The sequence below is a fragment of the Aequorivita vitellina genome (assembly GCF_022008365.1).
Lineage (GTDB): Bacteria > Bacteroidota > Bacteroidia > Flavobacteriales > Flavobacteriaceae > Aequorivita > Aequorivita vitellina.
This window is the reverse complement of record NZ_JAIRBA010000005.1, coordinates 1-56815: the sequence shown is the minus strand read 5'-3', so window position 1 is coordinate 56815 and position 56815 is coordinate 1. Positions and strand designations below refer to the sequence as shown.

62 protein-coding genes (1 of these 62 cut by a window edge) are annotated in these 56815 nt (G+C 37.2%); 22 read left to right on the top strand and 40 right to left on the bottom strand.

The window, feature by feature from the left end:
- Together K8089_RS03955 and K8089_RS03950 are read left to right on the top strand one after the other, a co-directional pair.
- Positions 1-299, top strand: the 3' portion of a protein-coding gene (locus K8089_RS03955; RefSeq protein ID WP_237601982.1) for a M1 family metallopeptidase. Its footprint begins 2008 nt before the window's first position; 299 of the gene's 2307 nt are visible here — the last part of the coding sequence; the start codon falls outside the window, past its left edge; its stop codon occupies positions 297-299.
- 122 nt (positions 300-421) lie between these two features.
- Positions 422-709, top strand: coding sequence for a twin-arginine translocase TatA/TatE family subunit (locus tag K8089_RS03950; RefSeq protein ID WP_237601981.1), 288 nt, complete (start codon positions 422-424; stop codon positions 707-709).
- A 20-nt stretch (positions 710-729) separates the two neighbouring features.
- Here the strand turns inward: K8089_RS03950 and K8089_RS03945 are convergent, their stop codons facing one another.
- The 10 genes from K8089_RS03945 to K8089_RS03900 form a co-directional block, all read right to left on the bottom strand.
- Positions 730-1374, bottom strand: coding sequence for an O-methyltransferase (locus tag K8089_RS03945; protein WP_237601980.1), 645 nt, complete (start codon positions 1372-1374; stop codon positions 730-732).
- Positions 1375-1385: 11 nt separating this feature from the next.
- A complete protein-coding gene (locus tag K8089_RS03940; protein WP_237601979.1) occupies positions 1386-2942 on the bottom strand; it encodes a peptide MFS transporter in 1557 nt (518 codons plus the stop codon).
- Between the two features lie 116 nt (positions 2943-3058).
- Complete coding sequence (locus K8089_RS03935) at positions 3059-4195, bottom strand: hypothetical protein (RefSeq protein ID WP_237601978.1); 1137 nt, start codon at positions 4193-4195, stop codon at positions 3059-3061.
- On the bottom strand, positions 4179-5276 hold the full coding sequence (locus tag K8089_RS03930; protein WP_237601977.1) for an amidohydrolase family protein: 1098 nt from the start codon (positions 5274-5276) through the stop codon (positions 4179-4181). Before K8089_RS03930 ends, K8089_RS03935 begins: the two co-directional genes overlap by 17 nt.
- 56 nt (positions 5277-5332) lie before the next feature.
- Positions 5333-6118, bottom strand: coding sequence for an SDR family oxidoreductase (locus K8089_RS03925; RefSeq protein WP_237601976.1), 786 nt, complete (start codon positions 6116-6118; stop codon positions 5333-5335).
- Between the two features lie 109 nt (positions 6119-6227).
- Positions 6228-7670 carry an aldehyde dehydrogenase gene (locus K8089_RS03920; protein WP_237601975.1) on the bottom strand — a complete coding sequence of 481 codons (1443 nt, stop codon included), beginning with the start codon at positions 7668-7670 and terminating at the stop codon, positions 6228-6230.
- Positions 7671-7708: 38 nt separating this feature from the next.
- Positions 7709-8161 (bottom strand): RidA family protein, encoded by a 453-nt coding sequence (locus K8089_RS03915; protein ID WP_237601974.1) that lies wholly within the window; start codon positions 8159-8161, stop codon positions 7709-7711.
- Positions 8162-8232: 71 nt separating this feature from the next.
- Positions 8233-9657 carry an FAD-dependent oxidoreductase gene (locus K8089_RS03910; protein WP_237601973.1) on the bottom strand — a complete coding sequence of 475 codons (1425 nt, stop codon included), beginning with the start codon at positions 9655-9657 and terminating at the stop codon, positions 8233-8235.
- Positions 9658-9750: 93 nt separating this feature from the next.
- A complete protein-coding gene (kynU, locus tag K8089_RS03905) occupies positions 9751-11013 on the bottom strand; it encodes a kynureninase (RefSeq protein WP_237601972.1) in 1263 nt (420 codons plus the stop codon).
- Positions 11014-11054: 41 nt separating this feature from the next.
- Complete coding sequence (locus K8089_RS03900; RefSeq protein WP_237601971.1) at positions 11055-11768, bottom strand: hypothetical protein; 714 nt, start codon at positions 11766-11768, stop codon at positions 11055-11057.
- 92 nt (positions 11769-11860) lie between these two features.
- Here K8089_RS03900 and K8089_RS03895 point away from each other — a divergent pair, with 92 nt between their 5' ends.
- Positions 11861-12133 carry a GNAT family N-acetyltransferase gene (locus tag K8089_RS03895; protein ID WP_237601970.1) on the top strand — a complete coding sequence of 91 codons (273 nt, stop codon included), beginning with the start codon at positions 11861-11863 and terminating at the stop codon, positions 12131-12133.
- A gap of 65 nt (positions 12134-12198) precedes the next feature.
- Here the strand turns inward: K8089_RS03895 and K8089_RS16510 are convergent, their stop codons facing one another.
- Positions 12199-12330: a hypothetical protein gene (locus tag K8089_RS16510; protein WP_262913894.1), complete on the bottom strand. Its 132-nt coding sequence runs from the start codon at positions 12328-12330 to the stop codon at positions 12199-12201.
- A gap of 40 nt (positions 12331-12370) precedes the next feature.
- Positions 12371-12529 (bottom strand): lmo0937 family membrane protein, encoded by a 159-nt coding sequence (locus K8089_RS03890; RefSeq protein WP_237601969.1) that lies wholly within the window; start codon positions 12527-12529, stop codon positions 12371-12373.
- A 161-nt stretch (positions 12530-12690) separates the two neighbouring features.
- On the opposite strand from K8089_RS03890, the gene K8089_RS03885 reads away from it, so the two are divergent.
- On the top strand, positions 12691-13497 hold the full coding sequence (locus K8089_RS03885; protein ID WP_237601968.1) for a class I SAM-dependent methyltransferase: 807 nt from the start codon (positions 12691-12693) through the stop codon (positions 13495-13497).
- 36 nt (positions 13498-13533) lie between these two features.
- Here the strand turns inward: K8089_RS03885 and msrA are convergent, their stop codons facing one another.
- The 3 genes from msrA to K8089_RS03870 all read right to left on the bottom strand — a co-directional run bounded on the left by msrA (position 13534) and on the right by K8089_RS03870 (position 16196).
- A complete protein-coding gene (msrA, locus tag K8089_RS03880; protein ID WP_237601967.1) occupies positions 13534-14205 on the bottom strand; it encodes a peptide-methionine (S)-S-oxide reductase MsrA in 672 nt (223 codons plus the stop codon).
- 110 nt (positions 14206-14315) lie between these two features.
- Positions 14316-15098: a zinc ribbon domain-containing protein gene (locus K8089_RS03875; protein ID WP_237601966.1), complete on the bottom strand. Its 783-nt coding sequence runs from the start codon at positions 15096-15098 to the stop codon at positions 14316-14318.
- A 3-nt stretch (positions 15099-15101) separates the two neighbouring features.
- On the bottom strand, positions 15102-16196 hold the full coding sequence (locus tag K8089_RS03870) for a Nif3-like dinuclear metal center hexameric protein (RefSeq protein ID WP_237601965.1): 1095 nt from the start codon (positions 16194-16196) through the stop codon (positions 15102-15104).
- Positions 16197-16319: 123 nt separating this feature from the next.
- On the opposite strand from K8089_RS03870, the gene lpxK reads away from it, so the two are divergent.
- Positions 16320-17321 carry a tetraacyldisaccharide 4'-kinase gene (gene lpxK / locus K8089_RS03865; RefSeq protein WP_237601964.1) on the top strand — a complete coding sequence of 334 codons (1002 nt, stop codon included), beginning with the start codon at positions 16320-16322 and terminating at the stop codon, positions 17319-17321.
- Between the two features lie 6 nt (positions 17322-17327).
- Here the strand turns inward: lpxK and K8089_RS03860 are convergent, their stop codons facing one another.
- From K8089_RS03860 to K8089_RS03835, 6 genes are all read right to left on the bottom strand, one after another.
- Entirely contained in the window at positions 17328-19574 is a 2247-nt protein-coding gene (locus K8089_RS03860) for a response regulator (RefSeq protein WP_237601963.1), read from the bottom strand.
- Between the two features lie 29 nt (positions 19575-19603).
- Positions 19604-20602 (bottom strand): type I glyceraldehyde-3-phosphate dehydrogenase, encoded by a 999-nt coding sequence (gap, locus tag K8089_RS03855; protein WP_237601962.1) that lies wholly within the window; start codon positions 20600-20602, stop codon positions 19604-19606.
- A 14-nt stretch (positions 20603-20616) separates the two neighbouring features.
- Complete coding sequence (lipA, locus tag K8089_RS03850) at positions 20617-21501, bottom strand: lipoyl synthase (protein WP_237601961.1); 885 nt, start codon at positions 21499-21501, stop codon at positions 20617-20619.
- A 103-nt stretch (positions 21502-21604) separates the two neighbouring features.
- Positions 21605-22171: an RNA polymerase sigma factor gene (locus K8089_RS03845; protein ID WP_237601960.1), complete on the bottom strand. Its 567-nt coding sequence runs from the start codon at positions 22169-22171 to the stop codon at positions 21605-21607.
- Complete coding sequence (locus K8089_RS03840; RefSeq protein ID WP_237601959.1) at positions 22162-23256, bottom strand: glycosyltransferase; 1095 nt, start codon at positions 23254-23256, stop codon at positions 22162-22164. The genes K8089_RS03845 and K8089_RS03840 overlap by 10 nt, the downstream gene beginning before the upstream one ends.
- A gap of 61 nt (positions 23257-23317) precedes the next feature.
- Entirely contained in the window at positions 23318-23542 is a 225-nt protein-coding gene (locus tag K8089_RS03835) for a membrane or secreted protein (protein WP_237601958.1), read from the bottom strand.
- Positions 23543-23715: 173 nt separating this feature from the next.
- Between K8089_RS03835 and K8089_RS03830 the strand changes: the two genes are divergently transcribed.
- Positions 23716-24339 carry a fasciclin domain-containing protein gene (locus K8089_RS03830; RefSeq protein WP_237601957.1) on the top strand — a complete coding sequence of 208 codons (624 nt, stop codon included), beginning with the start codon at positions 23716-23718 and terminating at the stop codon, positions 24337-24339.
- Here the strand turns inward: K8089_RS03830 and murB are convergent.
- Positions 24336-25349, bottom strand: coding sequence for a UDP-N-acetylmuramate dehydrogenase (murB, locus tag K8089_RS03825; protein WP_237601956.1), 1014 nt, complete (start codon positions 25347-25349; stop codon positions 24336-24338). The two genes, K8089_RS03830 and murB, sit on opposite strands and share 4 nt — an antisense overlap.
- Entirely contained in the window at positions 25349-26539 is a 1191-nt protein-coding gene (locus tag K8089_RS03820; RefSeq protein WP_237601955.1) for a pyridoxal phosphate-dependent aminotransferase, read from the bottom strand. The genes murB and K8089_RS03820 overlap by 1 nt, the downstream gene beginning before the upstream one ends.
- 113 nt (positions 26540-26652) lie before the next feature.
- On the opposite strand from K8089_RS03820, the gene K8089_RS03815 reads away from it, so the two are divergent.
- Positions 26653-27981, top strand: a complete 1329-nt coding sequence (locus K8089_RS03815; RefSeq protein ID WP_237601954.1) for an aspartyl protease family protein — start codon at positions 26653-26655, stop codon at positions 27979-27981.
- Between the two features lie 62 nt (positions 27982-28043).
- Here the strand turns inward: K8089_RS03815 and K8089_RS03810 are convergent, their stop codons facing one another.
- Positions 28044-28439 carry a DUF1573 domain-containing protein gene (locus K8089_RS03810; RefSeq protein WP_237601953.1) on the bottom strand — a complete coding sequence of 132 codons (396 nt, stop codon included), beginning with the start codon at positions 28437-28439 and terminating at the stop codon, positions 28044-28046.
- A 127-nt stretch (positions 28440-28566) separates the two neighbouring features.
- Here K8089_RS03810 and K8089_RS03805 point away from each other — a divergent pair, with 127 nt between their 5' ends.
- Together K8089_RS03805 and K8089_RS03800 are read left to right on the top strand one after the other, a co-directional pair.
- Entirely contained in the window at positions 28567-31197 is a 2631-nt protein-coding gene (locus K8089_RS03805; protein WP_237601952.1) for a valine--tRNA ligase, read from the top strand.
- Positions 31198-31358: 161 nt separating this feature from the next.
- Entirely contained in the window at positions 31359-31601 is a 243-nt protein-coding gene (locus tag K8089_RS03800; protein ID WP_237601951.1) for a hypothetical protein, read from the top strand.
- 15 nt (positions 31602-31616) lie between these two features.
- Here K8089_RS03800 and K8089_RS03795 read toward each other — a convergent pair whose 3' ends face one another.
- The 6 genes from K8089_RS03795 to rsfS all read right to left on the bottom strand — a co-directional run bounded on the left by K8089_RS03795 (position 31617) and on the right by rsfS (position 36446).
- Positions 31617-31883 (bottom strand): acyl-CoA-binding protein, encoded by a 267-nt coding sequence (locus tag K8089_RS03795; RefSeq protein WP_237601950.1) that lies wholly within the window; start codon positions 31881-31883, stop codon positions 31617-31619.
- Positions 31883-32533 carry a phosphatidylserine decarboxylase family protein gene (locus K8089_RS03790; protein ID WP_237601949.1) on the bottom strand — a complete coding sequence of 217 codons (651 nt, stop codon included), beginning with the start codon at positions 32531-32533 and terminating at the stop codon, positions 31883-31885. The genes K8089_RS03795 and K8089_RS03790 overlap by 1 nt, the downstream gene beginning before the upstream one ends.
- A complete protein-coding gene (locus K8089_RS03785; protein WP_237601948.1) occupies positions 32523-33356 on the bottom strand; it encodes a phosphatidate cytidylyltransferase in 834 nt (277 codons plus the stop codon). The genes K8089_RS03790 and K8089_RS03785 overlap by 11 nt, the downstream gene beginning before the upstream one ends.
- A gap of 1 nt (position 33357) precedes the next feature.
- Entirely contained in the window at positions 33358-33972 is a 615-nt protein-coding gene (locus K8089_RS03780; RefSeq protein ID WP_237601947.1) for an LUD domain-containing protein, read from the bottom strand.
- A gap of 113 nt (positions 33973-34085) precedes the next feature.
- The gene (ftsH, locus tag K8089_RS03775; protein ID WP_237601946.1) at positions 34086-36041 is read right to left on the bottom strand and encodes an ATP-dependent zinc metalloprotease FtsH; all 1956 of its coding nucleotides are present in this window, start codon (positions 36039-36041) and stop codon (positions 34086-34088) included.
- 15 nt (positions 36042-36056) lie between these two features.
- Positions 36057-36446, bottom strand: coding sequence for a ribosome silencing factor (gene rsfS / locus K8089_RS03770; RefSeq protein WP_237601945.1), 390 nt, complete (start codon positions 36444-36446; stop codon positions 36057-36059).
- Positions 36447-36534: 88 nt separating this feature from the next.
- Between rsfS and K8089_RS03765 the strand changes: the two genes are divergently transcribed.
- Positions 36535-37266, top strand: a complete 732-nt coding sequence (locus K8089_RS03765) for a biotin--[acetyl-CoA-carboxylase] ligase (RefSeq protein ID WP_237601944.1) — start codon at positions 36535-36537, stop codon at positions 37264-37266.
- Between the two features lie 57 nt (positions 37267-37323).
- Here the strand turns inward: K8089_RS03765 and K8089_RS03760 are convergent, their stop codons facing one another.
- The 3 genes from K8089_RS03760 to pyrE all read right to left on the bottom strand — a co-directional run bounded on the left by K8089_RS03760 (position 37324) and on the right by pyrE (position 39232).
- Complete coding sequence (locus tag K8089_RS03760) at positions 37324-37716, bottom strand: SRPBCC family protein (RefSeq protein WP_237601943.1); 393 nt, start codon at positions 37714-37716, stop codon at positions 37324-37326.
- A 67-nt stretch (positions 37717-37783) separates the two neighbouring features.
- On the bottom strand, positions 37784-38539 hold the full coding sequence (locus tag K8089_RS03755) for a hypothetical protein (protein WP_237601942.1): 756 nt from the start codon (positions 38537-38539) through the stop codon (positions 37784-37786).
- A gap of 51 nt (positions 38540-38590) precedes the next feature.
- On the bottom strand, positions 38591-39232 hold the full coding sequence (pyrE, locus tag K8089_RS03750) for an orotate phosphoribosyltransferase (protein ID WP_237601941.1): 642 nt from the start codon (positions 39230-39232) through the stop codon (positions 38591-38593).
- A 7-nt stretch (positions 39233-39239) separates the two neighbouring features.
- Between pyrE and K8089_RS03745 the strand changes: the two genes are divergently transcribed.
- The gene (locus K8089_RS03745; RefSeq protein WP_237601940.1) at positions 39240-39869 is read left to right on the top strand and encodes an NUDIX hydrolase; all 630 of its coding nucleotides are present in this window, start codon (positions 39240-39242) and stop codon (positions 39867-39869) included.
- Here the strand turns inward: K8089_RS03745 and K8089_RS03740 are convergent.
- Entirely contained in the window at positions 39831-41564 is a 1734-nt protein-coding gene (locus K8089_RS03740; RefSeq protein WP_237601939.1) for a M14 family metallopeptidase, read from the bottom strand. The two genes, K8089_RS03745 and K8089_RS03740, sit on opposite strands and share 39 nt — an antisense overlap.
- A gap of 250 nt (positions 41565-41814) precedes the next feature.
- Here K8089_RS03740 and K8089_RS03735 point away from each other — a divergent pair, with 250 nt between their 5' ends.
- Positions 41815-42660: a T9SS type A sorting domain-containing protein gene (locus tag K8089_RS03735; protein WP_237601938.1), complete on the top strand. Its 846-nt coding sequence runs from the start codon at positions 41815-41817 to the stop codon at positions 42658-42660.
- Positions 42661-42900: 240 nt separating this feature from the next.
- Here K8089_RS03735 and rho read toward each other — a convergent pair whose 3' ends face one another.
- Positions 42901-44640: a transcription termination factor Rho gene (rho, locus tag K8089_RS03730; RefSeq protein WP_237601937.1), complete on the bottom strand. Its 1740-nt coding sequence runs from the start codon at positions 44638-44640 to the stop codon at positions 42901-42903.
- A gap of 202 nt (positions 44641-44842) precedes the next feature.
- Here rho and K8089_RS03725 point away from each other — a divergent pair, with 202 nt between their 5' ends.
- Positions 44843-45253 carry a DUF4293 family protein gene (locus tag K8089_RS03725; RefSeq protein WP_237601936.1) on the top strand — a complete coding sequence of 137 codons (411 nt, stop codon included), beginning with the start codon at positions 44843-44845 and terminating at the stop codon, positions 45251-45253.
- A 129-nt stretch (positions 45254-45382) separates the two neighbouring features.
- On the opposite strand, the gene K8089_RS03720 is transcribed toward K8089_RS03725, so the two are convergent.
- Positions 45383-45874 carry a metallophosphoesterase family protein gene (locus K8089_RS03720; protein ID WP_237601935.1) on the bottom strand — a complete coding sequence of 164 codons (492 nt, stop codon included), beginning with the start codon at positions 45872-45874 and terminating at the stop codon, positions 45383-45385.
- A 105-nt stretch (positions 45875-45979) separates the two neighbouring features.
- On the opposite strand from K8089_RS03720, the gene truA reads away from it, so the two are divergent.
- Positions 45980-46732 (top strand): tRNA pseudouridine(38-40) synthase TruA, encoded by a 753-nt coding sequence (truA, locus tag K8089_RS03715; RefSeq protein ID WP_237601934.1) that lies wholly within the window; start codon positions 45980-45982, stop codon positions 46730-46732.
- Between the two features lie 151 nt (positions 46733-46883).
- Positions 46884-48650, top strand: a complete 1767-nt coding sequence (locus K8089_RS03710; RefSeq protein WP_237601933.1) for an ABC transporter ATP-binding protein — start codon at positions 46884-46886, stop codon at positions 48648-48650.
- A gap of 2 nt (positions 48651-48652) precedes the next feature.
- Here the strand turns inward: K8089_RS03710 and K8089_RS03705 are convergent, their stop codons facing one another.
- Positions 48653-49426, bottom strand: coding sequence for a diadenylate cyclase (locus tag K8089_RS03705; RefSeq protein WP_237601932.1), 774 nt, complete (start codon positions 49424-49426; stop codon positions 48653-48655).
- 49 nt (positions 49427-49475) lie between these two features.
- The gene (gene folP, locus K8089_RS03700) at positions 49476-50321 is read right to left on the bottom strand and encodes a dihydropteroate synthase (RefSeq protein WP_237601931.1); all 846 of its coding nucleotides are present in this window, start codon (positions 50319-50321) and stop codon (positions 49476-49478) included.
- A 114-nt stretch (positions 50322-50435) separates the two neighbouring features.
- Here folP and K8089_RS03695 point away from each other — a divergent pair, with 114 nt between their 5' ends.
- The 7 genes from K8089_RS03695 (at position 50436) to K8089_RS03665 (ending at position 56415) form a co-directional block, all read left to right on the top strand.
- Positions 50436-50990 carry a DUF1599 domain-containing protein gene (locus K8089_RS03695; RefSeq protein WP_237602074.1) on the top strand — a complete coding sequence of 185 codons (555 nt, stop codon included), beginning with the start codon at positions 50436-50438 and terminating at the stop codon, positions 50988-50990.
- Between the two features lie 12 nt (positions 50991-51002).
- Positions 51003-52715: a BT_3928 family protein gene (locus K8089_RS03690; RefSeq protein WP_237601930.1), complete on the top strand. Its 1713-nt coding sequence runs from the start codon at positions 51003-51005 to the stop codon at positions 52713-52715.
- A 38-nt stretch (positions 52716-52753) separates the two neighbouring features.
- Positions 52754-53830: an ABC transporter permease gene (locus K8089_RS03685; protein WP_237601929.1), complete on the top strand. Its 1077-nt coding sequence runs from the start codon at positions 52754-52756 to the stop codon at positions 53828-53830.
- A 66-nt stretch (positions 53831-53896) separates the two neighbouring features.
- Entirely contained in the window at positions 53897-54376 is a 480-nt protein-coding gene (locus K8089_RS03680; protein ID WP_237601928.1) for a TlpA family protein disulfide reductase, read from the top strand.
- 59 nt (positions 54377-54435) lie between these two features.
- Positions 54436-55191, top strand: a complete 756-nt coding sequence (gene tpiA, locus K8089_RS03675; protein ID WP_237601927.1) for a triose-phosphate isomerase — start codon at positions 54436-54438, stop codon at positions 55189-55191.
- Positions 55192-55254: 63 nt separating this feature from the next.
- A complete protein-coding gene (gene prmA / locus K8089_RS03670; protein ID WP_237601926.1) occupies positions 55255-56088 on the top strand; it encodes a 50S ribosomal protein L11 methyltransferase in 834 nt (277 codons plus the stop codon).
- Between the two features lie 51 nt (positions 56089-56139).
- Positions 56140-56415, top strand: a complete 276-nt coding sequence (locus K8089_RS03665) for an ATP-dependent Clp protease adaptor ClpS (protein WP_237601925.1) — start codon at positions 56140-56142, stop codon at positions 56413-56415.
- Here K8089_RS03665 and K8089_RS03660 read toward each other — a convergent pair.
- Together K8089_RS03660 and K8089_RS03655 are read right to left on the bottom strand one after the other, a co-directional pair.
- Positions 56412-56570 (bottom strand): hypothetical protein, encoded by a 159-nt coding sequence (locus K8089_RS03660; RefSeq protein ID WP_237601924.1) that lies wholly within the window; start codon positions 56568-56570, stop codon positions 56412-56414. The genes K8089_RS03665 and K8089_RS03660 overlap by 4 nt on opposite strands.
- 47 nt (positions 56571-56617) lie before the next feature.
- A partial coding sequence (locus K8089_RS03655) for a hypothetical protein (protein WP_237601923.1) occupies positions 56618-56815 on the bottom strand: 198 nt, incomplete at its 5' end.

Sequence of the window (56815 nt, the reverse complement as noted above, 5' to 3'; positions counted from 1 at the left end):
AACGTCCAAAATATTTTTACGAAGTAACTTTTGAAAAACCCGGAGGCATCCCAATGCCCATAATCGCACAATATACATATAGCGATGGCAGTACCCAGCGCGTAACTTATCCAGCAGAAATTTGGAGAAAAAATGACCAAGCCGTAGGAAAGGTTATTGCTTCGGAACAGGAAATCACCAAAATTGAAGTAGATCCCGATGAGGAAACTGCCGATATTGATACATCAAACAACAGTTGGCCAAAACACAAACAATTGGGTGCTTTTGAAAAATTCAAACAAAAAACAAAAGCAGATTAATTTTAAAACTATTAAATTCCTTCTTCAAAACTTATTGGAGAAGGAGTTTTTCTATCGTATCATTTTCAGAAAAACTCCCCACGCACCACTCATAACTCATAACTCATTAGTATATTTGCATCATGATTTCACAGGCAATTTTTCTTTTTATTAGCGGCGCCGAAATAGGGTTCATCATGTTCATGATACTTTTGGTTTTTGGAGCCGACAAAGTGCCCGAAATTGCTCGCGGACTGGGCAAAGCGATGCGGCAGGTAAAAGATGCTACCAACGATATTAAATCTGAAATCACCAAAAGTGCCGAAAAACAGGGCATGGATATAGACATTACCAAAGACGTCCAAAAACAAATTGATCAAGTTAAAGAAGACGTCGATGAGGTTACCGGGCCCATCAAAAGAAAGTTCTAAATTTTTTCTTCGTTAAGAATTTAGCCTATTACGCGCGAAATTGTCAGCCCATCCCGAATGGGTAAAATCACAGTTTCCAATTTTGGATGCTCGTTCAGCAATTTATTATAGTAAAGAAGTGCTTTTGTATCTGCATCATCTTCCTTCAAATCTTCAACTACTTTTCCGCTCCAAAGTACATTATCGCTTAAAATAACCGAACCTTTTTTTAACTTCGGAAGAATTAATTCGAAGTAGTTGGGATAGTTATTTTTATCGGCATCAATAAATACCAAATCGAAGGTTTTGTCGAGTTGCGAAATTATTTCCAAAGCATTTCCTAAATGCTGAATAATTTGTTTCCCGAAGGGAGATTCATCAAAATATTTACGTTGAAAATCGAACAATTCCTCGTTGATATCGATAGTGTGCAATTCGCCAGCTTCCCGCATTCCTTCAGCCAAACACAAGGCAGAATAACCCGTGTAAGTTCCTATTTCAAGAATATTTTTAGGCTGAATTAATTTTGAAAGCATACTCAAAACCCGACCTTGCAAATGCCCGCTCAACATTCGCGGTACGAGCACTTTTTGCCAAGTTTCACGATTCAGTTTTTGAAGTAATTCGGGCTCGGGTTGCGAATGTTTTTCAACGTAATCGTTTATTTTTTCGGGAAGAAGATTCATTTTTAAAATTTTTAGTGAATGCCGTCCATCATCTTTTTAATAACTGGCGAAATTAATATTGCAAATATACCCACAAATACACTAATTACTCCAAAACTTGAATATACAGAAACGTAGGAAAACAATTGCTGAAACACATCGCTTTGCCCAGAAGCAATTTGCGGCGTTAAACCGGTAATATATTCGGTAATTGTTCCAAAAATTCCTTGGGCAAAAACATTTACTCCACTTTCCGAAACTGTGGTTAACTTCGCAATTTTTCCTGCAAAAAAGTGCCCGTAAAAATTCGCTGAAAACCATACACCCATTATAAAAGCTACATATTTTAAAGGTGAAAGTTCCGTCATTTTTGAAAGCCCAATTGGCGAAAGAAACAATTCCCCAATGGTTAAAACCAGATATCCAATTACCAAATAACTCATTGAAGTTTTGGCAAAATCGTCAACGCTGTGAGCCGAAAGTGCAAAAACTAAAAAGCCCAGACCGAGAAAAATCAAACCCAGTCCAAATTTTACAGCTGAATTCGGATTTACTTTTTTTCGGCTTAAAAATGTCCAAAGCATTGAAAACGGAATGGCGAAGAGAATAATGAAACCTGCATTTATACTATTTGTGCCGGCGGCATCCATTCCCACTAAATTTACATTTCTATCGGCAAATAGTGTCAACGAGCTTCCTGCTTGTTCAAAGATTGCTGCAAAAAGCGTGTATAAAATGGTAAAGTAAACCGCTACAATTAATCGCTTCTTTTCTTTTGAACTGACGGTTGTAAAAATGTATCCAATATAGAAAACTAAAAATGCAGATACAAACCACACTAAATATCCTTCAAATTCATTGAAGCGAACAAGTGTTGCAAAAAACACAACTGAAATAATTGCCAGAATTACAATTAATTTCCCATTGTTTAAACCAAACCATTTTTGATCGTAAACTTGTTGATTTGGCACGTGACCTTTATTTCCGAAAACATTATTTTTCAGGCCACTTTTAAAAACCAAAAGACCCGTAACCATTCCAATTCCCGCCAAAACAAAGCCATAATGCCAGCCGTAAGTTATGGCAAACCAAGCGCATAAAAGTGGTGCAATTGCCGCACCTAAATTTATGCCGAGATAAAAAATAGTAAATCCCGAATCGCGCCGAGCATCGCCCTGCGCGTAAAGTTCGCCAACGAAAGACGAAATATTAGGTTTAAAAAATCCGTTGCCAACAATTATCAATCCCAGAGAACCATAAAAGAAAATAGGCATTTCAATGGAAAGGAAAAAGTGGCCAAACACCATTAAAACTCCGCCGAGAATTATCGCTTTTCGGTAACCTAAAATTTTATCAGCCAAAATCCCGCCAATCATTGGCGTTACATAAACCAATGACATATAAGCGGCATAGACTCCAAAAGCCATATCGTCATCGTACAATAGGTGCTTCGTCATATACAGAACCAACAAAGCGCGCATACCGTAAAAGGAAAACCGCTCCCACAATTCAGCGAAAAATAAGTAAAGAAGTCCTTTGGGGTGGCCAAAAAGTTGAGGTTGTTTTGCTTCGGAAATTATATTGCTCATAATTACATTTTTAATTTGGAGCAATGTAGAACAGTTTGTAGAAGTACCGTTTTGCTGTTTTAAATAATACTAAAAAATAGCGGAATGTGATTAATTGTGAATGCGGTTACAATGAGTTACAAAAACGCTTTATAATCTGTGTTTTCGACACTTTCAGCGAATTCTACTAGCAAGGCCTTATCGATTATAATATTATTCGGAACGATGCGTAAACGGTATTTGCTTTCGCCAATAAAAGTGAAAAGATCGCGTCTGTCCAGTTTTTCAGTATCGTTTAATTGAAGAATATCGTTTATGTTTTCAATAATTCGCGTTAAGTAGGTTTGGTTTTTTATTTCGCCACCGAGCGCTACAGGAATAGTTTGCGAGTCGCCATCAGCGTATTTTCTACGGATGGCGAATTTCAACAGATTTTTATATTGCGTGGTTTTTGAACCAAAATCGATGGTTTGCTCGTAAATGTTTTTCGTTGGAATATTTAGTTTTACTAAACTCCAATCCAGAAAATGAATTGTAATTTCGTTCGGTTTCGGGGTGCTTGCTAGCCGAATTACCCAAGTAGTTGCCAAAACCAAAAATATTGAAATCAACAAAGTCTTCGCGATTATTTTAATAAAGTTATTGCTGAAATCGGTGCCAAAGTTTAAAAATACTTCGGAAATTTGAGAAGCAAATATGAGCAGAATTACAAAAACCGAAATATAACTTATTACCTTCAAACCTCTATAAACAAAGGTTCTGTAAAAAGATATACCGAGTAAATAACAGAGAAATGCTGAAAGCAGCAAATCTGGAATGCCGCTGATGCGTATGTTGTTTACAACGTTGTATTCTTTCAGAAATAACGGTAAAAGAAAAGTGATGATAGAAGTGAAAACAATACCAATCACAATTTTTTTGATGTTTTTTTTATTGTGATAAATAAATTTAGGAGCGTAATAAAAATAAAAAAGTGCCAACAATAAAAACATATTGTTAACAATTGAAAATAAGTTTATTCCCAAATAAAATCCTTGGGTTTCGGTAAAATTGAAAACGGTTCCGCCGTAAATCCAGCAACCAGAAATCACCCAAATAAACATTGCAAAACTGAGGTAGAGCAATCCTTTATCCACTCTTTTTTGCGATTCGTCTTCTTCCAAAAGCTGGCTAAATCGCGCGCGAATATTAAACCAAAGTGCAAGCAGCAAAACCCCACCAATAAAGGAAATGCATATATGCGATAGCATATAAAATTTAGCTACCTCCGTCATTGCCCAGAATTCGGTTTACTAATTTTTTCTTTGCTGCATCGTCATCACCACAAAGCCATTGAATAACATTTTTGTCCCAAATGTCATCGCACTCCTCAGAGGTAATTATTTTTTGCTCAACCGCCAAGTCTAAAATTTTTCCGGGGTAGGAAGATTGCACTGCACTTTCCATTTCGCCTAACGGATATGGATCGTCCAAGCCCATCAATACTTGTTTGCTGCCTTGGTTTTTCACCAATAATTCCAAACCACCAGTGTCGTGTAAAAGTGTATCGAAGAAAATATTTTTGTGGCCAACCGATTTTCGCGGGTGTGTTTTCCCTTCAAAAAGATCGGGACGTCCGTCAAAACCTTGAATTCTTCGCCCTAAATTAATTTGTGCCAATTGCCCGCCGTGCGCGAAACAAGTACGCATATTCGGGTATTTGTCTGCATACCCATTTAAGGTTAAAAAGTGATAAGCATCTGCACATTGTGCAAGCATCCAAATAAGGTGAAAGCGCCAAGCGGTGTTCTCAAGTTTTATGAATTTTTCGCCATCGTAGGGATGGATTTCAACTGCCAAATTATATTTTGAAGCCATTTCAAAAATAGGCTCATTTTCTTCGTCAAAAATACACCGCCAAGTTCCAATAGTGTCCATATAGTGCGTTGGCAGGCACAAAAGTTGCATTCCGAGTTCTTCTACACAACGCTCCATTTCCCAAAGGGCACCGCGCACAAAACCTGGGTGTACAACGAATCCGCAGGTAAATTTTGACGGATTATCGTGTTGAACTTTTGCATTAAAATCATTCTGAAAACGTAATGCTTGTTTCATTTCTTCTACGCGCAAACCATTTCCGTAAAGTTGTGAAAGATTTAAAACTACGGCGTGATCAATTTTGAAACGCTCCATCCATTCCAATTTCTCATTTAAAAAGAAACTTGAATCTGTAACCGGACGGCTCCAATCTTTTTGAAGCATATATTTACGATCTTTATCTACCCAAAAGATGCCTTTGTCCTGCATGAATTGTGGGATTTCCTCGGGATAGGGAAGGAGGTGTGAATGGCCGTTGATGCGGAGTTTTCGTTTCATATTCATTCCCCGCGAAGGCGGGAATCTATTTAATTATTATCTATTTTATGCTAAAGTTACAAACTTTTGGTGCGTCCGCCATCCACCGGAAGATTGATGCCGTTTATGTAGCTTGCCGCTTCACTCGCTAAAAACGCTACTGCATTTGCAATCTCACCCGGCTGTGCGAAGCGTCGCGCTGGAACGAGACTTTTCATGAATTCGCTGGCCTCTTTTTCAGATTTGCCAGTGCGTTTTGCGGCGTTGCTAACAATGTCTTCCAACCTGTCCGTAGCGGTAAAGCCAGGCAAAACGTTGTTTACCGTAATTCCGAATTGCCCCAATTCATTGGCTAAAGTTTTACTCCAACTGGCAACCGCACCGCGAATGGTGTTGCTTACACCCAAACCGTCAATAGGTTGTTTCACCGAAGTTGAAATTATATTAATAATTCTGCCATAATCAGCCTCTTTCATTCCTGGAACCAGAGCCTGCGCCAAGATTTGATTGCAAACCAAATGCATTGAAAACGCCTTTTCAAACTCGTCAGTAGTTGCCGAAAAGATAGGACCGCCTTTGGGCCCGCCAGTATTGTTCACCAAAATATGGAAAGTTTTAATAGAGGCCGCCAATTCGGCCTTTTCTTTTACCTCATCGGGTTTGGTAAAATCTGCTACAAAATAGTTGTGCTTTTGGCCTTTATCGTGCGCAAGATCAATCAAGGTTTCTTTGAGTTTTTCTTCATCGCGTGCAACCAAAGACACGGTTGCTCCAAGTTTTGCCAACAAAATGGCGGTTGCTTTTCCTATTCCCGCGGTACTTCCGCAGACTAGTGCGTTTTTATTTGTTAAGTCTATGTTCATATTTTCTTGTCAGGTCGAGCGCAGTCGAGACCTATTTTAAGCATTTTAACTTTTAAGAAATCCCTCGACTGCGCTCGGAGGACATTTCTTACTGTACTCGATTTTGATTTCATTCATATTTAATACACACATTCTTCGCTTCCGTAAAAAATCGAAGAGCTTCAAAACCACCTTCACGGCCTACACCGCTGTCTTTCATACCACCAAAAGGAGTTCGTAAATCGCGGTTAAGCCACGTATTTACCCAAACTATTCCTGCTTCAATTTCTTTTGAAATACGCATCGTTCGGTTTAAATCTGAAGTCCAAAGTGTGGCAGATAAACCGTATTTAACCGAATTCGCCATTTTTAAAACTTCTTCTTCGGTTTCAAAAGGCATAATCGTTACAACAGGGCCGAAGATTTCTTCTTGGTTTACGCGGCACTGATCGTCAAAAACTTCGATAATAGTTGGTTCTAAATAATAGCCGTTTTCGAAATCTTTTACATTTACTCTATTTCCACCGAAAAGAATTTCTCCACCTTCTTTTTCGGCAATTTTAATATACGATTCTACTTTTTCTAAATGTGGTTTTGAAACCAAAGCTCCAATATTTGTTTCAGCGTCAAAAGGATTACCAACTTTTAGCGCTTTTACTTTTTCTACAAAATCTTTTTTGAATTTTTCGAAAATCGCCTTTTCAACAAAAATCCGACTTCCGCAAAGGCAGATTTGACCTTGATTTGAAAAAGAAGAACGAACGGTTACTTCCAGCATTTTTTCGTAATCGCAATCGGCAAAGATGAGGTTTGGGTTTTTCCCGCCTAATTCCAACGACAGTTTTTTAAACATTGGGGCAGCAGTACGGGTAATGTGTTCGCCAGTTTTTGTTCCGCCGGTAAAGGAAATTGCTTTTATGTTTTTATGTTCAACTATGGCTTGCCCAGCAGAAGGTCCCGTGCCGTGTACAATGTTTAAAACGCCTTTTGGCAGGCCTGCTTTGGTGCAAATTTCACCTAAAAGAAAAGCGGTCATCGGCGTAATTTCACTGGGTTTTGCAACCACTGTGTTTCCCGCTGCGATTGCTGGTGCGATTTTCCAAGTGAATAAATACAACGGTAGATTCCACGGCGAAATACAACCCACGACGCCAATTGGTTGACGAAGTGTGAAATTCATCGTGTTCAAACCGATACTTTCGTGCGCTTTACTAGAAAACTGTGTGATTGCATTAGCAAAAAAGCGAAAGTTTGAAGAGGCTCGTGGAATGTCAACTGTCAATGCCAGACTCAGGGGTTTGCCGTTGTCTTTTGCTTCGGCTTCAGCTAAATCGACCAGTTTTTCTTCAATTAAAGCTGCTATTTTTAGAAGAATTCGGCTGCGCTCGTCGATAGTTGTGTTGCTCCATTTTGGGAATGCTTCTCTTGCTGCTTGATATGCATTTTCAATGTCTTCAGCATTTGAACTTGCAATTTGCGAATACACTTCGCCATTGGAAGGATTGTAATTATCCAACCATTTTTTTGAAAGTGGTTCAAGGTATTCGCCGTTTATGTAGTTTAGGATTTTCAATTTAAAATATTTTTCAAACCTAACAGGTTTTTAGACTATTATTCGTTTGCGATTGGAAAATAGGCCATTGCTTTAATCTCAACAACCAAATGTGGGTGCGGCAATTGATGTACGGCAACCGTGGTTCGGGCCGGTCCCGTTTCCTTATTAAAATATTCGGCATAAACCTGATTGTACCCGCCAAAGTCGTTCATATTTACCAGAAAGGTGGTAACATCAACCACATCTGCCATTGTTGCTCCCTCTGTGGCGAGGTAGTCTTTTATATTTTCTAGTACGGCACGGGTTTGTTCTTTAATGTCGAAATACATCGTGCCCATTTCGTCAATTTTATTAACGCCGGCAAAGGTGTTGTCGGGCAAACGCGAACTTGTGCCACTGACAAATAAGAAATCGCCAGCGCGTTTAATGTGTGGATAGGCACCGCGTGGTGTTGCTTTTCCTTCTACTAAATTCCCGTGAAGGCGGGAATCTTTTTCGTCTTTGCTCATAATTTTTATTTTTGGAATTTTTTAAATTATCCTGCAAGGCTTTAAAACCTAATCTTTTCAGAATAATTTTATTAATATTTTAAATAATCGGCCTTTTCATTAGCGTTTAAAATCACTTCAGTTTGAGTTTTTACGGCTTCCAGTTTTTCCTTTAAAGGCATAGTTTCAGGCAGTTTTCCGTCGTGCAGCAATCCTAAAATAGCTTTGTCTTGGGCTCTGCCGCGTTTTTTTGCTTCGGAATACGGAATTGATTCATTAAAGGTAACCAAAGAATATTTACTGTAATACTCTTCCGGGAATTCTGTTTCAAAAGCAGTTTCAAGCTTTCTTTTTTTCTGAAATAACTCCATTCCCGTATGCGCTTTCATTTCGTCAAAATTATCAACAGCCAACTCGCCAATGGCATCTGCATCTTTTTTACGCACTTTTTCATAGTCGTCAAAAATGGTTTCCCACGAGGTTTTTCCTGAAAGTAAATTGTCTTTATATTGATTTAAAACTTCGTCAAAAACAGCTACATCTTCAAAACTAGCATTCATCCCTTGGCCGTAAAAAGGAACCATTGCGTGTGCGGCATCGCCCATCAATAATATTTTTCCGAAGCGGTGCCAGGGATCGCATTTTACAGTGCCCATGGCGCCCACAGGATTGTTGAAGAATACTTCGGTCAAGTTTGGAATTAGTTCCAAAACATCGGGAAACTCTTTTTTGAAATACTCCTCAACCTTTTGTGGGGTAGTAAGATTTTCAAAACAATAATCACTATCCTTATACGGAAGAAACAGTGTTACAGTAAAACTACCGTTTAAATTTGGTAACGCAATGAGCATATCCTCGCCACGTGGCCAAATGTGAAGCGCATTTTTATAGGTTCTGTAACCGTTGTTTTCGGTGGCAGGAATTTCAAGTTCTTTGTAGCCGTGCCCCAGCCATTGTTGCGAAATATTCAGCAGAAAATCTTTGTCGTTAATCATACTCGCTCTAACTGCCGAGCCCGCGCCGTCGGTGCCGAAAATAACATCTGCTTTATAAGTGGTTTCGTCACCCGATTCAAAATCTTCAAAGGTTGCTGAAGGAGTTTCATAATTAACTTCTTTGCAAGTTTGGTTGAAAATTATTTTCAGATTAGGCATTTTTTCAGCTTCATTTAATAAAAGCATATTTAGTCCGGGGCGCGAAACGGAGTTTATATATTCGTCCTTTCTGCCGCTGTACGGGCTCAGAAATGTTTTACCGGACTTTTCGTGAATCATCCGCCCCGTCATTGGAATTAGAAGTTCTTTGGCAGCTTCTTCCACACCTGCCAAACGCAAACCACGTAAGCCGCGATCGCTGAGTGCTAAGTTTATAGATCTACCTGCATCTAAAGTTACTTTTCGCAAATCTGGCCTTTTTTCAACAAGGGTTATATTGAAGCCGTGTTGTGCCAAACGCAATGCGAGAAGGCTTCCGCAGAGGCCGGCACCGATGATTAGTATGTTTTGGTTTTTGCTCATCTTTAATTTGTCGGGTCGAGCGCAGTCGAGACCTTTTATTCACAGTTTTGTTGAAGCTTGACCCCACGACTGCACTCGGGGAGACATTTTAGGTTATTTCAAAACTTCTTTTAATTTTTCTGAAAACATAAACACATCTTCAAAACTATTGTAAAGTGGAGCAGGGGCAATGCGAATTACGTCTGGTTCGCGCCAGTCGCTAATTACGCCAGCTTCAGTAAGTTTTGTGTGTAAACTTTTATCGGCACTTTTCACCTGAATTGAAAGTTGACAGCCGCGTTCTTCAGGATTTCGCGGTGTTATAATTTTAATAGCATCATTATTCATTTCATCCATCAAAAACTCTAAAAAGCCAGTTAGCTTTTCAGATTTCTTCCGAAGGTTTTCAAAACCCGCTTCGGCAAAAGTATCCAACGACGCGCGAATGGCAGCCATTGATAGTATTGGTGGATTGCTGAGTTGCCAACCTTCGGCACCGGGAAGCGCGTCAAAATCTTGGCGCATATTAAAACGTGTTCTTTTATTGTGGCCCCACCAGCCCGCAAAACGATTTAGGTTTTCGTTGTTTGCGTGGCGTTCGTGAACAAAACAACCGCCTAAACTTCCTGGGCCGCTATTTAAATATTTGTACGTACACCAAACAGCGAAATCTGCGCCCGTTTCGCGAAGGTTGGGTTGAATATTTCCCGCCCCGTGTGCCAAATCGAAACCAACCAAACAATCGTATTTATGACCCAGCTCGGTAATTTTTTTCAACGGAAAAGATTGACCCGTGTAATAATTGGTGCTGCCAATCATTAGCAAAGCAATTTCGTTTCCGTGGGTTTTCATTATTTCTTCCAAATCTTCAAAACGGCAGAGTTCTTCACCAGCTCGAGGTTTCCATAGAATTAGCCCATCCTTTGGATCAATGCCATGAAACTTCAACTGGCTTTCAACTGCGTATTTATCAGAAGGAAAAGCATCGCTTTCAACTACAATTTTATATTTGGTTTTTATGGGTTGAAAAAACGAAACCATCATTAAATGAAGATTGGTCGTTAACGTATTCATCACAACTACTTCCGAAGGTTTTGCACCAACAATTTTGGCCATATTTTCAGTGAGAAATTCGTGATACGGCAACCAGGGGTGTTTTCCTTCTACGTGACCTTCAACACCAAGGTTTGCCCAATCTGCGAGTTCTTCTTTTATATATTCCGAAGTAATTTTGGGCTGCAAACCAAGCGAGTTACCGCAGAGGTAAATTAGTGGTTCACCCCCGTCATTTTTTGGAATGTGAAATTTATTTCTAAAGGAAGCCAAAGCATCTTCGGCGTCTTGTTTTTTTGCGTATTCTAAAGAGTTTTGGAACATTTGGATACGTTGATTTTTATCGACTTTTACAAAAATAGGAATTAATTTTCAGTTTCTTTTTTTACTGAAATGTTGGTAAAATATAGCTTAAAATTGCCAGTACTATCTTTATGCATCGTCGCGATTTCAAGGCCATTGTAGTTTTTATAATCTTCCCAAGTGATAGTCATAGTAGGTTTTTCGGCGTTTGCTTTTCTGTAATTCCACTCTTTTATTTTGAAATTTTTATCGTAAAAAAAATCGTAAGCATCGCCGGGAGTATAACCGCCTTCGTCGCCGTAAACAATAGTTAATTGGTTAAGCGTGTCTTTTGAAATTGGAGCAGGAACATTTTCTTTTTCAGAAAAAGAAATTCCCTCATCCCAAACTAGTTGAAACGGTGCCAATAGCCAATATTTGTCGTTTATAAAAGCTGCGTCGGTTTTTTTAATTAGGCTATCCATTTTTGAGCGATTATAGCGCAGCGTATCTTTTAAAGAAATCATTTGTACATTGCCCGTTTTTGGTTTCCAAATCCAAGCGCGCTCAAAATGACTGTCGCCGCGATCTACATTAAAAGTGAAAGCCATATCTGAAACATCTTTCCAATCTTGAAAACCGTTGGCATTTGCAATTTTATGCCTAATATCTATATTTTGAAGCGAATCATTCTCCAGTACTACATCATTTAAAGTGGCATTTTCTGAAGTTTTTTGGTTGTTATTGCAGCTTACCATCGCTAACGCTGAAAATAACAGAATATAAGTAAATTTCATAGAGTGAAATGTTTTATGTAAAAGTAAGGAATACTTTTGGCTTTCAATTTTTTTGTATTTTTAATGTTTATAAACAATAAACTCTATCTGGAATGCGTGTGATTGATAATAAAGAACTGAATCGGTATGAAGCCGAAGTGGATGGCCATAAAGCCATTATTGAATATTCTGTAAAACCTGGCGTTTTATCGCTAAATCATACAGAGGTTCCCAAAGAACTGAGCGGTCAAGGGGTTGCGAGCGAAATGACCGAAATGGTCTTGTTAGAAATTGAGTTAAGAGGGTTAAAAGTTGTTCCCCGTTGTCCCTTTATAAAGAAATACATTGAAAAACACCCCGAATGGAAATCGATTGTTGCGAAGTAGCCGAAAAAATAAAACCCTTTCAAAAAAATATTGAAAGGGTTTTCTATTATAGAATTTTACAAAGTTTAATCTACTGCATCCTCTATATCGTCGGCTACGTCTTCAATTTCGTCTCCAACGGTTTTGTTTTCCCGACAGCTTACAAAGCTAGTGCTCATTAAGCCTACTGCGAATAAAATTAAAAATACTTTTTTCATAATTAGTTTTGATGTTTAAGGTTAGTGATTTTTTTTAAAATTAAGGTCGGCGTCCAGTTGCCAATCGATATAAAATACCGATAATTGCTAAGACCAATAAAATGTGAATTAGGCTTCCTACAGCTTCTCCAAATCCGAAGAAACCTATTAGCCAACCTAAAATTAGGAGTACTACAATTAACCAAATGATATCGCCCATGATGTTAGTTTTTAATGTTAATAAATTTAAAACTACAACAAAAGCTATCATTTCTAATAAAATTTAACCGATGTTTAACGAAAATTGCAAAATAATACCAAAAGCGTTAACGATTGTGTTTTCTGTGTTATTGGTTGTTGCTTTTTCTAAAAATTAATAGTGTGGAACATTTTGAAAAATTTGAAACCAATAGAAAAACGTGGAATAGTAAAGTCGCTATCCACGCAGAAAGTGATTTTTACGATTTAGATAATTTCAAAAATGGTAAATCCTCATTAAATAAATATGAAGTGGACGCTTTGGGAAATATTGCAGGCAAGAATATTTTACATCTGCAGTGTCATTTCGGGCAAGATACGTTGAGTTTGCAGCGGTTGGGAGCCAAATGCACCGGGGTCGATATTTCAGATGAAGGCATAAAGTTGGCGAAACAATTAAATTCAGAATTGAAACTGGACGCAAATTTTGTTTGTTGCAATGTTTTAAATACTTCGGAAAATATTTCGGAAAAATTCGATATTGTTTTTACCAGCTACGGTACTATTGGCTGGTTGCCTGATTTAAAACCGTGGGCAAAAATGATTTCAGAAAGATTAAAGCCCGGTGGTTTTTTCTACATCGTAGAATTCCACCCCATTGCTTGGATGTTTGATTATACCGTTTCGCCTCCAGTTATGAAATACGGCTATCAACAAAAGAAATTCATTTATGAAGAATACGAAGGAACTTATGCCGAAAAAAACTCAAAAATGATAAGCAAAGAATACGGGTGGAACCACAGTTTGGGTGAAGTAATTACATCGCTTTCGGAAGCTGGACTTCACATAGAATTTTTAAACGAACACGATGCTTCTCCCTATGACGTTTTTCCCGGATTGATAAAAAACAGGGGAGGAATGTATGAATTGCAGAATAAACTGTACCCTTTAATTTTTGAAGTAAAAGCAATAAAAAAATCCACAAATTAAAGTTGTGGATTTTTAAAATGAAATGTTGTACAAAATTTAGTGAGCTGCGTCTTTCTTTAATAGCTCTGGCATTTTTTTCTTAAACTTATTCAATCGGGGAATCGAAACATTTTGAATGTATGGATTTCCAGGATTATTACGCTCGTAATTTTGGTGATAGGCTTCCGCTTTCCAAAATTTTTGAAACGGTAAAACTTGGGCAGCCACTTTATCTCCGCCTAAATCCTTGTTTAATGCGGCTATTTTTTGGTCAATTATTTTCTTTTCAGTATTGTTTTGATAAAAAATTATGGAGCGATATGATGCTCCGCGATCTGGGCCTTGACCGTTAATTTGAGTTACGTTTTGGGATGCAAAATACACATCTACCAACTGGTTAAAACTTACAATTTCTGGGTTGTAAATAACTTCTACCGCTTCGGCGTGGTCTGCGTGATTTTCGTAAGTTGGGTTTTTAGTTTGCCCACCACTATAGCCCGATACAGCTTCTTTAACGCCATTAACACTTTCGTAAATTGCCTCAACGCACCAAAAACAACCACTAGCAAAATATGCTTTTTTTAGACCGTCAACAGTTTCAGTTTGCACTGGCATTTGTTCTTTTTGGGCAATTGCCTCTGCTTGTTTTTGATTTTCATTAGAGGGTTTACAGGCACCCTGCAACGAAATAAAGAAAATACTTGCAATTATTACCGTTATCTTTTTCATGTATTTGATTTTTTTGATAATTGGTCTTCGATGTATTAAAAACCTTGCAATTAATGTACAAAAAAAGCCCTCACTTTATGTGAAGGCTTTGTTATATTAATTTTGTCTGCTTATTTTAGTTTGGTAAACATTGCTTCCATTTTCTCGCGTTCTTCATTCGCGAGGTCTGGATCTACCAAAATACGACCACTATGCTCGTCTGTAATAATTTTTTTACGGCCAGCAATTTCCATTTGCACCTGTGGTGGAATGGTAAAGAAAGAACCGCCAGATGCTCCGCGTTCAACAGGCACAACAGCCAAACCATTTTTTACATTAGCACGAATTCGTTTGTATGCTTTTATAAGTCTGGCTTCTATTTGCTTTTCAAAAGCTTCAGATTGCTTTATAAGCGATTGTTCTTCTTTTTCAGTTTCTTTTAAAATTTCGTCAAGCTCGTTTTGCTTGTGTTTCAAATGTTCAGACCGCTCGTTAAAGCGAGCTTTTGTGTCTTCAATAACTTGACTTTTTTGCTCGATTTGTGCGCGAAATTCTTTTATGTTTTTTTCTGCAAGTTGAATTTCTAATTCCTGAAATTCAATTTCCTTTGTTAAGGAATTGTACTCACGATTGTTGCGAACATTATCTTGCTGAGAGGCGTATTTTTTGATGAGTGACTTAGACTCTTCAATATTGTTCTTCTTCTCCTTAATTTGATCTTCAATTACTTCAAGATCGGCATTTAGTTTTTCTAAACGAGTGTTCATGCCGGCTACTTCGTCTTCAAGATCTTCAACTTCTAAAGGAAGCTCGCCACGAACATTTCTAATTTCATCTATTCTTGAATCAATAAGTTGAAGGTCGTATAATGCTCTTAACTTCTCTTCAACAGTAACTTCGGTTTTTGTTGCCATAAATTATAAATAGCTAATAGGATTGGTATTTATTTGTGATAAAAGGACTGCAAAATTAGTCATTTTTTTCTTAAGGAAAGAATGTATGAGGTCTTTTGTGAATTGTTCGCTTTCATAATGCCCAATATCTGCCAAAAGTAGCGTGTTTTCTGCCTTAAAGAAATCATGGTATTTAAAATCTGCCGAAATAAAGACGTCTGCTCCAGCATTTTTAGCAGCTTCAATTGCAAAACTTCCGCTGCCGCCTAGCACAGCAACCCGTTTTATTTGCTTTTGAAGTAGTGCAGAATGCCGCACACATTCTGTTGCCATTGTGGTTTTTAGAAATTGCAAAAATTCGGTTTCATTCATTGCATTTTCAAGTTCACCAACCATTCCCATGCCTAGATTTTGGTTTGGATTTTCAAGTGTAGTTACTTCGTAAGCTACTTCTTCATATGGGTGTGCTTCAAAAAGAGCTTTTAAGATATTATTTTGAAGGTGTTTTGCAAAGGTAATTCCAATCTGCGTTTCTTCTTCAAAATGAATTTCACCTTTTTTGCCAATTACGGGGTTCGCGGCTTCGTTCCCTTTAAAGCTGCCGTTTCCTTTAATATTGAAACTGCAATTTTCGTAATTGCCAATATTGCCGCCTCCTGCTTCAAACAATGCGTTTCGTACATTTTCTGCGTCTTTTGACGGCACAAAAGTGATAAGCTTTTTTATGCTGCTATTTTGTGGAATCAATATCTTTCTATTAATAATTCCGAGTTTTTCACAAATCATTGCGTTTACGCCATTCCACGAATTATCGAGCGCAGTATGGTTAGAAAATATGGCGATATCGTTTTTTATGGCCTTTTGTACTACGCGTTCAACATAGGTTTTTCCGGTAATTTTTTTCAATCCCGAAAAAATTATGGGATGAAAACTCACAATAAGGTTACAGTTTTTTTCAATTGCTTCATCCACCACATTTTCTAAAGTGTCTAATGTAACCAACACGCCTGTGATTGTTGCATTTGCATCGCCAACTAAAAGGCCGGTATTGTCAAAACCTTCAGAATAGGAGAGCGGAGCGAGTTTCTCGAGGAGCGAAATAACTTCCTTTATCTTCATTTTTTTAATTTTAGTAAAGATAGTAGTTTAAATAATTTTTTGAAGAAATTGAAACTTACTTCTGTTTTTTGAAATACTCTTGGTCGTGATTTCCACTTTCGTGGGAATTCGTACTTTCGTGAAATGAACTTGCTTCGAAAACTACTTTTCCCTTTTTCGCTGTTATACGGTGCAATTACAGCGCTGCGCAACTGGCTTTACGATAAAGGCTGGCTAAAAAGCAAAGCCTATGATTTTCCAGTTATCTGCGTTGGAAACCTTTCTACCGGTGGCACTGGTAAATCGCCAATGATAGAATTGCTGGTTTCAATATTAAAAGCGGAAAATCGGCTTGCAATTTTAAGTCGAGGTTATAAGCGAAAAACTACGGGCTATCGCGAAGTATTGCCCACAAATAGTGCAGCAGAAGTAGGCGACGAACCGCTTCAGTTTAAAAAGAAATTTCCCGAAATACCTGTTGCCGTTTGCGAAAATAGACAGATTGGGATTGAGAAACTTCACGAAAAGGCTTCCGTAATTTTGTTGGACGACGCTTTTCAGCATAGAAAAGTAAAAGCTTCGTTCAATATTTTGTTAACGGCTTTTGATAAATTGTACGTCAACGATTGTATGCTGCCAACGGGAAATTTGCGCGAACCCAAAATTGGAGCAAATCGTGCCGACCTTATTGTTGTAACAAAATGTCCTGAAAACATAAGCGATACGGCGGTTGAAGCTATTAAAAGGAAACTAAACCCAAAACCCAGTCAAGAAATATTCTTTTCGAAAATTGGCTATGCTTCCCAAATAAAAAATAACGCAGAACAAAAATCACTTTCGTATTTAAAAGATCGCCCATTTCTTTTGGTTACGGGTATTGCCAATCCAAAACCATTAGTGTCGTATTTAAAAGAAGAAGGTTTGGAGTTTACGGAAAGTACATTTGCAGACCATCATAATTTTACAAATTCTGAAATTGAGCAATTTAAAAAGGAAGCATTAATACTAACTACCGAAAAGGATTTTATGCGGTTGCAAACCATTGCCAATGCGACCGAAATCTATTACTTGCCAATAAAGACTGTTATTTTAAACAATGCAGAAACGCATTTTAGAAATTCTGTGAAAAAAGCAATCGTACGGTGACGGTAATTACCGTATTAAAAATTCGTTTCCGCGAATAGCTCGTTTAATTTTTTCGAAGAAATCTTCGGCATTAAATGGTTTGGGGATAAATTCATTGAAACCGGCTTTGTAGAAATCTTCTAAATTTTCTTCAATAGTAATTGCAGTTAATGCAATAATAGGCACGGTTTTATTAAACTCACGAATTTGCTTTGTGGCTTCTATTCCGCTAATTCCGGGCATGTGAATATCCATCAATATTACGTCAAAATCTTCAGCTTTAACCTGTTTTATTGCATCCATGCCATTATCGACAACAGAGCAGATCATATCTTTTTTGTCGAGAATTTTTTTGGTAATCATTTGGTTAATCTTGTTGTCTTCAACAATTAAAACCTTTTTGTTTTCGAGTGTGTCGTTTTCAACAACTACATCTATTTTTTCAGTTTCTTTATTAGTGGCTTTGGTTTCGGAAACTGCGTAGGGAACATCAAACCAAAATTTGGAACCTTCACCTAGTTTGCTTTCCAAGTAAATTTTACTTCCCATTAGCTCTAACAGGTTTTTTACAATGGAAAGGCCTAACCCAGTACCGCCGTATTTTCTATTAATTTGAAGCGAACCTTGTGCAAAAGATTCAAATATGGTGTTCTGTTTCTTTTTTGAAATTCCGTCGCCTGTATCTTCAACTTCAAAACGAACGGTAACTTTTTTTGCAGATTTTTCCACTGTTGTTACCCGTATCCAGATATCGCCATTCTCGGTAAATTTGATAGAATTACTAATAAGATTGATGAGAATCTGAGATATTTTTAAGGAATCGCCCTGCACAATATTTGGCAACGTACTGTCGTATTCATAATGAAGTTTGTTGTTTTTTGCTTCTGCAGATTTTTTTAATGCTATTAAAACACCGTCTATTCGTTTTTTTAAATTGAATGGTACTTTTTCAAGTTCAACCTTGTTTGCCTCTAGTTTGTTGAGGTCTAAAATATTGTTGATTAACGATAGTAAATATTCACCAGAAAATTTAAGTGAATTTAAATGTTCCTTTTGTTCGGGTTTTGGATCTTCTTCTAACAGTAAATGTGTTAATCCTGTAACGGTGTACATTGGAGTGCGCAACTCGTGGGTAATGGTGGACAGAAACTGCGCTTTAGCCTGAGAGGCGCGCTCTGCATTCACTTTTGCTTCTTGAAGCTCGGTGTTTTTATCTTGTAAAAGTTCGTTGGCCTTTGCTCTTAGGTTGTTGTTTTTATAAAGTGAAAGTGTTAATAATGAAAGTATTAAAATTAAAGCAATACTGAGCCACCCTGTTAACTTGCCAAAAAACAGTGATTTGTCTTGTTTTCTTAAATGATTTTGCTGGTTGGCAATAATTTGGTTTAAATCGCCAATGGCAGATTCGCCCTGCAAGCCTTGCTCAATTGCTTTTAAATGAATTTGATGCAACGAGTCTTTGTGCCTAATGTAATATCTAAACTCTTGTTCAGCTTTCACATTTTTTTTCTCTGCAATATAAATCTGCGAATTGATGCGACGTTTTTCTATCAATAATTTTGAATAACCTTGGGCATTTGCAATATCGGTAACCTTTTTTAAAACTGTTTTGGCTTCGGCCAAAGGGTTGGGGTAATTTGATGCGTCTACAAGGGTTAATGCGTCTGCAAGACGACTATACGCATTGGCCTCTTGAAATGGTAATTTTTGTATTTGGTAACTTTCGGCAGCGGTTTTTAAATTGGCAATAGCTTCAACGTATTTGGCTTGGTGAAGTTTTAACAATCCTTGGCCATATAAATAGTCTGCCTTTCTATTGTCATCTTCCATTACGGTATATATGGAATCGGCTTTATTTAAGTACTTTGCCGCCTTCGGAATTTTACCTTGTGAAATAAGTATAATTCCATAGAGATTATAGGCTTTACTAAGCTTATACGGACTTTTAGAGGTCTCCTTGTTGTCAATTGCTTTTTCTACTTCTTCAATTGCTTTGTCAAAATATTCCAAAGCGTAAAACAGTTCGGCTATATTTAGCTCTACATCGGGCTTGTAGCTTCTGTATTTCGGAATTGAAGCTAGCTTATTGGCGTCATTCAAATATTTGATGGCATCCATAAAGTTTTCTGTTTCCAAGGCTTTTATTCCCGAAAACTGTAACTGTTTAATGGCGACAATGGTATCCTTAATTTGAAAAGAAAATGACTTAATAGAAATAAGTAAGCACCAGATAAGCGGGAAGAAAATCTTGTATTTTAAACGAGGTAGGTGCATTAATAAGTTTAAGTAATGAATAAATATAGTTATTTCACTGAAATTCTTTCAATTAAATCTACAATTCTGGATGAATAGCCTATTTCGTTGTCGTACCATCCAATTATTTTTACCATTTTTCCTATAACGGAGGTCATTTCTGCATCAAAAATGCAGGAGTGTGGATTGCCCACAATATCTATAGAAACAATAGGATCCTCGGTGTATTGAAGTATTCCTGCCAACGCGTTTTTCGAAGCATTTTTAAAAGCATTATTTATTTCAGCAATGGTAACTTCCTTTTTTACATTTACGGTTACATCGGTTAAAGAGCCGTTTGGCACGGGAACCCGGATACCGCAACCACCAATTACTTCTGAGAGTTCGGGGAAAATTTTAGTGAGTGCTTTTGCCGCACCTGTTGTTGTTGGCACAATAGATTGTCCCGCTGCGCGCGCTCTACGTAAATCGCGATGCGGCTGGTCGTGCAAACTTTGATCTGTAGTATAACTATGTACTGTGGTAATATACGCCTGCTCAATTCCGCAAAGTTCATTTATTATTTTAAGCAAAGGTGCTGCATTGTTGGTTGTGCAGGAAGCATTGGAAATTATTAAATCGTCCGATTCGAGGATGTCGTCATTTACACCCAATACTACCGTTTTAATATCGTCTTCTAAGGGCGGTACAGAAAGAATTACCCTTTTAGCGCCATTTTTTAAGTGATTTTCTAGTTGACTTTTGCTTTTAAACTTGCCAGTACTTTCAATAACAACATCTACATTTCCCCAAGAAATAGCTTCAATCTTTTTTTCCGAAGAAAACTGAATGGTATTTCCGGCGACAGTAACTTGTTTATTAGTATGTGAAATCTCTTCTTTTAAAACCCCGTGAATACTATCGTATTTTAAAAGATGGCTCAATGTTTTTGTGTCTGCCAAATCGTTTACCGCTACCACTTCAATTGAAGGGTGGTTGAGCAACAATCTAAAAACACTGCGGCCTATACGGCCAAAACCATTTATGCCAACGGTTATTTTTTTATTCATTTTACTAATTCTATTTAGGTAAGATGCTTTTGTGCTTTGTACGATGAGCGTACCAAAGCTCCGCTTTCTACATGACGGAAACCCATTTTTAAACCAGCGGTTTCATACTTTTTAAATTGCTCTGGGGTAATGAATTCTTTCACGGGAAGATGCTTTTTTGAAGGTTGTAAATATTGGCCAATTGTTAAAATGTCTAACCCAATATTTTTTAAATCCTCCATTGTTTGAAATACTTCGTCTTCCTTTTCACCCAAACCGAGCATAATTCCACTTTTGGTTCGCGGCATTCCAGATTGTTTTAAATAATTTAAAACTTCTAGACTGCGTTCGTACTTTGCTTGTATGCGTACTTCGCGAGTTAAGCGTTTTACCGTTTCCATATTGTGGCTTATCACTTCTGGTTTTACTGCAATTATTCTATCGATGTTTCGGGTGTTACCTTGAAAATCTGGAATTAAAGTCTCCAAAGTCGTTTCCGGATTCATTCGCCGTATGGCTTTTACAGTTTCCGCCCAAATAATAGACCCCATGTCTTTTAGATCATCTCGGTCCACCGAAGTTACAACAGCATGCTTTATTTTCATTAACTTTATGGAGCGTGCTACTTTTTCGGGCTCATCCCATTCCACAGTTTGGGGTCTTCCAGTTTTTACACCGCAAAAGCCACATGAACGCGTGCAAATGTTTCCTAAAATCATAAAAGTTGCAGTGCCTTCACCCCAACATTCGCCCATATTTGGACAGCTGCCAGAGGTGCAAATTGTGTTGAGTTTGTACTTGTCAACAACGTTGCGGAGTTCGGTGTATTTTTTTCCTGTAGGAAGTTTAACGCGTATCCATTTTGGCTTTGGTCCCAAACGTTCTGGAGCCTGTTTGATTTCTATAGTTTCTGTGCTCATATGGGTAACAAAAGTACGAAAAAAAGCCCCCTAACCCCCAAAGGAGGAACTCCATTTTTTTGGAATTTGGAATTTGGAAATTGATTTTTGGGATTTGTATTTTCTAATCTTTCTGCGTAATAATTTCGGCGAGAAGTTTTCGCGCACGTAGCAATCTAACCTTTACGTTATTAAGCGGTTCTTCCAGTGTTTCAGAAATTTCATTATAACTCATTTCTTGAAAATACCGAAGGTTAATAACTTCTTGGTAATGCGGTTTAAGTAGCTTGATGTATTGTAAAAGTTCGGCAAGATTTTGCTCACGAATCAATTTGTCTTCCGGGGTGGGAGCATGGTCGGCAATTCGTTGTACGTGCTCGTTAGACGCATCTGTAGTATTTGAATAAATAGAAGCGTTTTTTTTGCGAGTTCGGTCTATTTGAATGTTTTTTGAAATAGTGACGAGCCAAGTAGAGAACGTGTATTTTTCGTCAAAACTATCAATTTTGTCGAAGGCTTTTGCAAACGTTTCAATGGTAATATCTTCGGCTTCGTGCTCGTTGCGAACCCGTTTCAGCTGAAAACCGTAAACCTCATTCCAATAATAATCTAACAGAAATTTGAAAGCGCTCTGCTTTCCTTTTTTTGCTTTTTCTAATTGATGACTTATTTCTTCTGGGGTTATTTCCATCGCGAGTTTTTTTCGCCGCTGTTGGAAATAAAGATACTCAATTGTGTAACAACCAAAAACAATTCGTAAAAAGGAATTAGCAGAATTAAATCCTGTTCCTTTAATTTCGTGGCTGCCTTGCCAATAATGATGTATTGAAACAGAAACCTGATAAATATAATAGCGAGCCCGTATACCCAAAATTCGGTAAAAAGTGTCGCTACAGCTAACAACCAAAACAATAAATTGAAACTGTAATAAACCGCTAATAAAAAGCGATGTTTGGGTTTATAGCGTTTTGCGGTAGAATAATGCCTCTTTTTTTGAGTGAGCCATTTGTTCTTTTTCTTCTTCGGAAATGAATAGGTAAATGCTTCCGGTTCGGTACAAATAGCGACGTTTTTTGCTGTGGCAGCTTCGTTCACAAAAAGATCGTCGTCGCCCGAAGAAATCTTCATATGGCTCATAAAACCTTTGGTTTCATAGAACAAATCGCTGGTGTACGCCAAATTTCTACCCACACCCATATATGGGTTTCCTGCTTTGGCATATGCAAAGTATTGCACCGCTGTCATTAAAGTTTCAAAACGGATAATTTTATTTAAAAACCCGGGTTGTTTTTCATAAGCACCGTATCCTAAAACCAATTGTTTTTCGCTCGAAAATTTACTTGCCATAATTGCTAACCACTCTTTCGATGCGGGGTAGCAGTCTGCATCGCTAAAAACAAGCCGGTTGTTTTTTGAGCGTTTTATACCTAAAGTGAGGGCGTATTTTTTACTGGCCCAAAAAGCTTCGTTATTTTTTACGTTAACAATTTGAATGCGTTTATCTTTTTCGGCAAAAGCTTCCATTACTTCCAAACTTTCGTCTACCGATGCATCATTTATAAGTATAATGTCGAAATTAGGATACGTTTGTTGTTGCCAAAGTGGAATGTTTTTCTGAAGGTTTTTAGCTTCGTTCTTCGCGCATATTATTAATGAAATTGATGGCGTTTCTGAAACGTTATTTTTAGCAACTGTTAGAAATGAAAATTTCGAAAAGAGAAGATAATAAGCACAGTTAATCAACGCGACTGCGCCGAAAACGTAAAGTAGCACCATAGCTATTTATGATTGTAAATTGACGAATTTAAAATGTCGATTTGGGATTGAAACCGCAGCCTTATTTGGTGTTTTCCGCTTCCAAGTTATGGTTCGTTTCGTTGCAGTCTGCAAACTGGTCGGGAGATTTTCCGCAGAAACCGCAAGCTTGGCCTTCTTTATTTAAAAATGGACTTTGACTGGCACAGGTTCCGGCAAATTTTCCATCTTTTTTTGCCCATATTTTTATTGCAATACCTGCAACGCCAAGTAATAATAATGCTAAGGTGATAAGTAAAAGTTTCATCTGTTAAAATATTAGATAAAAAGCAACGATGTAACGCCCAAAAATAACCTTCTTTTAATTCAAATTTACGAAGGGCATTTCATCACTTTAAATTAGACTACAAAAATACAATCTTTCTTGGTGTTGTCCTCGGAATTTAAGTATTTTTAGCCTTCAATTAAAATATTTTAACGATGCTGAAGCCAATTACTTTCTTGTCTATTTTTATGATCGCATTACTAGCTGTTTCGTGTAAAAACGATACGCCGAAAGATAAAAATATTGATGCAGAAAAACCTACTACTCAAATTGCTCCAGCAACTCCTGTAAAGCGTGCGGCAAAAAAAGATTTAACACCAGAGGATATTGCAGAACTAAAGAGTGTAATGGTTCGAGTGATGACCGAAGCCAAGCTGAAAAAATTTGCCAGCTACCTGGTAACAGCCGAATTGACAAATAAATTAACAGGCGAGGGACCGTTTACTGTATTTGCTCCAACAAATGCAGCGTTGGAGGCTATGGGAGCTGAAAAAACGCTGTTTTATTCAAACACCGAAAATAGAGCCAAATTGGTGGAAATGCTCAAAACACATATTGTAACGAGAAAGGTGGATAAGGAAACGTTATTACAAGCCATTGATAAAAGTGGAAAAGTAAATTTAGAAACCTTAGCCGGAACTACGCTAACAGCAACAAAATCTGGGGAAGATATAGTTATTTCTGATGCAAAATCTGGTAAAGCTTCGGTCCTAAACAATGGTGTAGAGGCTTCCAACGGGGTAATGTTTATGATTAATGGCGTGTTGGGTACAAATTAAAATACGTTCACCTCTGGCTCAATAAAGATGCCAGTCATTTCCTTTACCTTTTTTTGAATTGCCATTGCGAGCTGCCAAATTTCTTTGCCCGAGGCGCTACCGAAATTCACCAAAACCAAAGCTTGGTTTTTATGTACCCCTGCGTCGCCAAATCGTTGTCCTTTAAACCCTGCTTTTTCAATTAACCAACCTGCTGGAATTTTAAACTCTGTGGGCGAAACTTCGTAAAAAGGAGCCTCCGGGAATTTTCTTCGGAAATCTTGAAATGTTTCAGAATCAACGATCGGATTTTTAAAAAAACTACCACTATTACCCAAAACATTAGGATCCGGAAGCTTGGATTGTCTTATAGCAATTACTGCTTCAGAAATATCCCTAACACTAGGGTTTTCAATATTTTTAGCAGCTAAATGCTTTTGAATATCGCCATACGAAACACTGGTTTTATGATTTTTTTTTGTCAGTCGAAAGGTTACGCTCGTAATAATATATTTCCCTTTGGCTTTATTTTTAAAGATTGAGTTTCGATATTCAAAAGCGCATTCGGCTTTGGTGAATTCGCGTTCTTTTAAAGTATCAATTTCTAGCGTATTGCAACTGCTAAAAGTATCTTTTAACTCCACGCCATACGCACCAATATTTTGGATTGGCGCAGTGCCAACATTTCCGGGAATAAGTGAAAGGTTTTCCAAGCCGCCATAATCTTGTGCAATGCAATACTGAACAAATTCGTGCCAGTTTTCGCCTGCCATTGCTTTTACAAAAACTTCGGTGTCGCTTTCTTTAATAATTTCAATTCCCTTTAAATTTAGATGAATTACAAATGCGTCCAAATCATCAGTCAGCAACATATTACTGCCACCGCCAAGGATAAATAGTTCTTTTGAAGGTTTTTTGGAAAGTGCCTGTTTCAGTTCTTCAACGGTTTCAACCGACACAAAATAGCGCGCATTGCTAGCTATTCCGAAGGTATTGTAATGTTTAAGCGATTTGTTTTCTTCAATCCGCATTAATCGTTATATTTTTCAAGCGCAATTTTTAAAATCTCAACAGCTCTAATAAGACTTTCTTTTTTTAGAACATATGCAATACGCACTTGGTTAAGACCAACACCCGGACTGGAGTAAAAGCCAGCCGCAGGAGCAACCATAATGGTTTCGCCGTTGTCGTCAAATTCTTCTAACAACCATTGCGCAAATTTATCGCTGTTTTTAACTGGCAGCTGAACAATGCAATAAAATGCACCCTTTGGCTCGCCAACAATTACGCCGGGTATAGCTTTTAAGGCAGCTACCAACGTGTTTCTTCTGTCTTGATATTCGGTTATTACTTCGTCGAAATAACTTTGTGGAGTTTGTAAAGCCGCTTCACTCGCAATCTGTGCAAAGGTTGGTGGGCTTAATCGTGCTTGTGCAAATTTTAATGCAGTTGAAATTACTTGTTTGTTTTTTGAAACCAAGCAGCCAATACGCGCGCCGCACATACTGTATCTCTTTGAAACCGAATCGATAATGATTCCGTGTTCTGCCAGGCTCTCTTCTTCAAGAATAGAGTAATGCTTGGAGCCGTCGTACGTAAATTCGCGATACACTTCATCTGCAACTAAAAACAGATCGTGCTTTTTCACAATTTCGGCTAAAGTTTGTATTTCTTCTTTTGAATACAGATATCCTGTTGGGTTTCCCGGGTTACAGATAAGAATAGCCTTTGTTTTCGGCGTTATCAGTTTTTCAAATTCTGAAATAGGAGGCAAGGCAAAATTGTCTTCAATCTTAGAGATAACAGGAACAATTTTTACATCAGATGCCGTTGCAAAACCATTGTAATTGGCATAAAATGGTTCGGGAATAATTATTTCATCATCGGCATCGGCAATGCTTCCCATTGCAAAAAGCAGCGCTTCGCTTCCGCCTGTGGTAACAATTAGATCGTTCGCCTCAACGGGAATGTTGTTTTTTTTGTAATATTTCGCAATTTTTTCACGGTATTCCTGCGAACCTTCAGAACGGGTATAGGCGAGAATTTCTAGATTGTGATGAGCCACTGCTTCCATCGCTATTTCTGGCGATTTAATATCGGGCTGACCAATATTTAAATGGTAAACGGTTTTCTTTGCTGCGTACGCTTTTTCGGCGTAGGGTACCAACTTGCGGATGGGTGATTCCGGCATGTGCTTCCCTTTATTTGAAACTGAAGGCATAGTGAAATATTTTGAAGCAAAGTTGCGAAATAAATTTATAATTCCACCCTGCCTGCAACAAGATTCACCTTTTTTTTATATCTTCAAGTATTTTCAAAATAAATCTAAAAAAATTGTATAAAACGCTAATCTTTGGATTTTTGTTTGTTTTTTCTGCTTCATTAGCGGCGCAATCTGGTTTTTTTCTAAATAACAATAAAAGGAAAGTACGCATTCCTTTTAAGCTGGTGAATAATTTACCAATAATTCAAATAGACGTCAATGGCACACCGCTGTCTTTCATTCTTGATACGGGTGTAAAATCTACAATTCTTTTTAGTTTGGAAGAGGCAGATAGCCTTCAACTTCGCAATACTACGCCTGTAATGCTGCAAGGTTTGGGGTCGGGCGGAGCGGTGGAAGCCTTGAAGAGTTTAAATAACAAAGTGAAGGTTGGCAAGGTAATAGACAACAATCATTCACTATATATAATTTTTGACAGTACCTTGAATTTTTCGCCAAGAATGGGAATACCCGTACATGGAATTTTAGGCAATGAATTTTTTCAGAATTTTATTGTAAAAATTAATTATTCCGCAGAGGTTATAACGGTTTATAATCCGCAGAAATACACGTTGAAACCTTGTAAAAAATGTGAAGATTTACCTCTACATTTTATGGGAGGGAAGCCTTATATTTCTTTGGTAATTGAAGCAGAGAATGATGACGAAACAGTAACGCTTTTGGTAGATTCGGGCTCGAGCGATGTCATGTGGATTTTTGATAAACGCAATTTTATTAAAGACGTTCCGAAAAACTATTTCAACGATTTTTTAGGTCTCGGCCTTAGTGGTAATATCTACGGGAAGCGCACTAGAATACCGAGGCTTTCTGTTGGAGATTTTCATTTAAAGGAAGTAAACACTTCATTTCCCGAAGAAGATGCAATTTTAAAAGCGCGTTATTACGAAGAACGCGATGGCAGTGTTGGCGGTGGTTTTTTGAGTAGGTTTACAGTAACCTTTGACTATGCAAATAAGCTAGTACGATTTAAAAAAAACAGGAAATTCAGGGACCCTTTTAATTACAATATGAGTGGAATAACTTTGGAACATGAAGGTGTTGAGCTCGTTAAAGAAGAACGGCAGGCAAGTGTAAATACCAATCGGGGAAATCAAAACCAAAGTTTAACGGTCAATTCTATTTCAATTACCACCGAAGTACATTTTACCTTAGTTCCAAAATATGTGGTTGTTGCCGTGCGAGAAGATTCACCGGCGGCATTAGCGGGGATTCAAGTGGGTGACGAAATTATAACTATAAACGGTAAACCTTGCTATCAATTTAAACTGTATGAATTAATCGAGTTGTTTTCTTCTAATGAAGGTAGGAAAATAACCATTGAATTTAATAGGGAAGGTCGTGCTAATAGAGTCAAATTTTTTTTAAAAAGTGTCTTCTAAAAAGAAATCCGGTTAAAGCAATTTGCTTCAACCGGATTTAATTTATTTGAAGGTAAAGTTTCTTAGCTTTTTTCTAAAACACTCGCTGAGTCGCTCATTACTTCGCCTTTAATTTTTAAAGCAACCATTGGTTCGCTGGCGTTAGAATAAACAGTAATTGTTTTTCTAATAGGGCCTACACGGTTAGTGTCATATTTAACTTCAATAGTGCTACTTGCACCAGGAGCAACTGGGCCTTCCGGTTTTTTCGGGACTGTACAGCCACAACTGGATTTCACATCGGTAATAACAAGGGGGGCGTCTCCTGTATTAGTAAACTCAAATACGCGAACACCGTCACTGCCTTTGGCAATTGTGCCATAGTCAACTGTATCTGCCTTGAAACTAATTTTTGCTTGTTGCGCCTGTGCGGTAAAACCCACAATAGCAACAAGAGCTATAAGAGCTAATTTTTTCATGATTTTGTTTTTTTAGTACATGCTAAAGTATATAACTTTTATAGAACGAGCAAAATAACTTATTCACTTTTATTATACTGTAGTTATAATTACTTTTGCACCTCATAGTACAAAAAGCAGACCAAGTATGGCTTTAGAAGCAAAATATAATGCAAAACAAACTGAAAATAAGTGGTATAAGTACTGGATGGAAAACCGTTATTTCCATTCCGAAGTTGATGATCGTACGCCATACACCATTGTAATTCCGCCACCAAATGTAACCGGTGTCTTACATATGGGCCATATGCTCAACAATACCTTACAAGATGTTTTAATTCGTCGTGCGCGTTTGCAAGGCTTTAACGCTTGCTGGGTACCTGGAACCGATCACGCTTCTATCGCAACCGAAGCTAAAGTGGTTGCAAAATTGAAAGCTGAAGGTATTGATAAAGCCAATCTGTCTCGCGAAGAATTTTTGGAGCATGCCTGGGAATGGACCCACAAACACGGCGGAATTATCCTTGAACAATTAAAAAAACTTGGCGCTTCCTGCGATTGGGAACGGACTAAGTTTACCATGGATGAAGAAATGTCAGCTTCTGTTATAAAGGTTTTTGTGGATTTATACCGAAAAGGAAACATTTATCGCGGCTATAGAATGGTGAATTGGGATCCGCAAGCAAAAACGACACTTTCTGATGAAGAAGTGATTTACGAAGAAAAACAAGGCAATCTCTATTATCTAAACTATAAAATTGAAGGAAGTGATGAAACTTTAACCATTGCAACCACACGTCCCGAAACTATTTTGGGCGATACTGCAATTTGCATTAACCCAAATGATGAGCGTTTTGCACATCTTCGCGGTAAGAAAGCAGTCGTGCCCGTTTGCAATCGGGTAATTCCAATTATTGAGGACGAATACGTGGATGTGGAATTCGGCACTGGTTGCTTAAAAGTAACCCCAGCCCACGACGAGAACGATAAAGCGTTAGGCGATAAGCATAATCTTGAAATTGTAGATATTCTTAATGACGATGGAACCTTAAACAGTTTTGGGCTTCATTACGAAGGCAGAGACCGCTTTGTAGTTCGAAAGGAAATTGTAAAAGAACTCGAAGAAATGGGCGTGGTTTTAAAAATTGAAACCCACCTGCATAAAGTTGGTACAAGTGAAAGAACGGGTGCTGTTATTGAACCAAAATTGAGCGATCAGTGGTTTCTGAAAATGAAGGAACTTGCGCAGCCCGCTTTAGATGCTGTGCTTGAAAAAGATGTAAACCTAGTTCCAGAAAAGTTTGTGAATACCTATCGTCACTGGATGGAAAATGTACGCGACTGGAATATTTCGCGTCAGCTTTGGTGGGGACAACAGATTCCGGCGTATTTCTATGGCGACGGAAAAGAAGATTTTGTAGTTGCCGAAAATATTGAAGAAGCAGTGAAATTGGCACAAGAAAAATCAGGCAACGATCAATTAAAAGCGACCGACTTATCACAAGATCCCGATGCTTTAGATACTTGGTTTTCATCGTGGTTGTGGCCCATTTCTGTATTCAATGGAATTTTAGAGCCAGACAACAAAGAAATAAATTATTACTATCCAACCAACGATTTAGTCACCGCCCCCGAAATTTTGTTTTTCTGGGTAGCGCGAATGATTATCGCTGGGTACGAATATAGAAACGAAAAGCCATTCACAAATGTTTACTTAACAGGAATTGTGCGCGACAAACAGCGCAGAAAGATGAGTAAATCTTTGGGTAATTCACCAGATCCAATTGAGTTGATGGAGACTTATGGCGCAGACGGCGTTCGTGTGGGGATGCTTTTAAGTTCGCCAGCCGGAAACGATTTAATGTTCGATGAAGACCTTTGCAAACAGGGGAGCGGCTTTGTAAACAAAATCTGGAATGCCTACCGCTTGATTAATGGTTGGGAAGTTGATTTGGAAAAAGAACAATCGCAAAGTGATGTTATTGCTTTAAAGTGGTACCGAAGCAAATTCCAAAAAACGCTGGCTGAAATTGAAGACCATTATAGTAAATACCGTATCAGCGATGCGTTAATGTCTACCTATAAATTAGTTTGGGACGATTTCTGCTCTTGGTTATTAGAAATGGTGAAACCGCCTTTCGGTGAAAAAATTTCAGAAAAAACCTATTTGGAGGTTATTTCGGTATTAGAAGATAATTTAAAGATTTTACATCCTTTTGTTCCTTTTATTTCTGAAGAAATTTGGCAACACATTACCCAGCGTAATATTTCGGAAGCTTTAATTATTTCGGAATGGCCAAAAACTGAAACTTTTGATGAGAAAATTATAAAAGACTTCGATTTTGCTTCTGAAGTAATCTCGGGAGTTAGAACTATTCGGAAGGAGAAGAATATTTCATTTAAAGATACCATCCAACTTTTTGTTTTAAACAACGAACAAGTTTCAAAAGATTTTGACGCCGTTGTTACTAAACTCGGAAATATTTCGGAATTGAATTATATTTCAGAAAAAATAGATGGTGCTTTGACTTTTAGGGTTAAAAGCAATGAATATTTCATCCCAATTGCGGGTGCAATTAACGTTGAAGAAGAAATAGCAAAGCTTTCTGAAGAACTTAAATACACCGAAGGTTTTTTAAGAAGTGTTCAAGGCAAATTGAAAAACGAACGTTTTGTTAGCGGTGCGCCAGAAAAAGTTGTGGCTTTGGAAAAACAGAAAGAAACGGATGCTTTGGCAAAGATTGAAACTTTGAAGGCGAGTTTGGCAGGGTTGAAATAAATTTCGAACCAGCTAATAGGTTTTTGTAGCTATATACTAAGTTCGCACTCATCCTTTCAGGTTCAAGTTTTTATAAAACTATCTTAATTTGTTTTAAAGCAAGGTTAATTTTCAGCTAATGAAGCGCTTTTGAACGTAACTTGTTCTAAAACAAATTAATTATGGACCAATCAAAGTATAACGAAATGCAGGCGATGCTTCATAAATTGGAGGATATTAAAAACAGCCAAAAAAGTATTATCGACAAGATAAACCACGTAATTACCGATCTATTTCAGCATCCGGATAAAGACCTTGAAAAAGCAATGGAAGCAGCACACGAAACGGCTTCAAAAAATGTTGAAAAAATAGAAGATGCAATTGAGGAGTACGAGATAAAATTCAACAAAGCACAACAATCGTAGTTGTTTGTGGCGCAATTATTTTCTATATAAAAAATATTGATTGACGGCTTCTATATAAAGTTCTTTGGCCTCGTCACTCGATAGTCCGCGGGTTTGGAAAAGCGCATTTGTTTTAAATGCAGATATATGTGGCTTTCTTCCACTGGGCTGATGGGCTTCATTGGTAGCGCGTTTGTAGTAGGCGTAAAGTCGTAATAATACGTCAGCAGGAAAAGGTTCTGTGTGATTGTTAATACTTTTTACAGCATTTTTAAAAGCTATGTCTAACTCTTCTGAAGTCATTATTTTTCAGCAATTATTGATATTCCTCCTTTTACTTTTTGGTTCAGTGTTACTTTTATTTTTGCATCTAACGGAAGAAAAATATCCACGCGCGATCCAAATTTAATAAACCCACTGTCTGAAGCTTGAGTTACTTCTTGATTTACTTCGGCATAATTAACAATTCGTTTGGCCATTGCCCCAGCTATTTGTCTAAACAAAACATCTCCAAAGTCATCATTATTTACAACTACGGTAGTGCGCTCGTTTTCTTCGGAAGATTTTGGATGCCACGCTACTAAAAATTTTCCTGGATGATATTTGCTATAAACAACTTTTCCACCCACGGGATATCTAGTAACATGCACATTAATTGGGCTCATAAATACCGAAACTTGCAAACACTTATCGTTAAAATATTCTTTTTCAAAAACTTCTTCAATCACTACAACTTTACCATCAACAGCAGAGAGCACGCGATTGGGATGGACTAAAAAATTTCGCTTGGGATTTCTGAAAAACTGTAAAACCAAGAGCAAAAGAATGATTAATGAAATAATAACCCCTCCCCGAATGGTAGGATGCTCAATAAACAGATTTGCCAAAAGGCTAAGCCCGATAACGATTACCAGTGCAATAAAAATAATTTTGAATCCTTCTTTATGAAACATGGTTTACAATTAATAAAAATGCATAAACAAATGGGCTGGCATAAATAATGCTGTCTAGCCTATCGTACAGGCCACCGTGGCCTGGCATTATAATTCCGCTATCTTTAACACCCGCCTGTCTTTTAAACTTTGACTGAATTAGGTCGCCAATAGTGCCAAAAACCGAGACAATTATAGCGAGTGTTATCCAAACCCACAACGGATATATTTGAGAGTCGAATAAACTGTAAGCTTCCAGTGCTTTAAAGATAATAAATCCTGCTAAAAGAGTGCCTGCTAAACCACCCACAAAACCTTCAACTGTTTTTTTAGGTGAGATACGTTCTAAAAGCTTATGTTTTCCAAAGTTTTTACCAATTAAGAATGCAAAGGTATCGTTGCTCCAAATTAGAACAAAAACCGCAACAATTATTTCGGGTTTAAACTTCCCGTTAATATCCATTACTGGAATTAAAGTAAGAAATAAAAAGCCGCTAATAATATAAAAAATTACGGTTATGTATTTTTTCTTTTCAAACATTGGAATTTTGCTCGTCCAGAGAACATCTTTCAATAAAAAAAGATTGACGAAGCTGCTTAAAATTAGAAGTAGATAAACGGCGTTTTCTGAAAAAACGCGATAACTTAAAAAGAAAAATCCTGCTGCAAGGATAAAATAGGCGAGGTAACTGGTTAAGTGCACCAATTTTAAATATTCACTTAAGGTAATAATTGCTAATACAAAGAAGAGCCCCATAAACCATTCGCGCGAGGTAAACATTGCAAAAATGATGATCGAAATGTATAATACGCCCGAGAGGGTCCGTATGAGAATTTCCTTCATATTATAAGTCTTCCAGTAGCAACAAATATAGGTTTTTTGTGCTACTTCCATAACTCATAAAATCCTTTTCTTTTTCGGTTTCAAAGTCTTGAATAGTAGTAATGTTACTTGGAATGTAACCTGAACTTTGGTTTTTAATAGTGCGCAAACCTTCGCTAATGGTGTCAACCAACTGGCTGGTAGTGGCAAAAATAATAATGTTAAAAGGCAATTCCTTTAATTTTTTCTCCTTTATTTGATTTGACGAAAGTAAAATAGAGCCATTGTTCGCAATTAACGATTCGCAACTGGAAAGAAAAAATGTGGCCGCTTCCGAATTGCCAAAGTTTAGGTTAAAACCATCAAACTTTTGGCATAGTTGTTCATTAAAACAAAACACATCTTGTTCGTACCAATCGTTTTCTAACATTATATTATCAAAAGCTTCTGTTACTTCTTCCCAATTTTCGCAATAAATAAACTTACCACCATTTTTTTTGAAATTAAAAGTAAATTTTTCATCTACAGGAAGTTTCTGCTCAGGGTAATAACTGCTATGTTCGGCTTTTTGGGCTTTTTTAGCCTTCTCGTCCGATTTTTTATAATTGGGATTTAGAAGTCTTTTAAATAGACTCATTTATAATGAATTGAGAAGTTTCTATACATGTTGCACTTCAAATATATAAAATCTATACCGAAGTATAACACCTGTAAAATAAAGTTTTTGCCGCGAACAGAAAACGGCAACAATTAAGTTGTTGCCGCTCTGGATACCTCTTCTGGCTTTTCAAATGGACGGTCTCCAAATATCTTTTGAAGGTTATCTTTAAATATTACTTCTTTTTCGAGAAGTACATTTGCCAATTCGGTTAATTTATCTTTGTTTTCTTCAAGTAGTTTTACAGCGCGCTGATATTGGCTTTCAATAAGTATTGAAATTTCTTTATCAATTAATTCAGCAGTTTTTTCGCTATAAGGTTTTGAGAAATTGTACTCAGATTGTCCGCTACTATCGTAATATGTAAGGTTTCCTATCTTGTCGTTTAGGCCATAAATAGTAACCATTGCGCGAGCTTGTTTAGTTACCTTTTCAAGATCGCTTAATGCCCCGGTAGAAATTCTGTCGAAGATAACTTTTTCGGCAGCGCGACCGCCAAGGGCAGCACACATTTCGTCCAGCATTTGCTCTGGGTGAATAATAAGTCTTTCTTCGGGTAAATACCAAGCTGCACCCAAGGATTGTCCACGAGGAACAATAGTGACCTTTACCAATGGAGCTGCGTGTTCTAACATCCAACTTACGGTTGCATGACCTGCTTCGTGGTATGCAATGGCACGTTTTTCGTCCATTGTCATTATCTTGTTTTTCTTTTCAAGGCCACCTACAATTCTGTCAACAGCATCTAAAAAGTCTTGTTTACCAACAGATTTTTTACCGTTTCTTGCAGCAATTAAAGCAGCTTCGTTACAAACGTTTGCAATATCTGCTCCCGAAAAACCTGGTGTTTGCTTTGAAAGGAAATCTGTGTCTAAATCATCATCTTTTTTTATGGGGCGTAGGTGTACTTCAAAAATTTCTTTTCGTTCGCGAACGTCGGGCAGGTCAACATAAATCTGTCTGTCGAAACGACCGGCTCGCATTAAAGCTTTATCTAAAACGTCTGCCCGGTTGGTGGCTGCAAGTACAATAACATTGGTATTGGTTCCAAAGCCATCCATTTCTGTAAGGAGTTGATTTAGGGTGTTTTCACGTTCGTCGTTACTTCCGGAGAAATTATTTTTTCCTCTGGCACGGCCAATGGCGTCAATTTCGTCAATAAATATTATGGCTGGCGCTTTGTCTTTAGCTTGTTTAAATAAATCACGCACGCGTGATGCACCTACCCCTACAAACATTTCAACAAAATCTGAACCTGAAAGAGAAAAGAACGGTACTTGGGCCTCACCAGCCACAGCTCGTGCCAAAAGCGTTTTACCAGTACCGGGAGGGCCTACTAACAATGCGCCCTTTGGGATTTTACCACCTAAAGAGGTGTATTTATCGGGTTGTTTTAAGAAATCTACAATTTCTTGTACTTCTTCTTTAGCTCCTTCTAGACCGGCAACATCTTTAAATGAAGTTTTTACATCAGATTTTTCATCGAATAATTTTGCTTTCGATTTTCCAATATTGAAAAGCTGTCCACCAGCACCACCGCCTGCGCCCGAAGACATACGGCGCATAATAAAAATCCAAATGGCAATAATTATTACGAATGGCAAAATGCCCATCAAAATATCGCCCCAGACATTATTGTCTGTTTCAAAGTTTAATGTTGTGGGAAGATTGTTTTCAGCCTTTATTTCTTGAAAATCTTTTTGAAATAGCTGCAAATCACCAAATTCAAATTGATAATCTGGATCGTTGGCTCCAGGAGCTAAAAACGCCGGAGTATCGTCTTTTTTAGCGTGTTCCTGCTTTTGCTTAGCCTCTTGGGTAAGATAAACTTTCGCAATTTTTTTATTAATTATATCTACTTTTGCTACATCGCCGTCTCGTAGAAACTCTTCAAATTTTGCCTGATTGGTTTTTGCGGGTTGCGACCAGCTGCCACCACCAAAAATTTGGATCCCAAAAAACAGTAAAATTATTGCTCCGTAAATCCAATAATAATTTGGTTTTGGCTTCTTAGAGTCGTTCTTCTTATTTTTATTTTCTTCGGCCATAAGGCTGTTTTCTTTTTAATGTGTTGATTCTATTTTAACCGATTTTGCATCGCCCCAAAGCCCTTCAATATCATAAAACTCGCGAATATGCTTTTGAAAAACGTGTACAACTACGTGCACGTAATCCATAAGTACCCACTCCGAGTTGTCGCTGCCTTCAACGTGCCACGGTTTTTCTTTTAAAGCCTTACTTACAGATTTTTGAACGGAATTTACAATGGCGTTAACCTGTGTATTGGAGGTTCCGTTGCAAATAATAAAATAGTCGCAAACGGTATTTTCTATATCTCTTAAATCAAGAATTTCAATATCCTGTCCTTTTACATCTTCAATCCCAGTTATTATTTGGGCAATTAGTTGATCTGTTCCTACCTCATCTGGCAAGCCTGTTTGTTCTTTTTGCATTAATTATTATTCTTTTCTATTTCGCAAAGTTATTACTTTTTTGTTTCTTGAACTGCCTTTAATTGTAATACTAAACATAATTATACTTTTGGATATAATCAAACTTAATGCCATCGACTCTACCAATACTTACTTAAAGCAGTTGGTAAAGCAAACCAGTATTGTAGACCAAACCGTTGTAGTGGCTAATACCCAACTTTCGGGCCGCGGGCAGATGGGCAATGGTTGGGTGTCAAAACCGGGGCAAAGTCTTACATTTAGCTTGTTTAAAGCGTTTAATAAACTTTCGGTAGCGCACCAATTTAGTATTTCTATGGCTGTTGCAATAGGAATTGCCCATGCGTTGAACCAATTAAATATCCCAAATATTTCAATAAAATGGCCTAACGACATATTGTCAGCTAAAAAGAAAATTGGCGGTATTTTGATTGAAAATGTTTTGGAGGGCAGTTGTGTAAAATACGCTGTAATAGGAATAGGTATAAATGTTAACGAAACACATTTTTTAAATCTGCCGCAAGCGAGCTCACTGAAACTTGAAACTGGTAAAACATTTAATTTAGACGAAGTGTTGCAGACAATTCTGAAAAGTGTTTTCGGCAACTTAAATAATCTTGCGAAAAAGGACTTTTCAGAATTGAAACAACTTTATGAAAACTATTTATTTCAAAAAGATATGGTTTCTGTTTTTGAAACACCCGAAACTTTGCGTTTTAATGGAATAATAAAGGGAGTTTCAGATATTGGTGAGCTATTGGTAGCAACAGAAAATGCACCGTTGCAAAAATTTCAACTGAAAGAAGTTAAGTTGATCTATTAAATTGAAAACGAAATCGAAATCGATAACCATAACGAAATCGAAAAAATATAACTTCCTTTAAAGTTTCGCCATATTTGAAACAAGCGTATCGATAAATTTTGAAATCGGTCCTTTAATCATCATAGCCATCATGGAGTTGAATTCGCCTTCAAAAAGCAATTCTACCGTGGCCGTATTGTTTGAAACTTCTTCAATATTTGCGGTTAGGGTAAAAGGAATTTTATCGCTAATTGCACCTAATACAACTTTGTTTGGCTTTTCAACTTCTTTAACTTCCAATGCAATTTCGGGCATTCCTTTTAAGCCAAAAACAAAAGCGTTCTCGCGTATTACCTCAAATTTGCTGATGTTATCTGGCATTAAAGATTCAAAATTCTTTACATCTGTCAAAAAATCGCAAAGTGCCTCGGCTGATTTTTGAACGGTTACTTTTTTACTGTTTAGTTTCATTTGAAATATTTTTTATTCTTTATTGTTATTTAATTTTGATTGAATGGACGGTAAACAGTATTCTGTTTCAATTACCACATTCATCCTTATAATACTCAATGAATTTTGCTAAGTTGAAGAGATTAATCTTGTCTTGTTTCAAATCATTTAGAAGGGTCGGGCAATCATTAAAAAGCTCTATGGATTTTCTTATAAAGCGTTTGTTTTTTTCCACTTTGTATAATATTTGGCTATCATTCTTCATAAGATAATAATTGAGTTTTGCCCTAGTACCACTTGCTATACCGTAATTTAAATTGTAATAATATAAATATTTTATGGGGAGCTTAATTTTTTTTCCATTGGGCAAGTTTAAAGTATCAGACATTTTAAGACGTTTTGTGAATCCTGATAGTCCTTCAAACTTGGCTTGGTCCATCATCTCGCGAATATTTTGTCTATCAAAATCGGAATAGAAGAGGTCGTCAGAATCAGTAGAACTTATATAAATGCTTAAAACATCACTATATATCAATTCAACAAAAATCTTGAATTTATTATAATTATGGTTTAAATATTGAAAGATTCTTTCGTTTTCAGTATCTGGATTGCTTATAATTTTTTCGATCAGCTCAAAGTCTATTTTTTTAGACTTTTCATTTTCATCTTTTTTGAATTGTGGTGAAAAGGCTGAACTGGCAAATCGCAAAAATCCTTTTTCTGAAGAATTGTCTTTATAAACAATTTTACATTTTACGTAGGGCGTTGCCCTTAATTCGAAATCTTGCGCAGCGCAAATAGAAGAAAGTAAAACAACTAGGATTAAAATAATGTTTTTTATCAATCGTTTCAAAATTAATGCCAACTGCTGCTTACTGTTACTGAATGCTGAATACTATTTCCCCCAGGTTTCAGGATTATTGCGCCATTCGGCAAGTAGTTTTACTTCTTTAGCATAAATGTATTTAGATTTCTCTGCCTCTTCTAGCAAAATCTCGTAATTGCTTAAGGTGTTTAAAGTAACATTAGCCTTTTTAAAATTTTCTTCCGAAACCTTAAAACCGTAACTAAAAATAGCCATCATTCCTTTAACGTTTGCATTGGCTTCTTTTAAAGCTTCAACGGCCATTAAGCTACTTTTTCCGGTGCTAATTAGGTCTTCAACAACCACTACATTTGCATTGGGTTGTAAAAATCCTTCAATTTTATTTTGGCGTCCATGGCTTTTTGCTTCAGGGCGAACATAACAAAAGGGGACGTTTAAATATTCGGCTACTAAAACGCCCATTCCAATGGCTCCTGTTGCCACGCCGGCAATCATATCGGGCTTTCCATAGATTTCTTCAATTTGTTTGGCTAAATTTTCACGAATGTAATTTCGTATGGCGGGGTAAGAGAGCGTTATGCGATTATCGCAATAAATGGGAGATTTCCATCCAGAAGCCCAAGTAAAAGGGTTTTGTGGTTGTAATTTAATTGCATTAATTTGCAGTAATAATGCCGCGGTTTCCTGTGCCGTTTCTTTATTTAATATCATTGTGCAAATGTATAAAGTTTTTGTAAAAGAAATTCCCATTATTCTTTCCACCGAGAAAAATATTGGTGAGCACTACACAACCATTCCCTTAAAGCAAGCGCGCTTTAAAAAATTGATAAAAAAGATAAATAACGGCGAGCTGCTGTACGTGAACCTTTACCATAAAAACGCCGAGAAACTGGAACGCTTTCTTCGGAAAAAAATAAAAGTGGTGGAGGCGGCTGGCGGATTGGTTTACAATAGCAAAAAGGAAATTCTTTTTATTCGCCGAAACAAAAAGTGGGATCTTCCAAAGGGTAAAATTGAAAAAGGTGAAACCCATCGCGAAGCGGCTATACGAGAAGTGATTGAAGAAACTGGAGTGCAAGATTTAGAAATTCGCGACTTTCTTAAAACAACGTATCACGTATTTACCCGCAATAATAAATTTAGACTGAAAATTACCTATTGGTATGAAATGTTTAGCGATTACGAAGGTCCGCTCGTTCCTGAACCAGAGGAAGGAATAAAAAAAGTACGGTGGAAAGATTTTGAAAAATCGCAAAAAGCATTGCAGGATTCTTACGAAAATATAAAGCTTCTTTTCCCGAAGGAATATTTAACCACCCACCCGAACGATAGGGTATCTGAGGTGTGATTTTTCGTAATATGGCGATTGTTTATGAATCCAGTCTAATTGCAAATACCAATTGTTTGCAAAGTTTGAGTCTGTGCGTTTTTTGTTTTTAAATTCGTTGTTGATTTTTGGGTTTTCCTTTAAAAACTTTTCGGCTAGATCTTCCCAAATGTAAGGCGAAAAACCTTCTTTTTGCTGAAGAATTGCGTCGAAAAAGTTCCAGTTAAAAAATGAGTCAGGAGCTGATGGTTCTAACGTTTCCAGTAAATAGCGAACGCCTGCTTGCTGCGTTTTCACTAAAACATCACCTTTGTTTACGGCTACCTTTTCAGTATTTTTTGTTACTTGGGTATTGTAGTGTAAGTAGTGACCTTCGTAAGGGTTTTTTACGGTTTCGAAGTTTTTAATTTTATAAACTTCAGCTGTAATGGTGGTGTCTTGTTCAATTTCTGTGAATTCAATTTTATTTAACTTTAATAGATCAATTACATGCCAATATCCTTTCGGAATAATATAAGCCGAAGGAATTTTTACTGAATCTGTGGCCTTAAAGTAATTATAGTACGTTACATTTTTTGTAAACGGTTTATCTCTAAAGTACTTTAAACGCTTTGCGCCCGTAATTTTGCTCGGTATCATTTCGCCTTCAAAACCTTTAAATATTAAAGTTGAAGTTTTTGTTGAATCTACTTCCCACGAAAGTGGATAATAACTCCCAACCGTATAATTTTCGACTGCGTGTCTTCGAAGTGACTTTATTTTTTCGGCATCTTTATCGGCGATGTTTATAAAGCTTTTCATTAATTGATAGGTGCCATCAACCCGTTGTTTATATGGTTTTAACATGTGTGTTTCTACTGTTAAACCCAACGTGTTAAATAAGGTGGTGTAACCGCTCGCATAGCGCGGGGAGTCTAAAAATTGTTTAAAACCGTGCTCGGGCACTTGATTAAAAACATTTACATAAGGCGTAATATCCCAGTTTTTTATATGCAGCGAATCTTCTAATTGAGGCGTAAACGAAGTGTGTAGATAATTGCCCAACGCGCCACCTAATTTATCGTGCTGTGTAAATAAATGAGTGAGTGTATATTGATAGTCTGCACCGTTGCTTACGTGGTTGTCAATAAATAGTTCAGGGTTTAACCAATGAAAAATTTTGGTAAAGGCACGTGCATTTTTAGTATCGGCTTTTATAAAATCTCTATTTAAATCGTAATTGCGAGCGTTTCCGCGAAACCCGTATTCTTCTGGACCGTTTTGATTCGTGCGTGACGTGCTATTTCTATTTAAAGCCCCACCAATATTATAGATAGGTATAGTGGTTATAATTGTATTTTTGGGCGAAGCAATTTTACCTTCTGCATAATCGCGAAATAACAACATGGTTGCGTCAATTCCATCAGGTTCGCCGGGATGTATGCCGTTGTTAATTAATAACACATTTTTACCGTTCTTCGGCAAAGAGGTTGTATTTTTAGAATATTCCCTGTTATCTGAATTATAAACGATTAAGTGTAAGGGAAATCCGTTGTCTGTTTCACCTATTTCCAATATTGAAATTGACACATGCTTAGCTGCAAGCTCTTTATAAAAATTAATAGTGTGTGTATAGGTTTGCGTTTGTGTTCCATCAGATTTTTCGAACTGTAGTGCCTGCTGCGAGTGCAAGGTAAAAATTGAAAAAAAAACGAATAGTAGTGAAAAAGACTTCATAACTTGTAAAATTTAGACAAAGATAGACTTCTATTTTATTGATTTCCGAAAATATTTAAGGCGAAAACACTTAAAAATATCCTAATTAAAAGTTAAAGTAAGAAGTTTCAAAAAGTATAATTGATTTGGGATTAATCGTTTATACTTTTTTTCTGTTTTAAAAGTGTGGAGGTGGATGAAATGAGTTTTTCTTATCGCCCGTTATTATTAGCTTTGGAGCAATTAATTAATAATATTTTAAAATTACAAAATGAAAAAAATTACTTTAATGATGTTTGCTTTGGCAACATCTTTCGCGGTTAGCGCACAAGAAATGGTATTAACGCAAACATCTGGTGCTATTACCGATGCTGGAGTGGCATGTGGCGATTCTGGAGCTGGAACAACTGGCGACAACTATTACATGAGAAGTTATAACTTGGCTGAAGGTGGCGTAACTGGTAATGTATCTTTAACTGGTATTGAATTTTACGTTGGTAGCGCCACTGGAACAACTGGTTTGGAAGTTATGATTTTTGATGAAGTTGCATTTCCAACAGGATTTGATGTAACTAACTTACCTACACCACTTGCAACTGGTGAAATTACCGTAGATTCAGGAATGATTGGCACCTTAGTAAGAGCTGAATTTGACACTCCAGCTGCAGCAAACCAAGACTCAAACATTGTTGCTGTTATATTTGAAGCAGATGGTCAAACTACTGCATTCTACCTAGGTACTGCTGAGACTGAAACTTATACTTCATACTTAGCATCTGTAGCTTGTTCTCTTAATAGCCCAACTCCGGTTGCTGATATTGGATTCCCAGATTCTAAGCATGTTATTGACTTAGTAATAGACGATGCACTTTCTGTTGGTGAAAACTTAGCAGATAAAGTAGCTATTTACCCAAGCCCAGCTACGGATGTACTAAATGTAAAACTTCCATCAAATGTTGTTGTTGAAAGTTCTTCTTTAGTAAGCATTTTAGGAAAAACAACTGGTGTTACTCTTTCTAACGGTGTTATGAATGTTTCTGGAATTGCTCCAGGTGTATACTTTCTTAACCTAGTAACTAACATGGGTACTTATACTCAAAAAGTTATTAAGCAGTAATTGCATATTCTTTTAAAGAAAATAATTTTTAAAAAGCCTCAATTGAAAGATTGGGGCTTTTTTGTTGCTTTTTTTTTGAAATATTACGGCTTAGGCAAGTACTTATCAAGCGGTATATTCTAGTTGTATATTTTATGTTTTTTGCGAGATAATCTTTTTCTGCAAAAGCTGTAAAGCATAAAAAAGTCCTTTAAACAACTGCTTAAAGGACTTTTTTTAATTAGTATAATTTAAAACGTTTTACCCGTTCATAGAAATTAAAAACTCTTCGTTGTTTCTAGTTTGTTTAATACGATCGTTTATGAATTCCATCGCTTCTACCGGGTTCATATCTGCAAGGTATTTGCGCAGCACCCACATACGTTGAATGGTGTTTTCATCAAGTAATAAATCATCTCGACGTGTACTCGAAGAAGTAAGGTCGATTGCAGGGAAAATTCTTCGGTTAGAAATTTTTCTATCCAATTGAAGTTCCATGTTACCGGTTCCTTTAAATTCTTCAAAAATAACCTCGTCCATTTTAGAACCAGTTTCAGTTAAAGCGGTAGCGATTATACTTAAAGAACCACCGTTTTCAATATTACGTGCAGCACCAAAGAAACGTTTTGGTTTGTGCAAGGCATTTGCATCTACACCACCACTTAATATTTTACCGCTTGCAGGCTGTACTGTATTGTAAGCTCTCGCCAAACGCGTTATAGAGTCTAGTAGAATTACCACATCGTGACCACATTCTACAAGTCTTTTTGCTTTATCGATAACTAAGTTTGCCACGCGAACATGCTCGGTTGCTTCTTTATCAAAAGTTGAAGCTACAACTTCGCCACGAACGTTGCGTTGCATATCTGTAACTTCTTCGGGTCGTTCATCTATTAAAAGAACAATTTGGTACACTTCGGGGTGATTGGCTGCAATTGCATTTGCAATATCCTTCAGCAACATGGTTTTACCCGTTTTTGGTTGCGAAACAATCATACCACGTTGCCCTTTACCTATAGGCGCAAATAGATCTATAATTCGTGTTGAAATAGTACTTTGCTTATCTGCAATATTGAATTTTTCTTGCGGAAAAAGCGGCGTTAAATGCTCAAATGAAACACGGTCGCGTACAACATTTGGGTTTAAACCATTTATTTTAACCACTTTAATTAATGGGAAGTATTTTTCGCCTTCTTTTGGGGGGCGTACTTCGCCTAAAACCGTGTCGCCCGTTTTTAAACCAAAAAGACGAATCTGCGATTGCGAAACATAAATATCATCTGGCGACGATAAATAATTGTAATCACTAGAGCGAAGAAAGCCGTAGCCGTCCTGCATAATATCTAGTACGCCTTCGCTTTCAATTATGCCGTCAAATTCGTAATCGGGCTCTCTGTAACGATTGCGCGAATCTTTATTGCCATTATTTCTATTGTCCTGTGTGTTGCCATCTTTGTGTTTATGGCTTTGATGTTTTTGACGGTTATCGGAATTAGAACTATCGCTACGCTGATTTTTCTGTCGGTTGTCGTTGCTGTTAGAACCAGATTTTTGGTGTTGCGCTTTTTTATCGTTATCCTTTCTGTCGGTTTTGTCGCTCTTCCCGCCCTTATCGCTGTTTGTACGTTTGTTGCTCACGTTTTTTTTGTCGTCACTATCTTTTTTGCTATCGTCACTTTTTTTGTCGTGATTTTGTTTTTGTGACTGTGGCTTTTGTGACTGTGTTTTTTTGTTTCTACCATCGCTTTTTTGAGAGCGCTGTTTTTGGTCTTTATTGCGATTGTCTGGAGTAGCAGGCGTTTTTTCCTCTTTTGTTTCGGATGAAGCCGCGTCTGCTTTTATAACCGCTTTGACTGCCTTGGGATTGGCAGCTTGATAGTCGAGAATTTGATAGACCAAGTCTAATTTTTTTTGTGTGCGATATTTCGGCACATTAAGCTCTTTGGCTATATCCTGAAGTTCAGGAAGCTTTTTGTTTTTTAATTCTGAAATTTCAAACATGTATAAAATACTGTAGTTAAAGTTGATACTAATGTGTTCCTTATTAAGAAGAAAAGTACGTTGAAAGTTTTTCGAAGACTAAGTAACCTTTATTGAGTTGGTTACGTATTGTTACTGCAATAATACAATAATAAATTAAAAAGTACTGTTATTTTTTTTAAAAAGAAACTGTATTTTTGCTGCGCATTCAAGTTTTTGCATAATGATTCAGCGTATTCAAACTATTTATTTAATTGTATCGGCCCTAATTATGGGCGCGTTATTTATGTGGTTTCCTATTATTTTAGGCGAAGACGGAACGGTAATAATAGACCGTCGTGAGCCGTTGGTTTTGGGTTTGATTTTTATTTCAATTGCGCTGGCAATTATTTCAATTTTAAGTTTTAAAAAACGGCAAACACAATTTGTAATTAACCGTTTAAATATAATATCAAATTTTGTATTACTAGGAGTTTTCGTTTACAGATCGCTCACGTTATCCGGAGAAACTTTAGTTTCAGAGAAGGGTATTGGGGTGCTCCTTCCTATCATTTCTATCGTATTTTTAGTGCTGGCCAACAAGGCCATTAAAAAGGATGAGGACCTTGTAAAATCTGTTGATCGTTTACGTTAAACCAATCTTGGTATATTAGTGCAAGACCCCCGGAGTATGCCAACTTTGGGGGTTTTTTGGTTTTTGAGCGAGTTATTTCGGCTGCGCTCAAGGACCGGTGTTTGAGCAGATGCAAGAACTACGCTGTGTTTATTTCCCAAATTCAATAACTTCTAAACTCTGTATTTTTTCGCCGTCAATTTCAAAACGCAGCATAGTTCGCACTTTTTGAAAACCGTGTTTGCCAACGGCGCCGGGATTCATATGTAGCAATCCGGTGGTTTTATCGGGCATCACTTTTAAAATATGCGAGTGACCGCAAATAAATATTTTTGGCGGATTCGCATAAATTTCCTGCCGGATTGCAGGGTTGTATTTTCCAGGGTAGCCGCCAATGTGTGTAATCCAAACATCAACTTTTTCGCACATAAAACGATTGTGCAACGGAAACTCCATTCTGGCCTTGGCATCGTCAATATTGCCGTAAACAGCGCGAAGTGGCTTGAGTTTTTTGATGGCATCGGTAACCGAAAGATCGCCAATATCGCCCGCATGCCAAACTTCATCGGCTTGTTTTACGTAATGCAAAATTTTTTCATCTATATAACTGTGGGTGTCGCTTAAGAGCAGAATTTTTTTCAAAATAAGAGGAGTTGTTGTTTGGCGAAGGTATTAAGTTTTTCAAAGTTATAACACAAATGCTGGTGGGTAAATTGTAATTTTGTCGATTCTGAAAAAAAAAATCAATTGCGGTATTTTATTGAAATAGCCTACAACGGAAAAAATTATTTTGGGTGGCAGCGCCAGCCGGAGCAAATTAGTGTACAACAGGTTTTAGAAGAAACCCTCTCTACTTTGCTTCGGAAGGAGTTAAAACTTATGGGCGCAGGAAGAACCGATACCGGGGTGCACGCAAAGCAGCTTTTTGCACATTTTGATTTTGATGAAATTGAAAATTACGAAAAATTAATTTTTAGAATAAATTCGTTTCTTCCAAAGGATATTTCAGTAAAAAATATTTTTGAAGTAAAAGAAGATGCACACGCACGTTTTGATGCGGTTGAACGCGAATACGAATACATTATTACACTGGGTAAAGATCCTTTTTTACAGGATTTTGCGTTTCAAATAAACAACAAACCCAATGTAGCTTTGATGAATGAAGCTGCGAGGTTGTTATTACATCATAGAGATTTTCAATGCTTTTCTCGCTCCAATACCGATGTAAAAACGTACAATTGCACAATTGTGAAAGCTCATTGGGAAGCTGAAAATAATAAACTTATTTTTACCATTGCGGCAGATCGTTTTCTCCGAAATATGGTGCGTGCCGTCGTTGGAACGCTATTAGATGTGGGCTACGGAAAAGCTACTATTGAAGATTTTAAAGCAATACTAAATAGTAAAAGCAGAGAAAAAGCGGGTGCTTCGGCTCCTGCCCACGGCTTGTATTTAAACAAGGTTGTTTATCCTGAGTCGGTTTTTTTAAAAAGAGAATAGGGGAGGGAGAAAAGAGGAAAGAAGAAAGAGATAAGAGGAAAGTGGAAAGTGGAAAGAAAATAGATAAGTTTGCTTCAATTCCTGGGCGATAAACTCTAAATTATAAATCAACAAATAAACGAATCACCATTTAACGAATTAATAAAAAATCGTGTCAGAAAAAACAGGCAACGCATTCGATTTTAAGCTTTTTAAGCGGTTATTGGCTTTTACAAAGCCGTATAGCTTGATATTTTATTTTGTAGCATTTGCAGCAATTATTATGTCTGGGCTTGCTGTGTTGCGCCCTTATTTATTAGAGCTTGCCATCGATAATTCTATGGTTCCAAAGGATGGCGAAGGGTTTATGAAGTACATCATCTTAATGTTGATTGTACTTTTTTTAGAGGTTATTTTTCAATTCGCTTTTATTTTTTACACCAACTTTCTTGGGCAAAGTGTAATCCGTGATTTGCGTCAAAAACTCTTTCGTTTAATGATGAGTTTTAGAATGAAATACTTCGATAAAAGCGCCGTGGGAAGATTGACAACCCGCGCGGTTAACGATGTAGAAACTATTTCCAGCATTTTTAGCGAAGGCCTGTTTATGATAATTAGCGACCTTTTAAAAATGCTTGTAATTGCTGGATTTATGCTTTATCAAAGCTGGCAGTTGTCGTTAATAGTTTTTATAGTATTACCATTTATTTTATACGCAACCCGCGTTTTTCAGAAAGCGATGAAGGTTGCTTTTGAAGACGTTCGCAACCAAGTAGCCAACTTAAATACATTTGTGCAAGAACGCATTACAGGGATGAAAATAGTGCAGATTTTTACACGTGAAAAGACGGAATACGAACGTTTTCAGGAAATAAATAAAGACCATAGAAAAGCGTGGATAAAAACAGTTTGGTACAACTCTATTTTCTTTCCAATCGCCGAGATGACGGGTGCTGTAGCCACAGGTTTGTTGGTTTGGTACGGTGGTTTAAATGTTATTAGTGGCGGAGCAATAACCTTGGGTATTGTTGTTGCTTTTATTCAATATACCGAAATGCTTTTTAGACCTCTTCGGCAGATTGCAGATAAGTTTAATACCCTGCAAATGGGGATGGTTGCTGCAAATCGGGTTTTTGCAATTCTCGATACAAAAGCACATATTGCCGATATGGGTAATGTGGAATACACTAGCACCAAAGGCGAAATTGCGTTTAAGGATGTTCATTTTGGATATAACGAAGATGAAGAAGTTATTAAAGGAATTTCATTTCATGTAAACCCAGGCGAAACCATTGCAATTGTTGGAGCCACGGGAGCTGGTAAAAGTACGATTATCAATCTTTTGAATCGTTTTTACGAAATAAATAGCGGCGAAATTACAATTGATACCATTTCAATAAAAGATTATAAATTAGAATCACTTCGCAGTCAGATAGCGGTGGTGCTGCAAGACGTTTTCCTGTTTGCCGATACTATTTTAAACAATATTACCCTTGGCAATCCCGACATTTCTGAAGAAGAAGTAATTGCGGCTGCAAAGGAAATTGGCGTCCACAAATTTATCGCTACCCTCCCCGGCGGATACCATTATAATGTAAAGGAACGCGGTAGTATGCTTTCTTCCGGACAGCGACAGCTTATTTCGTTTTTGCGCGCTTATGTTAGCAAACCCAGTATTTTAATTTTAGACGAAGCTACTTCTTCAGTAGATACTTATTCGGAAGAATTGATTCAGACAGCCACAGATAAAATTACCAAAGACCGAACTTCTATTGTAATTGCTCACCGTTTGGCAACCATTAAAAAAGCCAATAAAATTATTGTAATGGATACAGGGAAAATCGTGGAAGAAGGCACACACAAAGAATTGCTTAAACTGGAAAACGGTTTTTACAGAAATTTATACGAAGTGCAATTTATGGCAGAAGAAGCTATTTGAGGCTAACTTAAATCCTTTTTCAAAATTTTGGAAAGTTCTTCGATGTTTTCATATAGCACGAAATCACCATCTTTTAAATAGGAAATCTGTCCGTTTTCTTCTGATACAACTAAGCACAGCGCATCGGTTTTTTCAGTAATACCAACGGCTGCCCGATGCCGAAGTCCGAAGCGTAAAGGAATTTTTCTATCGTTTGAAACTGGTAAAATAACACGTGTTGCGGTAATTCTATTTTCTTCAATAATCATTGCGCCGTCGTGCAACGGACTATTCTTAAAAAATATACTTTCAATAATAGGTTGGTTTACTTCAAGATTCATTTCGTCTCCTGTGTTTTTTACAAAATCGAGACTATTATTTCGTTGTAGAACAATTAGGGCGCCTGTGTTTGTACTAGACATTTTTTTGCAGGCAGCAATTATTCCGTCCACATTCATTTTAAGGGTATTATCACCTCCTGAAAATTTAAATTGCTTTAAAAATCTGCGTCGTGCATTAAAATTTGTAGAGCCCAACATTAAAAGAAACTTCCTAATTTCCGGTTGAAAAACCACTACCAACGCGAACATTCCAACGCCCAAAAAGCCTCCAAGAATCTTACTTAGCAGTTGCATTTCTAAAAGTTCGGTAAAAACGTAAATTGCGTAAACAATAATAATTCCCACTAAAATATTTATGGCCACGGTGCCTTTTACTAAATTATAGAGATAATAGAGTAGAAATGCTACTAGCACAATGTCTACCATATCTATTATTCGAATGTCGAGAAAATCCAAAAGGTGCGTTTTTTTGTAAAAGTACTTTAAAATTTTTAATGGATTGTTGTCACGATTTTAGCATTTCAAACAATTTTACACAATCAACAGCTTCCTTTACATCGTGCACTCTTAAAATAGACGCGCCTTTTAAAAGGGCTATTGTGTTTAGTGAAGTTGTTCCGTTTAAAGCGTTTTCGGCCGAAGTTTCCAAAGTTTTATAAATCATCGATTTTCGCGAAATGCCCGCTAAAACTGGAATTTCTAAGTTTTGAAAAAGTTCAAGATTATTTAAAACTTGAAAACTTTGTTGGCGCGTTTTTGCAAAACCGAAACCTGGATCGGCAATAATATCGCTTATGCCTTCGGCGCGGGCGCGGGCTATTTTTTCAGCTAAATCTTTTAAAACTTCAATAGTTACATTCTTGTATTCGGTTAGTTTTGCCATTGTTTGTGGTGTTCCGCGCATGTGCATTAAAATGTACGGCACTTTCAATTTGGCAACGGTTTTATACATTTCGGCATCTAATGTGCCACCCGAAACATCGTTTACAATTGCTGCTCCAGTTTCAATTGCTTTTTTTGCAACTTCACTTCTAAAGGTGTCCACGGAAATTAACGCTTCAGGAAAATTTTTCAAAATAATTTCGGTTGCGTTAACAACTCTTCGTATTTCTTCGATTTCTGAAATTTCACTGGCACTTGGTCGCGTGCTGTAACCGCCAATATCTAAAAAGGTGGCGCCTTCCGAAAGCATTTTTTCGGCTTGCTTTAAAATTTCAGTTTCGGCAATCGTTTTTCCGCCGTCGTAAAACGAGTCTGTAGTAACGTTAATGATGCCTATTACTTTGGGCACGGAGAGGTCTATGAGCTTGCCGCGGCAATTGAGGGTCTGCAATTTTTTAATTTTTTTCACTTTTAAAATTGAAAAACTTTTAGCCAATGTGCTGTTTGGCAAATAACTTTAAGCGTTCAACTTTGAACTTTGAACTATTTAAGCGAAATTTACGCAAAATCTTACAATTCAGTAATGGTAGACACTTCAAATCAATACAACGACCAGATAGAAAAATGTAGGGCGCTGTTTATCAATAAAATGCACGATTACGGAAGTGCTTGGCGCATTCTTCGGCTTCCGTCGTTAACCGACCAAATTTTTATAAAGGCGCAACGCATTCGCGGTTTGCAACAAAATGCCAATCAAAAAATTGCCGAAGATGAAACCAGTGAATTTATTGGCATCGTAAATTATTCAATTATGGCGCTTATTCAAATAGAAAAAGGAGTAGTGGAGCAGCCCGATCTTTCTGTGGAGGAAGCGACGCAACTTTACGATGAGCACGTAGCTTTAACCAAGCAATTAATGATGGACAAAAATCACGATTACGGCGAAGCGTGGCGGGATATGCGGGTGAGTTCGTTGACAGATTTAATTCTTCAGAAATTGCTTCGCGTAAAGCAAATTGAAAACAATAGCGGTAAAACATTAGTTTCCGAAGGCATTGACGCTAATTATCAGGATATGGTTAATTACGCGGTGTTTGCTTTGATACATTTGGAAGTAAGAAAAGAAAATAAAGAATAAAGAAAAAAGAGAATGAAAATATTAGTAGGAATATCTAGAATAATTGTTGGTGCACTTTTTATAATCAGCGGGTTGATAAAGCTGAACGATCCCGTTGGGTTTTCTTTTAAGTTGAAAGATTACTTCGCACCCGAAGTATTAGACCTTGGTTTTTTGGTTCCGTACGCTTTATTAATTGCAGTTTTTTTAGTGATTTTTGAAGTATTGGTGGGAGTTGCATTGCTATTGGGCTATCTTAAAAAGGCAACGCTGTGGGCATTGTTGTTAATGATTGTGTTTTTCACATTTCTCACGTTTTATTCGGCCTACTTCAATAAAGTCACCGATTGCGGATGTTTTGGAGATGCCATAAAACTTACGCCGTGGGAGTCTTTTACCAAAGATGTTATTCTGCTCGTTTTAATTTTGATTCTCTTTATTGGGCGAAAATACATTCAACCGTTTTTTACAAAAGAACTGCGAAGCATCTTTATTTTCGTAGCATTTATAGGCTGTTTGGGCGTTACCTATTACGTATTATTGCACCTTCCTATTGTAGATTTTCGTCCGTATAAAATTGGTGCCAACATTAGAGAAGGGATGACGGTTCCTGAAAATGCACCTGGACCAATTTATGAATACAAGTGGAAATTCAATATTAACGGCGAAGAAAAAGTTATTATTACAAACGGTGAATACCCGCAGGTTGACGGCGAATTGATAAGTACCGATACCGAAATGATTCAAGAAGGTTACACCCCGCCAATCCACGATTTTACGATGGAACGCGACGGCGAAGATTATACTTCGCAATTTTTAGCCGAAGAAAATCTTGTAGTAATTATTGCGTACAGCCTCGGAAATACCGAGAAGGACGGCTATATTCCTATAAAAGAAATTACCGATAGAGCTCTTAAAAACGGTTATAATGTAATTGGTCTTTCGGCTTCATCGCAAGAAATGACTGAAGCTTTGGTTGAAGAATACAAGCTCAATTTTAAGTTTTATTTCTGTGATGAAACCACGCTAAAAACCATAGTTCGAAGTAATCCGGGAATTTTAGAATTGGATAATGGAACTATAAAACAAAAACTTCACTGGAACGATGCAGAAAAAATTCAACTTCCAGTGGTTGAAAGTGCGAAGCCAAAATTAGATCTTTCATTGAAACAACGTTTAGACAGTATTGGTGCGCAGGACCAACGATACCGTTTGTTGATGCAAACAAAATCTTTGGAAGAGCGAAAAACTTTGGGTGAAAAAATGGGGCTTTCCGAAGCTGAATACAGTGGCGATTTGGCAAAAATGCAAAACGTTTTGGATAGTGTAAACATGATTTTTGTTGAAAAATATTTTATTGAAAATGGATATCCTGGAAAATCTGTGGTTGGTGAAGAATCCAGTCTAGTGGCGTGGAATGTTTTGCAGCACAACCCCGACAAAATCCCGCTTTATTTGCCGCTCGTAAAGCGCGCTGCGGAAGCGGGTGAAATTCCTAAAACTTCGGCCGCAATGATGGAAGATCGCTATTTAATGATGGATGGAAAACCACAAATTTACGGCACGCAAGGGATGAGTTATGACGATGCAAGAGGCTCGTTTATTTGGCCAATTGAAGACCCCGAAAATGTAAATGAACGACGAAAAGATGCGGGTTTTGAAGAAACCATCGAAGCATACGCCAAAATTCTTTTTGGTGACGACTTTGTTTACGAGCCACGAACAATGGAGCAAATTAAGGAGTAGCGAGCCAATAAAAATTATTAATAATTAAAGAATAAATTGTGTTAGGCTACATCCTTCAAAAATTGGGTTATGCATTGCTCACCTTGTTTGGGGTTGTAACCGTTATTTTTCTGCTGTTTACAATCCTTCCCGGTGATCCAGCGCGTATGATGCTCGGCCAAAACGAAACCGCAGAGCAACTGGCTGTCGTAAAAAAGAAATACGGGTTTGACCAACCTGTCTCAATACAATATGTTCGGTATTTAAACGACTTGTCGCTTATTTCATTTCACAGTAAAAACCCAGATGATTATACTTATTTGGCAGAGGGAAAATACAACGCCACAAAATTATTTACCATAGGAAATACAACCGTGGTTCTTAAAACACCTTACTTGCGCGAGTCGTTTCAAAAGAACGGAAAGGAAGTGAGTGCCGTAATTGCGGAAACCCTTCCGAATACATTTATCCTCGCAGTCTCTGCTATTATTATTGCAATGGTTATAGGCGTTTTCCTCGGAATAATTTCGGTGCTTTTTAAAGATGGATTTATTGATAAAGCAATTCAATTAGTCAGCACTTTAGGAATGAGTGTGCCTTCATTTTTTAGCGCAATTATCTTCGCGTGGATTTTTGGGTTTTTGCTTCACGAGTACACAGATTTAAACATGACTGGAAGCCTGTACGCGGTAGACGATTTCGGCAACGGAAAGTATATTCAATGGAAAAATTTGATACTTCCCGCCATCGTTTTGGGCATTCGTCCGCTGGCTGTTGTTAGCCAATTAATGCGCAACTCACTGCTCGAAGTTTTAAATCAAGATTATATTAGAACGGCGAAGGCAAAAGGCTTATCTTTTTATCAAATAATAAAAAAACACGCACTTAAAAATTCGCTAAACCCAGTTGTAACGGCAATTTCTGGTTGGTTTGCAAGTATGCTTGCCGGAGCCGTTTTTGTGGAATACATTTTTGGATGGAACGGTTTGGGAAAGGAAATTGTAAACGCATTAAATACGCTGGATTTGCCTGTAATTATGGGTGCTGTAATTGTAATTGCTGCGCTGTTTATTGTAATCAATATATTGGTAGACATAATTTACGGTTGGCTGGACCCCAAAATTAGTAGACAGTGATCCGTGTTCGGTATACAGTATTGAGTAAATTTGCAAAGGTATCAACAGTACAAACAATCTAAATTCATGAAAATATTAATAACACTACTTCTAATTGTAACATTCGCGCAGGCGCAGCAAAAAACTTTTTCTGAGGCGGCGTTAAATGAAGTTTTTCTTTCCGAAGATAATACTGAAATTCGCTTTTCAGAAATACTTCATAAATACAAAGGCAAAACCGTTTTAATAGACGTTTGGGCAAGTTGGTGCAAAGATTGTATTGAGGGGATGCCGAAGGTGCAAAACCTTAAAAAGGAAAATCCCGAAGTTGTATTTTTGTTTCTTTCTTTAGATAAAGAAATTGAAAGTTGGAAACACGGAATTGAAAAGTACGGTGTTATTGGCGAAAACTATTTTATACCCGCAGGTTGGAAGGGCGCATTTTGTTCTTCGATAGATTTAGACTGGATTCCGAGGTATATAATAGTAAATCCTGAAGGCGAAATAAGCCTATACAAGGCTATTGAAACAAATGACGATAACCTTTTGAAAGAACTGAATAACTAATATTAAAAAAGATACCCGCTGAAGTTTATATTGAGTGGAGTCGAAATACGAGCATGACTATGAGAAAAAAAATAGTAGCAGGAAACTGGAAAATGAATAACGATATAGCAGAAACCGAAATGTTTTTGGTTGATCTGAAAAAACAGGTGTTTCCTGAAAATATAGTTATCATGATAGCGCCACCTTTTACAAGTTTAAACCATGCGTTTAATTCTTTGCGCGAACATCCAGTAACGGTAGCTGGGCAGAATATGCATCAAAGTAACGAAGGGGCCTTTACGGGCGAGATTTCGGCAAAAATGTTAAAAAGCATTGGTGCAAATACCGTTATTTTAGGGCATAGTGAGCGTCGCGCTTATTTTATGGAAGACAACGCCACGCTTGCTGAAAAGGTTAATACAGCGCTCGAAAACGAAATGACTATTATTTTCTGTATCGGTGAAGAATTGGAAGACCGAAAGAACGGAAAGCACTTCGAGCTAATAAAAACACAGCTTACTGAAGGTATTTTCCATGTTTCAGATGAATCTTGGCAAAATATAATTATTGCCTACGAACCCGTTTGGGCAATTGGTACGGGCGAAACCGCCAGCCCCGAACAAGCGCAGGAAATGCACAAATTTATTCGAAAAACCATTGCCGAAAACTATTCAAAGGAAATAGCTGATAAAGTTTCTATTCTGTACGGCGGCAGCGTGAAGCCAGACAATGCGGCTGAAATTTTTGAACAAACAGACGTAGATGGCGGCCTTATTGGCGGCGCTTCGTTGAAAGTTGAAAGCTTTATGAAAATAATCAATGCTTTTAAAAAATAAATAGCATCAAAATTTAAGCAAAACAGAATTGCACAAGCGTTTTGTTTTAAATAATTGAATAGTATGTCGCAAATATATATTGAATACAATTTTAAAATAAGTCCGCTTCAACCCGGCATCGAAATCCTGATTGCCGAATTAGGCTATGCGGGTTTTGAAAGTTTTGTGGAAAATGAAGAGGGTGTTACCGCTTATATTCAAAAAGACGAGTGGAATAAAGATATTTTAGACCATATAAATATTTTAAAATCGGATGAATTCAAAATTGAATTTACTACTTCGGAAATAGCCCAAGTAAACTGGAATTCGGAATGGGAGAAAAATTTTGATCCAATTGAAGTGGATGGAAAATGTACGGTGCGCGCACCCTTTCATCCAAATAAAAATTTTGAATATGAAATTGTAATCGAGCCAAAAATGTCTTTCGGCACGGGGCATCACGAAACTACTTTTATGATGCTTCAGTTTATTTTGGAGAATGATTTTGAAGACAAAACAGTGCTCGATATGGGTTGCGGAACGGCTGTTTTGGCAATTTTGGCCGAAATGCGCGGCGCTACAAATCTTGATGCTATAGATATTGACGAATGGTGCTATGAAAATTCAATTGAAAATATTGAAAGAAATAATTGTAAAAATATTTCCGTTTTTTTGGGCGATGCTTCCTTGCTTTCCGGAAAAAAATACGATGTTATCATTGCCAACATTAACAGAAACATTTTGTTGAATGATATGGAAAGTTATAGAAAATGTATGCGTGAGGGCGGAGTGCTTTATTTAAGTGGTTTTTATGTAAAAGATTTACCAATTATAACGGATGCTTGCAATAATCTGGGATTCAATTTCGTTGAAAATAAAGAAAAAAATCAATGGGTTGCTGCAAAATTCGTAATTTAGTAAATACGAATAGTCGATAACCCAAATTAATAAATTTAGAATTATTGTGTTTTGAGTACTAAAGAGAAAATCCAGGAAGATGTATCGGTAGATGTTGAAGAAGGCAAGCTTAATGAAATTGTACTTTACAATGACGACGTAAACACCTTCGACCATGTTATAAACAGCTTAATTTTTGCCTGCGAACACACGCCAGAACAGGCAGAGCAGTGTTCCATAATTGTACATTACAAAGGAAAATGCACCGTAAAGACGGGAGAGTTTAGCGATTTAAAACCGCGTTGTAGCATGCTTTTGGAAGCAGGATTAAGCGCCGAAATAATTTAATACCAGTCAAAATATATTGCAGAGAGAATTACGGCGATAATTAAAACAATAAGAACAGTAATGATAAAACCTGCTCCAAAGCGGGTTTTTTTATTGTCTTGAAAAATGTAATCTCTTTCTTTATCGTTATCGGAGTCTTTTACTATCTTAGTCATATATTAGTTTTATAAACTCTAAATTAGGAAAAAGGAAATAAAAGATTCTAAATATTTCCATAAAAAACCACGTTCGGGAAACGTGGTTTTTTATTTGTGAGCTTGCTAGAATTAATAAAAATTGATTCTGTAAACCTCTCGTCTTTTAATAAAAAGAGGCTGTCTAAAAAGGGCAGCCTTTTTTCATGGTCAATCAGCATAAATTTCGTATCTTCATGCCATGAAAGCAAGCCCTGTATGGAAGA

What these genes read in the sequence shown, in the direction of transcription:
- K8089_RS03950 (WP_237601981.1), top strand. Translation starts at nt 422, where the DNA reads ATGATTTCACAGGCAATTTTTCTTTTTATTAGCGGCGCCGAAATAGGG.
- K8089_RS03945 (WP_237601980.1), bottom strand. Translation starts at nt 1,374, where the DNA reads ATGAATCTTCTTCCCGAAAAAATAAACGATTACGTTGAAAAACATTCG.
- K8089_RS03940 (WP_237601979.1), bottom strand. Translation starts at nt 2,942, where the DNA reads ATGAGCAATATAATTTCCGAAGCAAAACAACCTCAACTTTTTGGCCAC.
- K8089_RS03935 (WP_237601978.1), bottom strand. Translation starts at nt 4,195, where the DNA reads ATGACGGAGGTAGCTAAATTTTATATGCTATCGCATATATGCATTTCC.
- K8089_RS03930 (WP_237601977.1), bottom strand. Translation starts at nt 5,276, where the DNA reads ATGAAACGAAAACTCCGCATCAACGGCCATTCACACCTCCTTCCCTAT.
- K8089_RS03925 (WP_237601976.1), bottom strand. Translation starts at nt 6,118, where the DNA reads ATGAACATAGACTTAACAAATAAAAACGCACTAGTCTGCGGAAGTACC.
- K8089_RS03915 (WP_237601974.1), bottom strand. Translation starts at nt 8,161, where the DNA reads ATGAGCAAAGACGAAAAAGATTCCCGCCTTCACGGGAATTTAGTAGAA.
- K8089_RS03910 (WP_237601973.1), bottom strand. Translation starts at nt 9,657, where the DNA reads ATGAGCAAAAACCAAAACATACTAATCATCGGTGCCGGCCTCTGCGGA.
- kynU (WP_237601972.1), bottom strand. Translation starts at nt 11,013, where the DNA reads ATGTTCCAAAACTCTTTAGAATACGCAAAAAAACAAGACGCCGAAGAT.
- K8089_RS03900 (WP_237601971.1), bottom strand. Translation starts at nt 11,768, where the DNA reads ATGAAATTTACTTATATTCTGTTATTTTCAGCGTTAGCGATGGTAAGC.
- K8089_RS03895 (WP_237601970.1), top strand. Translation starts at nt 11,861, where the DNA reads ATGCGTGTGATTGATAATAAAGAACTGAATCGGTATGAAGCCGAAGTG.
- K8089_RS16510 (WP_262913894.1), bottom strand. Translation starts at nt 12,330, where the DNA reads ATGAAAAAAGTATTTTTAATTTTATTCGCAGTAGGCTTAATGAGCACT.
- K8089_RS03890 (WP_237601969.1), bottom strand. Translation starts at nt 12,529, where the DNA reads ATGGGCGATATCATTTGGTTAATTGTAGTACTCCTAATTTTAGGTTGG.
- msrA (WP_237601967.1), bottom strand. Translation starts at nt 14,205, where the DNA reads ATGAAAAAGATAACGGTAATAATTGCAAGTATTTTCTTTATTTCGTTG.
- K8089_RS03875 (WP_237601966.1), bottom strand. Translation starts at nt 15,098, where the DNA reads ATGGCAACAAAAACCGAAGTTACTGTTGAAGAGAAGTTAAGAGCATTA.
- K8089_RS03870 (WP_237601965.1), bottom strand. Translation starts at nt 16,196, where the DNA reads ATGAAGATAAAGGAAGTTATTTCGCTCCTCGAGAAACTCGCTCCGCTC.
- lpxK (WP_237601964.1), top strand. Translation starts at nt 16,320, where the DNA reads ATGAACTTGCTTCGAAAACTACTTTTCCCTTTTTCGCTGTTATACGGT.
- K8089_RS03860 (WP_237601963.1), bottom strand. Translation starts at nt 19,574, where the DNA reads ATGCACCTACCTCGTTTAAAATACAAGATTTTCTTCCCGCTTATCTGG.
- gap (WP_237601962.1), bottom strand. Translation starts at nt 20,602, where the DNA reads ATGAATAAAAAAATAACCGTTGGCATAAATGGTTTTGGCCGTATAGGC.
- lipA (WP_237601961.1), bottom strand. Translation starts at nt 21,501, where the DNA reads ATGAGCACAGAAACTATAGAAATCAAACAGGCTCCAGAACGTTTGGGA.
- K8089_RS03845 (WP_237601960.1), bottom strand. Translation starts at nt 22,171, where the DNA reads ATGGAAATAACCCCAGAAGAAATAAGTCATCAATTAGAAAAAGCAAAA.
- K8089_RS03840 (WP_237601959.1), bottom strand. Translation starts at nt 23,256, where the DNA reads ATGGTGCTACTTTACGTTTTCGGCGCAGTCGCGTTGATTAACTGTGCT.
- K8089_RS03835 (WP_237601958.1), bottom strand. Translation starts at nt 23,542, where the DNA reads ATGAAACTTTTACTTATCACCTTAGCATTATTATTACTTGGCGTTGCA.
- K8089_RS03830 (WP_237601957.1), top strand. Translation starts at nt 23,716, where the DNA reads ATGCTGAAGCCAATTACTTTCTTGTCTATTTTTATGATCGCATTACTA.
- murB (WP_237601956.1), bottom strand. Translation starts at nt 25,349, where the DNA reads ATGCGGATTGAAGAAAACAAATCGCTTAAACATTACAATACCTTCGGA.
- K8089_RS03820 (WP_237601955.1), bottom strand. Translation starts at nt 26,539, where the DNA reads ATGCCTTCAGTTTCAAATAAAGGGAAGCACATGCCGGAATCACCCATC.
- K8089_RS03810 (WP_237601953.1), bottom strand. Translation starts at nt 28,439, where the DNA reads ATGAAAAAATTAGCTCTTATAGCTCTTGTTGCTATTGTGGGTTTTACC.
- K8089_RS03805 (WP_237601952.1), top strand. Translation starts at nt 28,567, where the DNA reads ATGGCTTTAGAAGCAAAATATAATGCAAAACAAACTGAAAATAAGTGG.
- K8089_RS03800 (WP_237601951.1), top strand. Translation starts at nt 31,359, where the DNA reads ATGGACCAATCAAAGTATAACGAAATGCAGGCGATGCTTCATAAATTG.
- K8089_RS03795 (WP_237601950.1), bottom strand. Translation starts at nt 31,883, where the DNA reads ATGACTTCAGAAGAGTTAGACATAGCTTTTAAAAATGCTGTAAAAAGT.
- K8089_RS03790 (WP_237601949.1), bottom strand. Translation starts at nt 32,533, where the DNA reads ATGTTTCATAAAGAAGGATTCAAAATTATTTTTATTGCACTGGTAATC.
- K8089_RS03785 (WP_237601948.1), bottom strand. Translation starts at nt 33,356, where the DNA reads ATGAAGGAAATTCTCATACGGACCCTCTCGGGCGTATTATACATTTCG.
- K8089_RS03780 (WP_237601947.1), bottom strand. Translation starts at nt 33,972, where the DNA reads ATGAGTCTATTTAAAAGACTTCTAAATCCCAATTATAAAAAATCGGAC.
- ftsH (WP_237601946.1), bottom strand. Translation starts at nt 36,041, where the DNA reads ATGGCCGAAGAAAATAAAAATAAGAAGAACGACTCTAAGAAGCCAAAA.
- rsfS (WP_237601945.1), bottom strand. Translation starts at nt 36,446, where the DNA reads ATGCAAAAAGAACAAACAGGCTTGCCAGATGAGGTAGGAACAGATCAA.
- K8089_RS03760 (WP_237601943.1), bottom strand. Translation starts at nt 37,716, where the DNA reads ATGAAACTAAACAGTAAAAAAGTAACCGTTCAAAAATCAGCCGAGGCA.
- pyrE (WP_237601941.1), bottom strand. Translation starts at nt 39,232, where the DNA reads ATGATATTAAATAAAGAAACGGCACAGGAAACCGCGGCATTATTACTG.
- K8089_RS03745 (WP_237601940.1), top strand. Translation starts at nt 39,240, where the DNA reads ATGTATAAAGTTTTTGTAAAAGAAATTCCCATTATTCTTTCCACCGAG.
- K8089_RS03740 (WP_237601939.1), bottom strand. Translation starts at nt 41,564, where the DNA reads ATGAAGTCTTTTTCACTACTATTCGTTTTTTTTTCAATTTTTACCTTG.
- K8089_RS03735 (WP_237601938.1), top strand. Translation starts at nt 41,815, where the DNA reads ATGAAAAAAATTACTTTAATGATGTTTGCTTTGGCAACATCTTTCGCG.
- rho (WP_237601937.1), bottom strand. Translation starts at nt 44,640, where the DNA reads ATGTTTGAAATTTCAGAATTAAAAAACAAAAAGCTTCCTGAACTTCAG.
- K8089_RS03725 (WP_237601936.1), top strand. Translation starts at nt 44,843, where the DNA reads ATGATTCAGCGTATTCAAACTATTTATTTAATTGTATCGGCCCTAATT.
- K8089_RS03695 (WP_237602074.1), top strand. Translation starts at nt 50,436, where the DNA reads ATGGTAGACACTTCAAATCAATACAACGACCAGATAGAAAAATGTAGG.
- K8089_RS03690 (WP_237601930.1), top strand. Translation starts at nt 51,003, where the DNA reads ATGAAAATATTAGTAGGAATATCTAGAATAATTGTTGGTGCACTTTTT.
- K8089_RS03680 (WP_237601928.1), top strand. Translation starts at nt 53,897, where the DNA reads ATGAAAATATTAATAACACTACTTCTAATTGTAACATTCGCGCAGGCG.
- tpiA (WP_237601927.1), top strand. Translation starts at nt 54,436, where the DNA reads ATGAGAAAAAAAATAGTAGCAGGAAACTGGAAAATGAATAACGATATA.
- prmA (WP_237601926.1), top strand. Translation starts at nt 55,255, where the DNA reads ATGTCGCAAATATATATTGAATACAATTTTAAAATAAGTCCGCTTCAA.
- K8089_RS03660 (WP_237601924.1), bottom strand. Translation starts at nt 56,570, where the DNA reads ATGACTAAGATAGTAAAAGACTCCGATAACGATAAAGAAAGAGATTAC.